Origin of the sequence: Paenibacillus sp. GXUN7292 (genome assembly GCF_050864975.1) — a bacterium.
GTDB lineage: Bacteria > Bacillota > Bacilli > Paenibacillales > Paenibacillaceae > Pristimantibacillus.
This window is the reverse complement of record NZ_JBOZWO010000034.1, coordinates 1-57,671: the sequence shown is the minus strand read 5'-3', so window position 1 is coordinate 57,671 and position 57,671 is coordinate 1. Positions and strand designations below refer to the sequence as shown.

Annotated in this window: 52 protein-coding genes and 1 riboswitch; of the genes, 42 read left to right on the top strand and 10 right to left on the bottom strand. The window is 44.2% G+C overall.

All coding sequences use genetic code 11. The annotated features are described in order from the left end of the window. The first annotated feature begins 65 nt into the window (after positions 1–65). Positions 66–218 (top strand): sporulation histidine kinase inhibitor Sda, encoded by a 153-nt coding sequence (locus tag ACRRU2_RS22120; RefSeq protein WP_331700903.1) that lies wholly within the window; start codon positions 66–68, stop codon positions 216–218. Between the two features lie 237 nt (positions 219–455). On the opposite strand, the gene ACRRU2_RS22115 is transcribed toward ACRRU2_RS22120, so the two are convergent. Continuing rightward, positions 456–1,460 carry an NAD(P)/FAD-dependent oxidoreductase gene (locus ACRRU2_RS22115; protein ID WP_432505067.1) on the bottom strand — a complete coding sequence of 335 codons (1,005 nt, stop codon included), beginning with the start codon at positions 1,458–1,460 and terminating at the stop codon, positions 456–458. 375 nt (positions 1,461–1,835) lie between these two features. Between ACRRU2_RS22115 and ACRRU2_RS22110 the strand changes: the two genes are divergently transcribed. The 9 genes from ACRRU2_RS22110 (at position 1,836) to ACRRU2_RS22070 (ending at position 12,131) form a co-directional block, all read left to right on the top strand. Beyond that, positions 1,836–3,029: an NAD(P)/FAD-dependent oxidoreductase gene (locus tag ACRRU2_RS22110; RefSeq protein WP_331700902.1), complete on the top strand. Its 1,194-nt coding sequence runs from the start codon at positions 1,836–1,838 to the stop codon at positions 3,027–3,029. After that, the gene (locus tag ACRRU2_RS22105; protein WP_432505051.1) at positions 3,029–3,280 is read left to right on the top strand and encodes a hypothetical protein; all 252 of its coding nucleotides are present in this window, start codon (positions 3,029–3,031) and stop codon (positions 3,278–3,280) included. The genes ACRRU2_RS22110 and ACRRU2_RS22105 overlap by 1 nt, the downstream gene beginning before the upstream one ends. 99 nt (positions 3,281–3,379) lie before the next feature. Further along, positions 3,380–5,461, top strand: a complete 2,082-nt coding sequence (locus ACRRU2_RS22100; RefSeq protein ID WP_432505049.1) for a BglG family transcription antiterminator — start codon at positions 3,380–3,382, stop codon at positions 5,459–5,461. Beyond that, complete coding sequence (locus ACRRU2_RS22095) at positions 5,458–5,757, top strand: PTS sugar transporter subunit IIB (RefSeq protein ID WP_331700899.1); 300 nt, start codon at positions 5,458–5,460, stop codon at positions 5,755–5,757. The genes ACRRU2_RS22100 and ACRRU2_RS22095 overlap by 4 nt, the downstream gene beginning before the upstream one ends. 4 nt (positions 5,758–5,761) lie before the next feature. After that, positions 5,762–7,039 (top strand): PTS ascorbate transporter subunit IIC, encoded by a 1,278-nt coding sequence (locus ACRRU2_RS22090; protein WP_432505047.1) that lies wholly within the window; start codon positions 5,762–5,764, stop codon positions 7,037–7,039. 188 nt (positions 7,040–7,227) lie between these two features. Further along, complete coding sequence (locus tag ACRRU2_RS22085) at positions 7,228–8,325, top strand: ABC transporter substrate-binding protein (protein ID WP_432505045.1); 1,098 nt, start codon at positions 7,228–7,230, stop codon at positions 8,323–8,325. A 40-nt stretch (positions 8,326–8,365) separates the two neighbouring features. After that, positions 8,366–10,030 carry an ABC transporter permease gene (locus tag ACRRU2_RS22080; protein WP_432505043.1) on the top strand — a complete coding sequence of 555 codons (1,665 nt, stop codon included), beginning with the start codon at positions 8,366–8,368 and terminating at the stop codon, positions 10,028–10,030. After that, positions 10,023–11,084, top strand: a complete 1,062-nt coding sequence (locus ACRRU2_RS22075) for an ABC transporter ATP-binding protein (RefSeq protein ID WP_331700895.1) — start codon at positions 10,023–10,025, stop codon at positions 11,082–11,084. The genes ACRRU2_RS22080 and ACRRU2_RS22075 overlap by 8 nt, the downstream gene beginning before the upstream one ends. A 45-nt stretch (positions 11,085–11,129) precedes the next feature. Next, on the top strand, positions 11,130–12,131 hold the full coding sequence (locus ACRRU2_RS22070; RefSeq protein WP_432505041.1) for an ABC transporter substrate-binding protein: 1,002 nt from the start codon (positions 11,130–11,132) through the stop codon (positions 12,129–12,131). A 113-nt stretch (positions 12,132–12,244) separates the two neighbouring features. Here the strand turns inward: ACRRU2_RS22070 and hemQ are convergent, their stop codons facing one another. Beyond that, positions 12,245–12,991 (bottom strand): hydrogen peroxide-dependent heme synthase, encoded by a 747-nt coding sequence (hemQ, locus tag ACRRU2_RS22065; RefSeq protein ID WP_331700893.1) that lies wholly within the window; start codon positions 12,989–12,991, stop codon positions 12,245–12,247. A gap of 325 nt (positions 12,992–13,316) precedes the next feature. Between hemQ and ACRRU2_RS22060 the strand changes: the two genes are divergently transcribed. From ACRRU2_RS22060 to ACRRU2_RS22045, 4 genes are all read left to right on the top strand, one after another. After that, positions 13,317–13,619, top strand: a complete 303-nt coding sequence (locus ACRRU2_RS22060; RefSeq protein WP_331700892.1) for a YuiB family protein — start codon at positions 13,317–13,319, stop codon at positions 13,617–13,619. Positions 13,620–14,108: 489 nt separating this feature from the next. After that, complete coding sequence (locus tag ACRRU2_RS22055; RefSeq protein ID WP_432505038.1) at positions 14,109–15,620, top strand: DnaD domain protein; 1,512 nt, start codon at positions 14,109–14,111, stop codon at positions 15,618–15,620. A 20-nt stretch (positions 15,621–15,640) separates the two neighbouring features. Then, a complete protein-coding gene (gene dnaI / locus ACRRU2_RS22050) occupies positions 15,641–16,603 on the top strand; it encodes a primosomal protein DnaI (RefSeq protein ID WP_432505036.1) in 963 nt (320 codons plus the stop codon). 4 nt (positions 16,604–16,607) lie between these two features. Beyond that, entirely contained in the window at positions 16,608–16,730 is a 123-nt protein-coding gene (locus tag ACRRU2_RS22045) for a hypothetical protein (protein WP_432505034.1), read from the top strand. A gap of 16 nt (positions 16,731–16,746) precedes the next feature. Here ACRRU2_RS22045 and ACRRU2_RS22040 read toward each other — a convergent pair whose 3' ends face one another. Beyond that, positions 16,747–16,893 (bottom strand): YqzM family protein, encoded by a 147-nt coding sequence (locus ACRRU2_RS22040; protein WP_331700888.1) that lies wholly within the window; start codon positions 16,891–16,893, stop codon positions 16,747–16,749. 153 nt (positions 16,894–17,046) lie between these two features. Between ACRRU2_RS22040 and uvrC the strand changes: the two genes are divergently transcribed. Together uvrC and ACRRU2_RS22030 are read left to right on the top strand one after the other, a co-directional pair. Next, positions 17,047–18,864 (top strand): excinuclease ABC subunit UvrC, encoded by a 1,818-nt coding sequence (uvrC, locus tag ACRRU2_RS22035; RefSeq protein ID WP_331700887.1) that lies wholly within the window; start codon positions 17,047–17,049, stop codon positions 18,862–18,864. Between the two features lie 435 nt (positions 18,865–19,299). Beyond that, positions 19,300–19,878 carry an SGNH/GDSL hydrolase family protein gene (locus ACRRU2_RS22030; protein WP_432505032.1) on the top strand — a complete coding sequence of 193 codons (579 nt, stop codon included), beginning with the start codon at positions 19,300–19,302 and terminating at the stop codon, positions 19,876–19,878. 271 nt (positions 19,879–20,149) lie between these two features. On the opposite strand, the gene ACRRU2_RS22025 is transcribed toward ACRRU2_RS22030, so the two are convergent. Then, the gene (locus ACRRU2_RS22025; RefSeq protein ID WP_331700884.1) at positions 20,150–20,842 is read right to left on the bottom strand and encodes a DUF1295 domain-containing protein; all 693 of its coding nucleotides are present in this window, start codon (positions 20,840–20,842) and stop codon (positions 20,150–20,152) included. Between the two features lie 143 nt (positions 20,843–20,985). On the opposite strand from ACRRU2_RS22025, the gene ACRRU2_RS22020 reads away from it, so the two are divergent. From ACRRU2_RS22020 to ACRRU2_RS22000, 5 genes are all read left to right on the top strand, one after another. Beyond that, positions 20,986–21,576, top strand: coding sequence for a TetR/AcrR family transcriptional regulator (locus ACRRU2_RS22020; RefSeq protein ID WP_331700883.1), 591 nt, complete (start codon positions 20,986–20,988; stop codon positions 21,574–21,576). Between the two features lie 20 nt (positions 21,577–21,596). Further along, positions 21,597–22,721, top strand: coding sequence for an NAD(P)/FAD-dependent oxidoreductase (locus ACRRU2_RS22015; RefSeq protein ID WP_432505029.1), 1,125 nt, complete (start codon positions 21,597–21,599; stop codon positions 22,719–22,721). A gap of 165 nt (positions 22,722–22,886) precedes the next feature. After that, entirely contained in the window at positions 22,887–23,516 is a 630-nt protein-coding gene (locus tag ACRRU2_RS22010; protein ID WP_432505027.1) for a DNA glycosylase AlkZ-like family protein, read from the top strand. A 98-nt stretch (positions 23,517–23,614) separates the two neighbouring features. Then, complete coding sequence (locus ACRRU2_RS22005) at positions 23,615–24,499, top strand: AraC family transcriptional regulator (protein ID WP_331700880.1); 885 nt, start codon at positions 23,615–23,617, stop codon at positions 24,497–24,499. 63 nt (positions 24,500–24,562) lie between these two features. Further along, positions 24,563–24,760, top strand: a complete 198-nt coding sequence (locus tag ACRRU2_RS22000; RefSeq protein ID WP_432505025.1) for a hypothetical protein — start codon at positions 24,563–24,565, stop codon at positions 24,758–24,760. 159 nt (positions 24,761–24,919) lie between these two features. On the opposite strand, the gene ACRRU2_RS21995 is transcribed toward ACRRU2_RS22000, so the two are convergent. Beyond that, positions 24,920–26,542, bottom strand: a complete 1,623-nt coding sequence (locus ACRRU2_RS21995; RefSeq protein ID WP_432505023.1) for a CPBP family intramembrane glutamic endopeptidase — start codon at positions 26,540–26,542, stop codon at positions 24,920–24,922. Positions 26,543–26,888: 346 nt separating this feature from the next. Then, the gene (locus ACRRU2_RS21990) at positions 26,889–27,812 is read right to left on the bottom strand and encodes a LysR family transcriptional regulator (RefSeq protein ID WP_331700877.1); all 924 of its coding nucleotides are present in this window, start codon (positions 27,810–27,812) and stop codon (positions 26,889–26,891) included. Positions 27,813–27,892: 80 nt separating this feature from the next. Between ACRRU2_RS21990 and ACRRU2_RS21985 the strand changes: the two genes are divergently transcribed. The 5 genes from ACRRU2_RS21985 to ACRRU2_RS21965 all read left to right on the top strand — a co-directional run bounded on the left by ACRRU2_RS21985 (position 27,893) and on the right by ACRRU2_RS21965 (position 33,472). Then, positions 27,893–28,114: a hypothetical protein gene (locus ACRRU2_RS21985; protein WP_432505021.1), complete on the top strand. Its 222-nt coding sequence runs from the start codon at positions 27,893–27,895 to the stop codon at positions 28,112–28,114. After that, positions 28,111–28,782: a succinate dehydrogenase cytochrome b558 subunit gene (locus ACRRU2_RS21980; RefSeq protein WP_331700875.1), complete on the top strand. Its 672-nt coding sequence runs from the start codon at positions 28,111–28,113 to the stop codon at positions 28,780–28,782. The genes ACRRU2_RS21985 and ACRRU2_RS21980 overlap by 4 nt, the downstream gene beginning before the upstream one ends. 26 nt (positions 28,783–28,808) lie before the next feature. After that, positions 28,809–30,590: a succinate dehydrogenase flavoprotein subunit gene (sdhA, locus tag ACRRU2_RS21975; protein WP_331700874.1), complete on the top strand. Its 1,782-nt coding sequence runs from the start codon at positions 28,809–28,811 to the stop codon at positions 30,588–30,590. A gap of 2 nt (positions 30,591–30,592) precedes the next feature. Continuing rightward, positions 30,593–31,357, top strand: coding sequence for a succinate dehydrogenase iron-sulfur subunit (gene sdhB / locus ACRRU2_RS21970; protein WP_331700873.1), 765 nt, complete (start codon positions 30,593–30,595; stop codon positions 31,355–31,357). 243 nt (positions 31,358–31,600) lie between these two features. Next, the gene (locus ACRRU2_RS21965) at positions 31,601–33,472 is read left to right on the top strand and encodes an SLC13 family permease (RefSeq protein WP_432505018.1); all 1,872 of its coding nucleotides are present in this window, start codon (positions 31,601–31,603) and stop codon (positions 33,470–33,472) included. Positions 33,473–33,520: 48 nt separating this feature from the next. Here the strand turns inward: ACRRU2_RS21965 and ACRRU2_RS21960 are convergent, their stop codons facing one another. The 4 genes from ACRRU2_RS21960 to corA all read right to left on the bottom strand — a co-directional run bounded on the left by ACRRU2_RS21960 (position 33,521) and on the right by corA (position 36,895). Further along, on the bottom strand, positions 33,521–33,829 hold the full coding sequence (locus tag ACRRU2_RS21960) for a winged helix-turn-helix transcriptional regulator (protein WP_331700871.1): 309 nt from the start codon (positions 33,827–33,829) through the stop codon (positions 33,521–33,523). Between the two features lie 283 nt (positions 33,830–34,112). Continuing rightward, positions 34,113–34,922 (bottom strand): histidinol-phosphatase, encoded by an 810-nt coding sequence (locus ACRRU2_RS21955; RefSeq protein ID WP_331700870.1) that lies wholly within the window; start codon positions 34,920–34,922, stop codon positions 34,113–34,115. A 21-nt stretch (positions 34,923–34,943) separates the two neighbouring features. Further along, positions 34,944–35,846, bottom strand: coding sequence for a LysR family transcriptional regulator (locus tag ACRRU2_RS21950; protein ID WP_331700916.1), 903 nt, complete (start codon positions 35,844–35,846; stop codon positions 34,944–34,946). Between the two features lie 113 nt (positions 35,847–35,959). Continuing rightward, positions 35,960–36,895 carry a magnesium/cobalt transporter CorA gene (corA, locus tag ACRRU2_RS21945; RefSeq protein ID WP_331700869.1) on the bottom strand — a complete coding sequence of 312 codons (936 nt, stop codon included), beginning with the start codon at positions 36,893–36,895 and terminating at the stop codon, positions 35,960–35,962. 449 nt (positions 36,896–37,344) lie between these two features. Then, a riboswitch (SAM riboswitch) is annotated at positions 37,345–37,450 on the top strand. Between the two features lie 97 nt (positions 37,451–37,547). Between corA and metA the strand changes: the two genes are divergently transcribed. The 16 genes from metA (at position 37,548) to aroF (ending at position 56,597) form a co-directional block, all read left to right on the top strand. Beyond that, positions 37,548–38,468, top strand: a complete 921-nt coding sequence (gene metA / locus ACRRU2_RS21940) for a homoserine O-acetyltransferase MetA (RefSeq protein WP_331700868.1) — start codon at positions 37,548–37,550, stop codon at positions 38,466–38,468. 19 nt (positions 38,469–38,487) lie between these two features. Next, a complete protein-coding gene (locus tag ACRRU2_RS21935) occupies positions 38,488–39,651 on the top strand; it encodes a PLP-dependent transferase (protein WP_331700867.1) in 1,164 nt (387 codons plus the stop codon). Positions 39,652–39,653: 2 nt separating this feature from the next. Further along, the gene (locus tag ACRRU2_RS21930) at positions 39,654–40,808 is read left to right on the top strand and encodes a trans-sulfuration enzyme family protein (protein WP_432505014.1); all 1,155 of its coding nucleotides are present in this window, start codon (positions 39,654–39,656) and stop codon (positions 40,806–40,808) included. A gap of 744 nt (positions 40,809–41,552) precedes the next feature. Then, positions 41,553–42,689 carry a cyclic dehypoxanthinyl futalosine synthase gene (gene mqnC, locus ACRRU2_RS21925; RefSeq protein WP_432505012.1) on the top strand — a complete coding sequence of 379 codons (1,137 nt, stop codon included), beginning with the start codon at positions 41,553–41,555 and terminating at the stop codon, positions 42,687–42,689. A gap of 156 nt (positions 42,690–42,845) precedes the next feature. Next, positions 42,846–43,790: a putative sporulation protein YtxC gene (ytxC, locus tag ACRRU2_RS21920; protein WP_331700861.1), complete on the top strand. Its 945-nt coding sequence runs from the start codon at positions 42,846–42,848 to the stop codon at positions 43,788–43,790. 470 nt (positions 43,791–44,260) lie between these two features. Then, a complete protein-coding gene (gene thrS, locus ACRRU2_RS21915) occupies positions 44,261–46,201 on the top strand; it encodes a threonine--tRNA ligase (protein WP_432505010.1) in 1,941 nt (646 codons plus the stop codon). A 59-nt stretch (positions 46,202–46,260) separates the two neighbouring features. Continuing rightward, on the top strand, positions 46,261–46,815 hold the full coding sequence (locus ACRRU2_RS21910) for a 3D domain-containing protein (protein WP_331700859.1): 555 nt from the start codon (positions 46,261–46,263) through the stop codon (positions 46,813–46,815). 61 nt (positions 46,816–46,876) lie between these two features. Then, the gene (locus ACRRU2_RS21905) at positions 46,877–47,017 is read left to right on the top strand and encodes a hypothetical protein (protein ID WP_331700858.1); all 141 of its coding nucleotides are present in this window, start codon (positions 46,877–46,879) and stop codon (positions 47,015–47,017) included. A 194-nt stretch (positions 47,018–47,211) separates the two neighbouring features. Further along, positions 47,212–48,294: a cell wall-active antibiotics response protein LiaF gene (liaF, locus tag ACRRU2_RS21900; protein ID WP_432505008.1), complete on the top strand. Its 1,083-nt coding sequence runs from the start codon at positions 47,212–47,214 to the stop codon at positions 48,292–48,294. A gap of 8 nt (positions 48,295–48,302) precedes the next feature. Next, complete coding sequence (locus ACRRU2_RS21895; protein ID WP_331700856.1) at positions 48,303–49,313, top strand: sensor histidine kinase; 1,011 nt, start codon at positions 48,303–48,305, stop codon at positions 49,311–49,313. An 18-nt stretch (positions 49,314–49,331) separates the two neighbouring features. Next, the gene (locus tag ACRRU2_RS21890) at positions 49,332–49,991 is read left to right on the top strand and encodes a response regulator transcription factor (RefSeq protein WP_331700855.1); all 660 of its coding nucleotides are present in this window, start codon (positions 49,332–49,334) and stop codon (positions 49,989–49,991) included. 164 nt (positions 49,992–50,155) lie between these two features. Further along, complete coding sequence (locus ACRRU2_RS21885) at positions 50,156–51,736, top strand: S1C family serine protease (RefSeq protein ID WP_432505003.1); 1,581 nt, start codon at positions 50,156–50,158, stop codon at positions 51,734–51,736. A 176-nt stretch (positions 51,737–51,912) separates the two neighbouring features. Beyond that, positions 51,913–52,614 carry a response regulator transcription factor gene (locus ACRRU2_RS21880; protein WP_331700853.1) on the top strand — a complete coding sequence of 234 codons (702 nt, stop codon included), beginning with the start codon at positions 51,913–51,915 and terminating at the stop codon, positions 52,612–52,614. Next, on the top strand, positions 52,611–54,131 hold the full coding sequence (locus ACRRU2_RS21875) for a sensor histidine kinase (protein WP_432505000.1): 1,521 nt from the start codon (positions 52,611–52,613) through the stop codon (positions 54,129–54,131). Before ACRRU2_RS21880 ends, ACRRU2_RS21875 begins: the two co-directional genes overlap by 4 nt. A gap of 50 nt (positions 54,132–54,181) precedes the next feature. After that, the gene (locus tag ACRRU2_RS21870) at positions 54,182–55,132 is read left to right on the top strand and encodes a 4-hydroxy-3-methylbut-2-enyl diphosphate reductase (RefSeq protein ID WP_432504997.1); all 951 of its coding nucleotides are present in this window, start codon (positions 54,182–54,184) and stop codon (positions 55,130–55,132) included. A gap of 400 nt (positions 55,133–55,532) precedes the next feature. Continuing rightward, positions 55,533–56,597, top strand: a complete 1,065-nt coding sequence (gene aroF / locus ACRRU2_RS21865) for a 3-deoxy-7-phosphoheptulonate synthase (protein WP_432504994.1) — start codon at positions 55,533–55,535, stop codon at positions 56,595–56,597. Positions 56,598–57,671: the final 1,074 nt, after the last annotated feature.

The window sequence follows — 57,671 nt, the reverse complement described above, 5'->3', positions numbered from 1 at the left end:
CTCACTTAAATTGTTACATGATACTATGAATCTATAACTTATTCTGGCAAAAAGGAGGTACTTCAATGAGGCAGCTTTCTGATGAACTTCTCATAGACGCTTATTACGCCGCTATTGAGCATCAGTTAGAGCATGATTTTATTATGATGTTATTTGCCGAAATTAAGCGAAGAAAAGTAGATTTCACGAAAAACAATCGCTCCCTGGTTATTGTGTAGCATAGCAGTAATTAATTATCCTCACAGGCTTTAACAGCCCTAATGCACATGATGCTTGATTCTTTCTACATTCGATAAATATTCTATTCCAACGAGAAAAGTAGCCACAGTAGAATGCCATCCAAATAATTTAAAACAATAAGGGTATCCTACTTATATATAAGAGGGTACCCTTTATCTTTGAAAGATTCGAATTCATACGTATTAAGCATTCGCGATAGTTCGACAGCTTGCCGGCTATAATTTCATATTGCTGCTATGTCCGGGTGAAAGCTTGGCTGCTGGATCTATATATACCTTCGCATTGTTTACAGCTATGGGCGCTTCGCCAAAGCCGACAGCAATAAGCTTTACTTTTCCTGGATAGGTCGTTATATCGCCTGCAGCAAAAATGCCGGCAATGCTCGTTTCCATCCGTGAGTCTACCGTTATGGAGCCTTTCGCAATATCGATGCCCCAATCTGCAATAGGTCCGAGCGAGGACAGGAAACCAAAATTAATGATGACATCATCTATATCCAGTTTAGAACATTCGTTTGTTTTGACATGCTGCAGTGTTACCTTGGACAACTGCATTGGAGTGTTGCCGGAACTATTATCGGCACTATGCAAGCCTGTAATCTCCACCGGAGTGATCACCTTCACTGACGATTGCATCAGCCGTTCTACACTATGCTCATGGGCGCGAAACTGGTCACGCCGATGGACAAGCGTTACAGTGCTGGCTATTGGCTCCAGCATAAGCGACCAGTCTACAGCGGAGTCGCCGCCGCCGCTAATCATCACATTTCTTCCGCGGAACCGTTCTAGATCATTTACGAAATAATGCAGGCTGCCTCCCTCGTACGCAGCTGCTTCTGGCAAAGCCAGTCTTTTTGGCTCAAAGGCGCCTACACCTGCTGTGATGATAATTGCTCTGGCATAATGTGTATTGATTGTCGTTTTTATTTCGAACAATCTTTCCTCATGTTTAATAACGTCGACAACCTTTTCCTCCAGGCACACTGTAGGCTTGAAAAGCTCGAGCTGCTCGATTAAACGATCAACAAGCTCCTGAGCTGTAATTTTTGGAAAACCAGCAACATCATAAATATATTTTTCAGGATAAAGCGCCGCCAGCTGACCTCCAAGCTGAGGCATGCTTTCGATGATTTTAACTGAAGCCTGTCTCATGCCGCCATAAAAAGCAGCAAAAAGCCCTGCAGGCCCGCCGCCGATAACGATCAGATCAAAAGTTCGCATGGTGTTTTCATCATTTGACAACACAATCACCTCCAATTTATACGCATTTCATACCTATTATACTATTATGCTGTGAACGAACAATTTCATTCGCGGCTGCCTAATTGGCAATTTGTATACTGTTCTAAACATTTTCGTATAAAAATACTCTTGAATTTTATGTGAAAACTATGTAATATGTCTGATGTATGTTGTGATTAGTCGGTGATTTTTTTGACGAATTTTGTCACTATCGATTGTTATCATAAATCACAGCATGTTTAGATGAAAAAGTTAGTGAAAAACGACAAGCCATAATCTTAATTTTATGATTGAGTTTGTGTAATATTTCACAATCTTTATAAAGAAAATTTAGGGAATGGAAGGGATCATACGATGAGTAGCATACCAAAGATTGTCATTCTCGGCGCTGGGTATGGTGGTGTCCTGACTGCACTTCGTTTACAAAAAGAATTAAATTACAACGAGGCAGATGTGACGCTTGTAAACAAGCATGATTATCATTACTTTACAACGCATTTGCACATGCCTGCAGCAGGTACGGACAATCCAGAAAATGCTCGTGTCAGCATTTCAAAATTAATTGATGAATTTAAAATTGATTTCGTGAAATCTACTGTAGTACAAATTCGCCCGCAAGACAAGAAAGTGATTTTGGAGGATGGTACGCTTTCCTACGATTACTTGGTAGTCGGTCTTGGCGGCGAGCCGGAAACTTTCGGAATTCCAGGGCTTGCTGAGCATGCTATGAATATTCGAAGCATTAACTCTGTCCGTTTAATTCGCGAGCATATCGAATATCAATTCGCTCGCTTCAAGCGTGAGCCGCATCGCACTGATTATTTGACCTTTGTTGTCGGCGGTGCCGGCTTCACAGGCATCGAGTTTGTCGGTGAGCTTTCTGATCGAATTCCAGAGCTTTGCAAGCAGTATGATGTAGATCCTACTCTTGTGAAAATCTACAATATTGAGGCTGCTCCTACTGCGCTTCCGGGCTTTGATCCGGAGCTGGTTGAGTATGCGATGGAAGTGCTCGCTAAGAAAGGAGTTACATTCCGCATCGGTACTGCCATTAAAGAATGTACACCTGAAGGTGTTGTTGTCGGCGAAGGCGAGGAGATTAAATCCGCAACTGTTATTTGGACAGGAGGCGTTCGCGGCAATCGCTTGATTGAAGAAGCAGGCTTCGAAACCATGAGAGGCCGTGTTAAAGTTGACGAGTTTTTACGTGCGCCAGGCAGCGATCATGTGTATATTATCGGCGATAACTCGCTTATGTTTAATCCTGAAGGACGCCCGTATCCTCCAACCGCTCAAATTGCGATGCAGCAGGGCGTAGTTTGTGCACATAATTTGGTGGCGTCGATCCGCAACCAATCGCCGAAAACATTCGTATTCAGCAACAAGGGTACGGTTGCTTCTCTGGGCAAAGGTGAAGCTATCGGTATTGCATTTGGCAAGAAATACAAAGGCCGTGTTGCATCCTGGCTAAAAAAAGCGATCGATCTTCGCTATCTGTTCATTATTGGCGGAATTCAGCTAGTATTGCGTAAAGGTAAATTTCTATAATGAGACACTGCAGCGTTCAAGTACGCGGATTGCTGACGAGAGATGAGCTGGACCGATACAATGCTTTAATTGAGGTAGGTTCGTATTTGGAATCGCAAACTCGTTATGACCTGGCTTATACGGTGCAAAAGGAAATAGATTTGTTAATTATGCCGGCCATAGAACGGCTTAAGGAAAAAGGACGGCAGCGTGACCGGGCGACAGAGGAATATTTGGCGTCCAAGCAAGTACAAACAGATGAAGAGGAATAGTATTACCATATTAAGGCTTTCACTTGGCTGCAGTAACCTGTTGCTAGGTGAGAGCCTTTTGTGTCATGATAGATGCAATATCGCTAGAAGGTGGAACCTATGATAACAAGCAGACAGCAGCGAATACTGAATCAGCTTATGGAAGCGCTTGATTATATTCCTTTAAAGCAATTAACAGAGCAGTATGAAATATCCGACCGCACATTGCGCCATGATTTGCTGCAGCTGGAGGATTGGCTAAGAGAGCATGACGTCGTGCTTGAACGCCACCGATCAAACGGAGTTAAGCTGCGTCATGATTTAGAGCAGATGCGAAAAATTGAACAGCAGCTGAATTATAGGCAGGTTATCATGGATTCCAAGCAGCGAATGAATGTGCTGCTCAAGCTGCTGCTGCAGCAGAGCACACTATCCATGGAGCAGGTGATGGAGGACTTTGTTATTAGCCATAGCACGCTGCTCGTTGATTTGCATGAAATCAAGCTGTGGCTGGACAGCCGCAAGCTAAAGCTCGTGAAGTCAAAGGGGATGCTGTCGGTTGATGGCAAGGAAGGCGCGAAGCGCAGTGCTTATCTTGAGCTTCTTCGAGCCGAGATAACTGAGGACAGGCTATTAAAATATATGTTTGATCAAAACGATGAAGCCGGCAATAAGCTTTCTTTTTTAAACAAATGGTTCAAAGCCGAGGATGTGCAGATTATTTTTGATTTGCTGCAGCAAATCGAAAAGCTGCTTAATATGCAATTTGCCGATGCGGGCTATACGACAATAACTTTGCATTTGCTTATGGCAACACAGCGGCTTAAGCAGGAGCATACGATTACGATGGACAGCAAGCTGCTCAAGGAACTGGAAAAGACAGAAGTGTTTCGAATAATCAGCAGCGACATTGTTCCGCAAATTAACGGGCATTTTCAGGTTACACTTCCGGTATCAGAAATTGGTTATATTACACAGCATGTACTGGGAGCGCAGAAGCAGCATATCGAATCGAAGGATACAGCATATATACCATTGGCAAAAGATATTGTCAGCCGAACAGAAGCGGCGCTGGGCTATCGCCTGCAAATGTCTGAGCAAGCGATCAAAGGCTTGGCGATCCATCTAAAGCCTGCTATTTACCGGGCTAAATTTAATTTGCAGCTTAGAAATCCGTTGATGGAGCAGCTGGAGGAGCAATACGGCTCCTTGCTCAAGCTGCTCGAAAAGCTGGTAAATGAAGCGATAGCCGAGCTGAATATCACTTTTGACCGCGATGAGATCGGTTATATTATGCTTCATATTGCCAGCGGCATCGTTCCTCATGTGTTGAATACAAGCAAGCGTGTTGCTATCGTTTGCGCATCTGGCATAGGGACGTCTGCCATTATAAAAAGACGGTTAGCTTTTATATTCCCGCAGCTTGATGTCGTTAAAATTTGCTCCTACAAAGAATCGGCATTGCTTACCGGCAAGGATGCTGACGCCGTGCTTACTACCATTAATATCGGCCATTCGCTGCCAATTCCTTGGCTGAAGGTATCTCCGCTTCTTACAGAGCAGGATCAGCAAAAAATTTCGCAGTTTTTTCAAATTGCTTCCAAAGAGGATACAGCAGCTGAAACGATCCAGACGGTCAATGACATTATGAAAATTATTGAACGAAATGCAATTGTCGAGCATCGCAGCCGCTTGCTTGAAGAGCTGTTGCAAATGCTGCAAGGTGCAAGCGTGCCGCCATCCAAAGAATTGTCGCTGACGGATTTGCTGCCTGCTTCATCGATCAGCTTGCTGCAGGAACCGCTACAATGGGAGGATGCTATCCGTTTTGGCAATGGTTTTCTTATTGCTCAAGGCTCCTCAAACGAAAGGTATGAGGAAAAGCTGATCGAAATGATTCAATCTGGCAATCATTCCTTTCTCATTTCGAACGGAATTTATTTTCCGCATGCCTATATGCCTGAGGATGTTACGCAGACGATGTTCAGCTTGGTTACGTTTCAAGAGCCCGTTCTATTCGGGCCGTCCAAGCATCCGGTATGGCTGATGATCACACTCGCTGCAGTGGATAAGGAAGGGCATATTGGACCGCTCAGCACGCTGCTGAACGCGCTGAATGACAATGACTTTGTAGCGCGCTTGAAAACCTCGGCTGATCGTTTGCAGATTTGGCAGCTGCTTCGGGAAAAGGAGGGCCTATGAATAAAATATTAGTCGCCTGCAATAGCGGACTTGGTACAAGCTTAATGATTCGAATTAATCTGGAAGCTATTTTACGTGAATTGGGTTGCTCTATTGCTGTTGAGCATACCGATGTAACTTCATTGCGGACCTTTCAGGCAAAGCTTGTAGTCTGCTCCTCGTACATCGTCGATTATTTGGAGGAAAGTGGAGATATGGAGGTAATAGCGCTTGAGGATATTATGGATCGCCAATATTTATATGAGTCGCTAATGAAGAGCCCAACCTTTCAACAATGGATGCTTGAAATGAGGTAATCGCATGACAGCAAATGCAGTTCAGTGGCTGAACAAAGGATTAATAGGCGAGCCGGCCTTAATGCTCGGACTAATAGCCTTGATTGGCTTGTTGCTGCAGAAGCAGCCTCTGCAAAAGCTGCTGAGCGGCACGATTAAGACGATGCTGGGCGTAAAGCTTGTGCAAATTGGCGCCAATGAAACGGGCGCTTCACTTTCTAATATGTCAGCCGTTATTCAAAACGGATTTCAAATTATCGGCATTATTCCGCACAGTGAAACGACAACGGCGATGACTCAAATTAATTTTGGCGAGGAAATGGCTCTCATTATGCTGATCGGGATGATTGTGCATCTCGCAATCGCCAGATTTACTCCTGCCAAATATATTTTTATGGCCGGGCACCACATGCTGTTTATGTCCGCACTCCTTGCAGCTCTTTTAATGTCCAGCAATTTCAGCACGCTGCAAACGATGCTTATCGGAGGGACTGTGCTCGCTGTCTGCATGTCCAGCGCGCCGCTAATTGCACAGCCGTATGCGCGCAAAGTAATTGGCAATAACAGCTTTGGCCTCGGTCACTTCAACAGTTTGGGCTATTTGCTCAGCGGGCTTATCGCATCTCTATTCAAACCGGGCGAACGGCAGCAAAAAGAAGTGAAGAAGAACAAGCTTATCGTTTTGTTTCAAGACCATATGGTCGTTATCTTTATATTTACCTTTGTGCTGTTTATGATTGCCAGCCTGTTCGTGCCTAAGGGCAGCATTGAAAATATGTTCGCCGGACAGCATTTCATTATCGTATCGCTTATTCAGGCAACCTGGTTCGCAGCCGGCTGTTATATCGTATTGGCAGGAGTCCGCATGATGCTGGCTGAAATTGTACCCGCTTTCAAAGGTATAGCGGATCGGATCGTCCCGGGAGCTATCCCGGCGCTGGATTGTCCTGTTCTGTTCAGCTATGCGCCGCTAGCGGCAGTAACCGGTTTTCTGCTCAGCTTTATCGGGGGGTTACTGGCTATGGCGATGATGATGCAGCTTCAATATACCGTTATTATTCCCGGAGTAATCCCTAACTTTTTCTCTGGCGGCGCAGCAGGAGTGATCGCATACAAAATCGGCGGCAGAAAAGGATTAGTAGTGGCATCGATCATACATGGCTTCGTATTAACGCTGCTGCCGGTCTTCTTAGTTCCGCTGTTGTCTAACATAGGGTATCTTCGCACTACGTTTGCCGATATCGATTATTCTGCAGTTGGAATTATCGTTAATGCCGTGCTGGATTGGTTTCAACATTTTTAAACGGTTATTTCACGCAAACAATTGCGGATGCGCTGACGCTCTTTCAGAAAGTGTCAAGGCTGCCTCTTACGAGGCAGCTTTTTTTAATATAATTTTCTGCCGCAGCAAACGGCAGAACGTTAATCTTTAAAGTTTGTAAGCGCATCCAATATAATTGGACTTGTCCCACAAATAAGGAGGTCGTACAGATGAAAAAATCTTTGTTAGGCAAAATGGCAGCTGTAGTGCTGGCTGCAACCGTATTTGCAGGCTGCAGCTCTAATGGAGGAACAACAAATGCAGGCACCGGATCAACAGGCAAAACCGATCCATCTCCTACAGCGCAGCAATCTGAAGCACCAGCAAAACCACAAGGCAAATTGACCGTATACATTGGATTCCAAGAGGATCATGCGGTAAAAGCGATCGAGCAATTCAAGAAGGATACGGGTATCGATGCAGAAATGATTCGTATGTCAGCCGGTGAAATTTTGGCAAAGGTACGTGCTGAGAAAGATAACCCGCAAGCAAGCGTTTGGTATGGCGGCCCGGCCGATACATTCGTGCAAGCTACGAAAGAAAATTTGCTTCAGCCGTATGTTTCTCCAGTTGCCGAAAAGATTGATGCAAAATATAAAGATCCGAACGGCTATTGGACAGGCGTATATGTAGGTGCGGTCGGCTTTGCTTCCAACAAAGAGTTTTTGAAGAAAAAAGGGCTGGAGGCTCCTACGAAATGGGAGGATCTGCTTGATCCGAAGCTGAAAGGCGAAATCGTTATGGCTTCTCCTGCATCCTCCGGTACGGCGTACACCGCAATTTACAGCATACTTAAAGTGTTTGGCGACGAAGAAAAAGGCTTTGACTATTTGAAAAAGCTTCATCCGCAAGTTCAGCAGTATACGACAAGCGGAGCGGCACCGGGCCGTATGGTCGGTATGGGCGAAGCAGGCGTAGGCGTATTGTTCGCACACGATATTATCAAATATCAAGAAGAAGGCTTCGACAGCCTGGTTATGTCTTTCCCTGAGGATGGAACCGGTTATGAAACAGGCTCTATCGCGATTATCAACAATGCGAAAAATATCGATGCTGCTAAAGCGTTTGTAGATTGGGCTCTATCTCCAAAAGGTCAGGAAATAGGCAAAACAGTCGGTAGCTTCCAAAACATTACTAACGTTGATGCAGTAGGTCCTGAGCAAGCAGTTGATATGAGCAAGCTGAATTTAATTGATTACAACATTGAAGAAGCGGGGTCACAGCGCCAGCATATTATCGATAAATGGAATTCTGACGTTAGTAAATAAGCTTTATTAAATATATTCATCCTGAGAGGAGAGAGCTTGAATGAGCGCGATGTTCAAGAGATTCAAGCGCGAGCCGCTCCTGCCGATTCTTATCGTGTTGGTCATGGCCTGCTTAGTTGTTTTCATCTTGTTTCCCCTGTATCAAATATTGAAATCAAGCTTTACGGCAAGCAATGGGCAATTCGGGATGGAAGGTTACGGGAGAGTTCTATCAGGGGGAGGGCTCTTCCGCTCCCTAACCAACTCATTGGTACTTGCCTTCATCACATCCACATTGTCAACAGCTATTGCTTATATGTTTGCTTACACCTTTGCTTATGTAAATGTGCCATTAAAACGGTTATTTAATGGAATTGCTATATTGCCAGTAATATCTCCGCCATTCGTAATTGCGTTGTCCGCCATGCTTTTGCTCGGCAAGCAAGGTCTTATTACGAAGCATTTGCTAGGCTTGGAAAATGCCAATATTTATGGGCTGCACGGCCTCGTGCTCGTACAGACCTTATCATTTTTCCCAATTGCGTTTTTAACCTTGTCAGGACTATTAAGATCGATAAGCCCGTCGCTTGAAGAAGCGAGTCAAAATATGGGGGCAGGCAAGTGGAAAACGTTCGTGTCGGTGACGCTTCCGCTTTCTGTTCCAGGCATTGCCAATGCCTTCCTGCTAGTGTTCGTTCAATCGCTTGCCGATTTCGGCAATCCGATGACGATTGGGGGCAACTATTCCACGGTTGCTCGTGAAATTTATTTGCAGGCTGTAGGCAGCTACAACATGCAGGCCGGTGCTGCGCTTGCTATGCTGTTGCTTACCATTACAATTATCGTATACATTTTGCAAAATTTCTGGGTCGGAAAAAAGAGCTATGTCACCGTTACCGGCAAACCTACCGGTATTCGAAGAATGATCGATAGCGGGCCGATTAAAACGATTTTGTTCATCATTTGTTTAGCCATTACTGTTATCGTTATAGCTTTTTATGCGCTGGTTCCGATCGGTTCATTTATCAAGCTATGGGGAATTAATAACAGCTTTACACTTGATCACTACAAATACGTATTTTCCTTAGGGCAAAAAGCTATTAAAGATACGTTGAAGCTGGCGGTTATTGCAACGCCAATTGCGGGCTTGCTTGGCATGATTATGGCTTATCTTATCGTTCGAAAGCGCTTTGTCGGTAAAAAAGCTTTGGAGGCCGTAAGCATGCTGTCCATTGCAGTGCCGGGAACCGTTATTGGTATCGGGTATATTCTAGCCTTTAACAAGGCGCCGCTTGCTTTGACAGGCACTGGAATTATTATCGTTGCCGCCTTTATCGTAAGAGCGCTTCCTGTAGGCATACGGTCAGGTGTGGCAGCACTGCAGCAAATTGATCCAAGCATTGAAGAGGCTGCGACGAATCTTGGCGCCGGGCAGACAAAGGTATTTACTAGCATCGTGCTGCCGCTTATCAAATCAGCGTTTTTCAGCGGTTTGGTCAACAGCTTTGTTAAAAGCATGACAGCGATGAGCGCCGTTATTTTCCTTATTTCCGCAAAATATAACCTTATTACAGCATCCATTCTGTCTCAGGTCGAGGCAGGGCGTATCGGCGCTGCAAGCGCATACTGCACCATACTTATTATTATTATGGTCATCGCTCTCTTTATTTTGAATTCTTTAGTGAAATGGTTGAACGGTTCGAACAGGGGGAAATCATATGGCTAAGTCAGTTAGCTTGAAAAATATTTATAAAGCATACGAGAACGATGAGGGTAAAGTTAACTATGCGGTTGATGATGTAAGTCTGGATATTCCTGCTGGCAAGTTCATAACGCTGCTAGGGCCTTCAGGCTGTGGCAAAACAACGACACTAAGAATGGTAGCCGGCTTTGAGGAAATTTCAAAAGGCGATATTTATTTCGGGGAAGATAAAGTAAATCTAATACCACCGAATAAGAGAGACTGTACGATGGTGTTCCAGTCCTACGCCTTGTTTCCGCATATGAATATATTTGATAACATTGCATACGGCCTGCGCGTCAAAAAAATGTCGAAGGATATGATTTTATCGAAAGTGGAAAGCATTTTGGATATAATGAATTTACGAGACTATAAAAATCGCATGCCTTCACAGCTGTCTGGCGGTCAGCAGCAAAGGGTTGCACTGGCAAGAGCGCTTGTGATGGAGCCTGGAGTTTTGTTGTTTGATGAGCCTTTATCCAATTTGGACGCCAAGCTGCGCATTGTGATGCGCGATGAAATCCGCCGCTTGCAGCAGCGTCTAGGCATTACAGCAATTTATGTTACCCATGATCAGAGCGAGGCTATGAGCATGAGTGATTTGATTATCGTTATGAATAAAGGGAAAATCGAGCAGGTTGGAAGTCCAATGGAAATATATCAGCGTCCCACAACCAGATTTGTTGCAGACTTTATCGGTACAGCCAATTTTGTAAAAGGCACAGTCAAGTCAGCCGCACACGATCATATGATTGTAGCTACCAAATCAGGTGAGCTGCGCATCAATCGCACCGGTCATGCAGTTAACAGCGAAGTGACTGTCGTTATTCGCCCAGAGGCTGTAACGCTAACGAAAGGCAATACACATGTCGGCCATGTAGTAAAAAGTGTTTTTATGGGTCAGACTCAAGAGTATGAGATAGAATACGATGGTGAGATTATGCACATTACAGAGCATAATCCGATTGCCGAGAACGTATTCCCGGAAGGGGCGTTTGTATCGCTTTCGTTTGCTGAGCAATCCCTGCATGTTATTTAATTATGGCGAATAGCTGAATAGAAGGATAGATCGGAGGAGCAAGCGATGAGAACGGTCAGGTTAATATTGCTTGCTCTTTTTCTTATTGTATCAACCTCCTGCGGGATGAAGGAAAAGGGCACGCTCGTCATATATGCCGGGTTGTATGAGGATCACGCCATTAAAGCGATTGAAACGTTCGAGAAGCAAACAGGCATTAAAGTTTCTTATGTCAGATTGTCAGCTGGAGAGGTTTTGGATCGCATACGCGCTGAAAAAGATAATCCGGCGGCAAGCGTATGGTTTGGCGGAACAGGAGATACTTTTGTGCAGGCAAAGGCTGAAGGGCTGTTGGAGCCCTATCAATCGCTAAATGCACAAATGATTGATGAGCAATATAAAGATTCTGAAGGGTATTGGACCGGTATTTATGTAGGATCAATTGCTTTTATATCAAATAAATCTTGGCTGCAGCAAACAGGACGCCAAGCGCCGCAATCCTGGGATGATCTGCTGGAGCCGGAATATCGGGGAATGCTTGCCATGGGCTCGCCATCAACCTCAGGCACAGGCTATACGACCATGGCAACGATCATTCAGCTGTATGGAGAGGACAAAGGCTTTGATTATTTGAAAAAGCTCGATGATCAAAATATATCTTATACAAGCTCAGGAAGCCTGTCCGGCAGGGCGGCCGGCAACGGCATCGTAGGCACCGCTTTAGCGTTCTCTCATGATGCGATCAAGTTTTATAAGGAAGGCTTTCATAATATCGTCATTTCCTTTCCGAAGGAAGGAACGGGCTATGAAATTGGGGCAGTTGCTATTATAAAGAACGGACCGAACCAGGAGGAGGCCAAAAAGTTCGTGGATTGGGCGCTTACGAAGCAAGCGCAGGAGTTGGGGAAGCAAGTGGGCAATTATCAGCTGCTTACGCATCGCGATGCGCAATCTCCGCAGGAGGCTTTTCGATTGGAGTCGCTTAATGTCATATCCTATGATGTGAATTGGGCTGGGAAAAATCGGGAACGTCTTATTTCGAAATGGAAGCAGCTCACATACAATTAATGGTAGCGTCTCGTATGGAATACTTCGCCTTCTTTTCTACAAGCAAAAGGCTATTCTGCCAGGTTTTGAAAACCTGTTAGAATAGCCTTTAGATTTTGCTGCAGCCATCTCTGTTAAATGCTGAGCAGTTTGGCAAATTTGTCGCTGTCGAGCAAATTGCCTACGTAGAAATCTCCGAATTCCGCATAGCGGGCGCTGACTTCATCGAATCTCATTTCGTAGATCAGCTTTTTGAATTGCAGCGCATCGTCCGCAAATAAAGTGACACCCCATTCCCAGTTGTCAAATCCGACAGAACCGGTAATGATCTGCTTTACTTTACCCGCATAAGAGCGGCCAATCAGCCCGTGGCTGCGCATCAAACCGCGGCGGTCATCCATGCTGAGCATATACCAGTTGTCATTGCCTTCGCGGCGCTTGTTCATCGGGTAGAAGCAAATATGCTTAGCTTTTGGCAGGGTTGGCTTAAGTCTCGCTACGACATCCGGATTTTCCATCGGATCAGAGCCTGGCTTCGCCATATAATTGCTTAGCTCAACGATGCTTACATAAGAATAAACAGGATATGTAAAGCTTGCAAAAGTAGTTTTATTGAAGGCCGTTTCAATTTCATTCAGCTCTTCCAGCGTTTCGCGCAGATGCATGAATACGAAGTCGGCTTTTTGGCCTACAATGGAATATACCGCTGTGCTGCCAAGCTTTTGCTCCTCATTATTCGCCCAATCTTTTAGAAATGTATTCAACTCATCCAGTGCTTTGGCACGCTCGCTTTCGTCAGCCAGACGCCATGCTGTCCAATCGATGCTGCGAAAGTCATGAAGCGCATACCAGCCTTCCAATGTCAAAGCTGCTTCACTCATCTGATTTAAGCTCCTTTCATGCTACAGTTGAGATTATCAATTCATTGTGGATAAACAGCAAGCAAAGAAAAGGGGCACTACGATTAAGCTTGGGCTTCCGACCGCTGCCGCTTCTCCAGTCCCAATCTTGCTCTCCGTTATCCTCCTTATTGCTTGCCAAAGGTTGTCACAGTGAATTGACAGTCTCCAGTTGTAACCTATTCATTGTATCAAAGTGCCTGCTGCATGAGCAAATGGCGGTACTGTGACATTTGCATCAAGCCAATTGACTTCATACATCCGATTCATTAAACTTATATACTAGATATCGAAAGGGGAAGTTTGCATGATCGTTGAAGTCGTCCAGATTATTATCGCCACCGTACTCTTCTTTGTGATGATGTTCGGCATAGGCTTTATTCTTAATATGCTGCTCAAAACAACCTGGTTTCCAATTGGACTGTTTGTTGTCGTCCTTATTGTATTGGCGATTTGGTCGCCATGGGATGATTCAGCCAAGCCAACCCTTGAAAACTTCGGAACATACACCCTTGTTTACTACATCCCTATTACTGGCGCGTTAATTGGCGCTTATGTAAGCGGATGGGCGATTCGAGCGCTGCGCAGGGGCGGCTACAAAATGTTTTAATATACTTACCAATTTGCTAATAAGCAGCCTCTGATTTAATCGGAGGCTGTTTTTTTGATAAATTAGATATTATAAGTTTCTCGGGATCCGAAGGCTTTACCATAGAAAAATACATATTTCAGTTGCCCGCCATTAATCAATCCGGACATAAATGTCCCTTAGCCGACGAAAAATGGCATGAAAAAATAGTAATGGTCACTTGTGACCGTTACACGGCCAAAACAGCAATATAAGGGCGAAATTATACGGTAAGGGACTTTTTTGACCGTATACAATCCCAAAAACAGAAAATAATGCTTTAACGGTCATTTATGACCGCAACAGTCTATAGGCAGCTTGTCAGCCGCAGCCGCAATTCCGGATTCATGCCTCTTTATTATTCTCTCATGAAGAGTTTGCCAATCGATTCTACTAATTTTCGAATGCGATATTCATTCAGATTTATGCTAAAATAATAGAAAGTAAGTTGAGGATGGAGTAGCTGTATATATGCGAATTCATAATTTATTATATTTTACCGAGCATCATCGTTTTTACATATTTCGAGATTTTTCCTTAAGCAGCATCGATAGCAAAATGCTTGTGCAAATTTATCAGCCAATGGTGGGTGCATTTGCCATTGCGATGTATCAGCAGCTGTATCATTATATTAACGATGGCCGAACAGGCTATTCGAAGCTTGAGCCGCTTAGAAAGCTGCTGCTGGGCAGCGGGCTTGAGATGAATGAGCAGAGCCGCAAGTATTTAATGGATCAAATGTCGAAGCTTGAAGCAGTTGGACTATTGCAAACGTCAAGACTGGCTATAGCTGACAGCACGGAGGTCGTTTACGAATTTGAACTGGCGCGGCCGTTATCGCCTGCTGAGTTTTTCAGCACGGTTCATTTGGCAATGCTGCTTCGCGATAAAGTCGGCAAGTACGCTGTTATAGAGCTAAGAGAGTCACTAGCCAGCAGCGAGCCGGATGAGCTGGCCCACGCGCAGCTGGAGAAAGAAAATATATCTGTTCCTTTCTATGATTTGTTTAAATTGAACGTGCAATCCTTTGACAGCGAGCTTGAACAGGCTTTAATGGAAGTTGCGCCTGCAAGAGCATCAGCTAAGCTGCAATCCGCTGAAGCGATCATTACATTTGGCGAGCTGATACTGCGCTTTCCTCGCAACTCCGGCAACCGCAGCAGCGTTGAGCGGCTGCGCCTGCAGCCAGACCAGCTTGAGGAACTGAACTATGTTGCTTACAAATATCATTTGAGCGTGGCAGATATTTGCAGGCTGCTGGATGAAGACGGCGTATTCAATGAGCTGGGCAAGCTGCAAATCGATGAGCTGCAGCAGCGCGCGGCGCAAATGTACAGGCAGGATAAGAAGCGTGATGAGCAGAAGGAAAGGCTGCTTGCTCATACGCAAATATTTGCAGGAGAGTCCGCGCAAGCCGAACCATCCGAGGAAGAATATGAGGTGGACGAGCAATACTTTTTGCAGGTGCCGCAGCAGCTGGCCACCTATTGCGATATTCAGCAGTACAATATGCTGATGCGAAATGAACCGTACACGCATTTCATTAAACGCTTTTTTCCCGGTGCTGTGCCGAACTGGCTTGACCAGCAGCTTGGCCAAATTGATTTGAATTACAAATTGCCAGAACCGGTTATTAATATACTTATTCACTATGTTATAGGCTCTAATGATAACAACAGAATTACGAAAACATTTATAGATGCGGTTGCTTCCAATATGCTGATGAAACGTATTGATACGTTCGAGAAGGCAGTCGTCTACGTGAGAGAACAGGCAAGGCTTGAGCTTGCCAAGGAGCTGAAGAAGGATAGTGTGCCGCAGACAAGCAGTGCCAGAGCAGGCGGCGCCCGCGGCAGCCGGAGCGGGGCTTCCCGTAAGCCGATTATTCCGATCGTTTCAGATTCACAGGCTGTACAGAAGGTGTCGGAGGATGAATTGGAGGAGCTTCGCAGGCTGGCGCGCAAGCTGGATGGCAAAAGTTAAATTAAAGGAGCGTGAGAAGGATGGAATCACTGGGCGATTTGCTGAAGGGCTGGCCTGCAGGCCGTTCGATAACTGAGCAGGCGGATAGCAAGCTGAAAGAGCTGCTCGGCGATCCGCTTGTCGAGAAGCTCCGGCTCAAGCATCCTGAAGTGGATGAGCGAGTTATCAAATTGAATTTAAACCGGATTTATCAGCATACAACCGAATATCATAACTGCTCGAATTGTCCCGGGCTCGATCTTTGCCCGAACGATTATGAAGGGCATTATACGATGCTGCACGTAGATAACGTCAATGAGCTTGTACAAATATATGATCGCAAGGTAGCCTGCAAGAAGTTTATTGCCCGCCAAAAGGAAGAGCAGATTAGAAGCCGCATACGCAGCTTTTACATTGATGAGAAAGCTCTTAACCGGCAGTATTCTTCAGAGGAGATTTTGGCCAAAGACGGCGAGCGCATCAACTCCGTCGGACAAATTATGCGTTACATTCATAAGACCAAGGAGCGAGGCTTGCAGCAGAGCGGCCTATATCTTTCAGGGCAATTTGGCACGGGCAAAACATATTTGATGTGTTATATGCTGCACGAGCTTGCGGAAGCGGGATATTCTGGTGTTATCGTTTATATGCCTGATTTCGTTGAGGATTTGAAGTCGCTCATGCATGATGCGGGCAAGCTGAAGGAAACCGTAGAGATGATGAAGGAGACTGACCTGCTCATATTTGACGATATTGGCGCGGAAAATTTGAATCCATGGGTGCGCGATCATGTGCTGGGTGCTATTTTAAACTACCGAATGGAACGTAAGCCGACGTTTTATACTTCGAATTATGACTTGGAAGCGCTGGAGAAGCACTTCAGCTTTACGAATAAAGATGGCGATGAGCTGCATAAGGGTCAGCGGATTATGAATCGCATTGCGCCATATGTTGAGGTTGTAAGGGTTGCAGGCGAAAATAAACGAGGCATGTCCAAAGCATAACGCAATGAATCATGAGGTAACGAATGCGCGTCTGTTCAAGGAAGAAGGAATAAAGAAAGAGGCTGCTCGCATCGATCAGATCGAAAGCGACAGCCTCTTTCCTCTTGAGAAGACAATTGTCCAGTAACAATTGATGCAGGCAATTAGGAAATAATAAATTTCACAATAACTGCTGCTGCAAATACAATCGTCATAAAGGCAAGCATTCCGCCGAAGCCAAACACAACATCCAAAAAGTCATGACGTGGTTCTTCGTTAAAATGCTCGCGCGGATCTCTAACGTTTTCCATAATGAAGACCTCCTTGCTAGAGCGATTGCTTACATTAGTATACCCAAATATCAGAATGATTGTAAAGCGGGTGCAGGTGACAAATGTAAGACAAATTGCGAATTGTGTATGTTAAACTAATAATAGGATCGTAAATGCCGGAGGCGGAACAAAATGATTAATAATGGACATATACAAAATAAGCTTGCCATTTTACCAGACCAGCCTGGCTGTTACTTGATGAAAAACAGTGAAGGCACCATTATATATGTAGGCAAGGCAAAGGTACTCAAAAACAGAGTGCGCTCCTACTTTACTGGCAGCCATAATACGAAAACGCAAAAGCTTGTATCTGAAATACGCGATTTTGAGTTCATTGTAACAGGAAGCAATATAGAAGCTTTAATTTTGGAGTGCAATTTAATTAAGCAGCATCAGCCACGTTACAATGTATTGTTGAAGGATGACAAGTCCTTTCCCTATATCAAAATAACGAATGAAGAGCATCCGCGCCTTGAGGTTACACGCAGAGTGCTGAAGGACAAGGGCAAATATTTTGGCCCTTATCCGAATGCTTATGCGGCGCAGCAGACGAAAAAGCTGCTTGACCGGCTTTATCCGCTGCGCAAATGCAAGACGATACCCGATAAGGTTTGCTTATATTATCATATCGGCCAATGCCTAGCGCCATGTGAATTTCAGGTGGAGCAAGCATCATACGATACGATGATTCAAGAGATTACACGTTTTCTCAACGGCGGCCAGGAAGTCGTAAAGCAGGAGCTGCAGCGTAAGATGGAGGCTGCGGCAGAGCAGCTGGAGTTCGAGCAGGCAAAGGAATTTCGAGACCAGATGCTGGCGATCGACGCTATTATGCAAAAGCAAAAGATTACGATGTCCGATGCGCTTGATCGCGATATTTTCGGTTATGCGGTGGACAAGGGCTGGATGTGCGTACAAATTTTATATATGCGCTCAGGCAAGCTGATTGAGCGTCATGGTACTACATTTCCCTATTATGGGCAGGAATATGATGATTTCATTACTTTCGTAACGCAATATTATAGCGAAAACCCGGCAGTACCGAAGCAAATTTTACTGCCGCTCCCTCCTGAAGAAGAACAGGAGGATGAGGTTGTCGCAGCGCTGCAAAGCTGGCTCAAGGTGAAGGTGCATATGCCGCAGCGCGGGCGTAAAAGCGAGGTCGTATCGATGGCCCAGCAAAATGCCAAGCTGATGCTCGACGAGAAGTTCCGTTTGATCGAGCGCGATGAGGAGCGCAGCGTGAAAGCTTCTGATTCGCTTGCCGAGTGGCTTGGAATCGAGTCGGCATCGCGGATCGAAGCATTTGACAACTCCAATATTCAAGGAACGAATCCAGTTTCGGCCATGGTCGTATTTACGGACGGCAAGCCGGATCGCAAGGAATACCGCAAGTTTAAAGTGAAAACGGTGCAAGGCCCGGATGACTATGAGACGATGCGGGAAGTCGTCAGGCGCAGATACGAGCGTGTGTTGAAGGAGAATTTGCAGCGTCCAGACTTGATTGTAGTCGATGGAGGGAAGGGGCAAATATCTGCTGCGATCGATGTGCTCGAAAATGAGCTTGGGTTATTTATACCGGTATGCGGGCTAGTGAAAGATGAGAAGCATAAGACAGCCCAGCTTATGACTGGCGATCCAGCGGAGATTGTGCCACTGCCGCGCGACAGCCAGGAGTTCTATTTGCTGCAGCGCATTCAGGATGAAGTCCATCGCTTTGCGATTACGTTCCACCGTGCGCAGCGCGCCAAATCGATGATCGAGTCGAAGCTCGACAGTATTCCGGGTATCGGAGAGAAGCGGAGAAATGCGCTGCTGAAGCATTTTGGCTCGATGAAGAAGATGAAGGAAGCTTCTGTGGAGGATTTCAAAGCAGTATCAATTGGCGAGGAACTGGCCAGCCGCATATTGGCAGCGCTGAATGAAGAGCCGGCACCTGAACAACCGTAACTCTTGTACGTTTTCTAGCTAACTGCATTTCCTGCGCTTAGTTTTGAGAAATTTGGCATTTTTGTGATTCTAAAGGGAAAAACTACATTTAGTTTGGCGCATTTCGCAATATAGATGGTTTTTCAATGAAACTAGATGCATGAAATACATTTAGAATCTTTATAACGGTAAAAAAAGGGGATTTAGATGCATAAAATGCATTTAGCTTCCCAGATCGCCTTGTCCATTCTTCTTTGCATACTTTTTCTAACAAAGCTGACAAGCTCTATTTCAACGAAAATAGCCTAATTTTAACTGTAACGAAGCTTAGAAGGGTGTCGATTCATTGTGGATAGGGCAATAAGCAATAACCCCTGAAAAGGATAAAATTGGCCTACAAAGGCGGACGCTGCCGCTTCTCCATTCCCAATCTTGCTCTTCTATGAAGGGGCGCCTGTGAGGCTCGCCGTTTATGGTGACAGCATCGCCCAAGGAGCCAACGCAAGCGGCAAGGCAGATGCATCGCCATATATGCCGTCTTGGGCGGAGCTTTTGTCTTGGCAAATGGGCGAACAATATGGGATTAACGTTGATTATGTCAACTTATCCAAAGGCGGCATGCAGTCGGATTGGGGTGTTGAGCATGCTAATCAAGTTGCTGATACAGTTCCTGATTTAACTACTATCGCATTTGGCATGAATGATGGAACCTCGGGCAGGTCTGCTAAAGAGTTTGCGGCGAATATTTCTTTGATTATGGACACCATTAAGAAAGCTAATCCACAAGCAGAGTTTATTCTGGTTTCTCCAATGCTAGCGAATCCGGAAACTTTTTTTAACGGGAAACAAGCTGAATATGCAGCTGTTTTGCAGCAAATGGAGAAACAGGGCTGCGTAATCGTCGATATGACCAGACTCCATACACAGCTGCTCGAACGCAAGAAATATTCCGATTTGACAGGCAATCATATTAACCATCCGAATGATTTTTTATCTCGTTTATACGCTCTGGCGATTGCTGCCGTTTGGAGATGATCATATGGTTTGCACTAGAGCCCATAGCCTGGACACTTAGAAGAAAGTGTTCGGGCTGTGGGGATCTTTTTTGTATATAAAAATAACTAGTTAAGGACGCCGTTAGGCGTTTTATTTTTTTAAACGCGCCTTTCCGAAGGACAGCGAAGCCGTTTATCCTTGAAATATAGGTAAGTATATGATTTTGTTACTTTTTATCTCCTATATTTTTGGATAAACGCGCCGTCTTCGCCTAAGCGAAGGAAGGCGGAGCCGTTTATTTTATTTACAGTTAATAGATATAAGGAATAAATGTTTTTGTTTTTTTACGGTAACGTTCGAAATCATCGCCATACTTTTCAGCAAGATGCTTATCCAGCATCGGAATATTATAGAACGCGAAGAAACAGAACAACCATAGAGGCACGAGCAATGCCCAAGCGTTCCATGCGACTAGCGCCATCGCAAGCACCCATAGCATATCGCCGAAATAGTTAATATGGATCGAATAGCGGAAGTAGCCGCCTGTATACAGTTTTCCTTTATGCTCCGGATTTTGTTTCCATAGATGACGAAGCCATTCGGCATGCGAATTAAAGAATGAACCTATGACGAAGATGATGACAAATACAATGTCCCATCCGTTCAACGGCTTGTTATGGAACAAGCTGAGAAGAGGAATAACGATATAATACAATGAAAAAGCCGTCGGAACACTAAAAGCCTCCGCCCATGGCATAGGTCTTTTTAAAAGAAAAAACATCGTAAATTTCATCCGAACAAAAACGATTAATATCAGGATGAATAGAAGCAAATTCCGTCCGGGATCACCATTCGTTAAGTTCCAATGAAATACAGCATTTAAAACCTCCGCTCCATCAAAAAAAAGCAGCCAGCCAGCAATGGCCAAAATAATCGTCTCTAACGTGAATAACGTAAGACGAGGATACCAATACCCCGTGTTTTGATTGTACAGTGTTTTCATGTTGCGCCTCCTAGTTTTGAAATTTAAACATATGATATTTCAAAACTTATTATAGCTCAACTTTATACGATTCGCTATATAGTTTTGAAATTTGACATCACGATCTTTTAAAATTAAAGTTGGATAGTGGGGGGTGACCGCAATTGAACGGATTTGAGAGACGAACGGAACAGAAGAAACAGCTTATATTAGCCATAACAAAAGAGAAGCTGAACTATGACAGGTTTCATACAGCAACGATTAAAGAGATAGCCAAGGAAGCAAGCGTATCTCAAGTATCCATTTACAATTATTTCGGGAGCAAGGATGAGCTGTTATTTGAAGCTATCGGCGAAATGATGGAGGAGCAGTTGAAGAGATATGAGCATTTATTAGAAGGCCAACTGCCTTACCCCAAGCTCATGTATACGGTAATGACGGAGGAAATGAAATTTTTTAAGATCATGAATGACTACATGAAGCAATCTGCTGATATTGAAGCAATGAAGGAGAGAGTCGATCGTTTTCTGGAGATGAAGTTCATTCCGTTTTTGCTGAAGCTTATTCAGCGTGGGATGGAAGAGCAGTATATGGCAGAGGGCTTGAGGGAAGAGGAATTGCTTTTTTATTTCAATATGTACCAGAAAGCGATGAACCAATTCCAAGAGACTGACCGTTCTGATCATGCTGTCATTTCCGAAGAACGCTTTATTCAATTTTTCTTCAAAGGTCTTATGGGCGATATGCTGAAATAAGGTCAGAAAGGAATTCGGATGTGAAAAAGGTTATTGTAATTGGTGCCGGGATTTTAGGGGCTTCAGCGGCTTATCAGTTAAGCAAGCTAGGTGCTAAAGTCATAATTATAGATCGTAAAGATGCAGGACAAGCAACTGATGCGGCAGCCGGGATAATTTGTCCATGGTTATCACAACGCAGAAACAAAGCATGGTATCGTCTTGCTAAAGCAGGAGCAAGTTTTTATCCTTCTCTTATTCAGGAGCTAGAGGAGGCTGGAGAAGACAAAACGGGATATGCAAAAGTAGGCGCGATATGCATTCATAATGATCTGAAAAAATTAGTTGCGATGAAAGAAAGAGCGGAGCTTCGCAGAGAGGATGCCCCTGAAATAGGTGAACTTACGATACTGAGTGATCTTGAAGCGAAGCAAAAGTTTCCATTGTTGTCAGAGGGATATCAAGCTCTTCATGTGTCAGGTGCTGCTAGAGTGGATGGGCGTGAATTGAGAAATGCTTTACTAAGAGCAGCACAGCGTAACGGTGCGCAGATGATTGTGGGAGATGCTATTCTAGAGCAAAATAATTTTGAAATTACGAGTGTTAGAGTAGCACATCAAACATTCACAGCTGATGAGGTGATTGTATGCGCTGGCGCCTGGTCCAATGCTTTGCTTCACCCGCTGGGAATCATGATCCAGGTGCATTATCAAAAGGCTCAAATTATGCATTTGCAACTTGCAGACAAAGTCAGCACAGAGCAATGGCCTGTTGTAATCCCGCCTTCAGATCAATATTTGCTTGCATTTGCTGACGGGCGTATCGTGATAGGTGCTACTCATGAAAATGACGTAGAAGGATATGATATTTCTGTAACAGCAGGCGGCTTGCAAGAAATATTAAATAAAGGCCTCCAAACGGCTTCTGGTCTTGCGGATTGTAGCCTCAATGAGATAAGAGTAGGGTTCCGTCCATTTACTGCAGATTTTCTTCCCGTACTGGGAAGAGTTCAAGGATGGAACAAACTAATCGTTGCTAATGGGCTAGGGTCATCAGGATTAACAATGGGACCATTTCTTGGCGAGCAGCTAGCCAAGCTAGCCATGAATCAACAGGTAGATATTCGGCTTGAAGATTATGCAGTAGAGCATGCCATAACTGAGTGATCGACTGAGAGGTATCATTTTTTAGCTTAGTAACATATGTTTGTTTTTAAGGAGCCGATGCGTATATGATTCAATTGACGAACCGCCAGGCACGGCAATTTCTGTTATTGAAGCACGGGCTGCTGGGCGAATATAAATTTACCGGAAAGCAGGGAGCATTGGATTTTGTGCGGCAGGCCAGCTGCATTCAATACGATCCTATCGATGTTTGTGCTGCGTCGAATCGGCGCTGTTGGCCTTTTATGGAATCGTGCATCCGATGCCTGGCTGAACATAGGGGGATTGAAAGCGGAACAGCGCAATGAGGTTTTCCGCCAACTGCTTCATGAAGCACGCATTGTTGCTGTTGCTGTGGACCAAATGAAGGACATGCTTTACTGCCGCACGGAGGATTTGCCGCTTATTGAAGCCGTCTTGCAAAATCCGGTGCCGAATTTGCGCTGCGAGTTGATTGCCCCACTGGATAATTTCATATGGGACAGAAAATTGATCAACGAATTATTTGGCTTTGATTACACCTGGGAGATTTATACGCCTGCAAACAAACGGAAATTCGGCTATTATGTGTTGCCTTTATTATACGGAGAAAGCCTAATAGGACGTGCTGAGGTTATAGCGGAGCGTAAAGCCGGGACGCTTGTTGTTAAAAATATCTGGTACGAAAAACGGCATAAAGTCAACAAAGCAATTGCGAACAGCTCTAAACAATTGTTTCCAAAATTTCGCATTGTTCAACGGATGCGAGACGATTTCGACAGAGTCTATGCTTTTATTAAAATAGTCCACGCTAATTAGCGTGGGCTATTTTTAATATCTTGCAGTTTGATTTTAGCAAAAATAATCAAATAAATAACTTATGAATTTGTTATTCTGTCAATAAAGGAGGGTGTAGGATGCATGATAAAGATTCTGTTCAAAGGGCTATTCAATACATGGAGAATCGTCTTACTTATAAAATGACGTTGGAGGAGATAGCCGCTCACGTTGGATTTTCCGCCTTTCATTTCCATCGTTTGTTTCGTAGTACTGTCGGCATGAATATTGGAGATTATTTGCGAAACCGCCGATTGTGCCAAGCCTCTCGATTACTTTTGCATACTGAGGAATCTATTCTTAATATATCCTTGGACTGTCACTTTGAAAGTCAGGAAGCATTTACGCGAGCATTCAAAAAAATATATGGGATGCCGCCGGGGCGATACCGCAGCATATTTCGTTTACATAATGAAATCATAAAAGGAGAGAATGCTATGCATACAAGTTCACCTATAAAGGATTGGTTTTTGAGTGGAAGTCATCCTCATGAGTATGAAATAGGTATAGATCGAGATATTGTTCATCTCGGTAAATCTTCTGGTTTTTTGAGAGCTATATGCCCGCAAGATGCGGATTCATTTGCAACGTTAATGCAGCAATTCAACGCAGAAAAATTTGTAGGACGCAGGATGAAATTCTCAGGTTTTGTGAGGACAAGCGATGTTACGGCGTTTTGCGGTCTTTGGATGCGTGTAGATAATAGTTATTCCGATGTTCTTCAGTTCGATAATATGAATAATCGAAAAATTATCGGTAATACAAATTGGAATCATTATGCGATTGTTTTGGATATTCCTGAGAAAAGCGCAACCATTTCTATTGGAGTTTTGTTAATGGGATCTGGAAAAGTGTGGGTAGACAGCTTCCAATTTGAAGAAGTTGATACGAGTGTTCCTACAACCAATTTGGAGTTTGATTTTAAAATACTTGACGAACCATCTAATTTATCATTTGAAGAATAACGTTTGAACGGGGAGATAATGATGCTGAATCACTATATGAAAGCAGTGTTCGGAGGTAGCGTTATGGCACTTCTTGTAACAGGATTTAATATTTTTGCAGGTTTACTTTTTAAATGGCTCACGGGAAATTTTGTCGGTCAATTGGTTTCAATTAAGCATTTGTTTTTATTTCTTATTGTCCTACTGTTATCAGCCGGTTATTTGACTACAAAGAAACCTGCTAGAAACGGATACAAAGTTACGGATGCTGGACGGTTTTAGTATACATGTGTTAATGCGAGAAACTTATCAGTGATAGCTGATGACTTTCTTGCATTAACATATGGCGCGGAATTATCCGGCGAACTTGAACCAGTCCGCCGAATACAGCCGATCTATACTTTTCTAAATGCTGCTCAAAATTAACCGGAAATTCCGCTATCAAGTATAGTTGTTCGGTATAGGCGCTGCCGCAGCCTTTTTTCGATCCCATATTTTAAGCACATAGGCAATAATAACAGGGAGCACTAAGAAGAAGACGGCAGATACAATATTGTCGGCAGTGCCTGTCATAAATAACGAGCTGCTTACTGCTACAGTGTTGAATATAGCATGGGTGAACATAGCCGTTATAAAGCCGTACCTTACGAAAATAAAGCTGAACAGCAAGCCGATAATCATTAGCTCGAACAGTCTTGTCGTTGCAGGATAGAACGGATAGGTGACATGACCGAGCGCCCAAAACAAGGTAGGCAGCAGTGCTGCCGAGAAAGAGTTTTTAAACCATCTGCGGAAAATGCCGATTCCAAAAAATCGGAACACCGCTTCCTCTGAAATGGCAGCCGCCCAGGCTAGAACAGGCATTAGCCATAGCGCGCTCATATTATAAGGTGACATGCTGACATCCGTTGTGCTCCAAGTGCCGATTACTTTTTCAAGCAATAGAAAGATGATTGGCTGCAGGCCCAGCATTATAATGGCGAATAAGTAGGATAGGCCCATGCTGCGCCATACATACTGTCCATAGCCTGCCTGGCCCAGCCGAGGCCATAGATTGCGTCCCTGCGCCTTCCATAAGCCATCGCCTGCCACTATCGATATATAGACCGAAGCTGCCATCGCCAGGCTGAGCACCAGTGTAATTACGAGGGTAAATATTTTAATGCCATTCGTCGGGATGCCAGCTCCCTGCGAAGCCATGACGGCATCAAGCATATTGACGTTCATTACAATATAGACAATCAAAAATATGAAAGTCAAAATAGAACCATATTTAAAGGAAGTGTAATGACGATAAAGAACGGCATAAATAATAGCCAGAATAAACAGCACGATACTCATGCCGAGATAGCCAAAGCCGGTCAGTAAGCCAGCAAGTGAATCCTGCTTTGCAACATAGTTTTTATAATCCGGCGGCGGAGTGAATTGAGAAGAATATTTCGTTACAACGATTTTATCGCCAATTTGCTGCGCCATTGCTTTAATATTCATGCTTGCTTCGCCGATTTTAAAAACAGGCGCAGGGCTGCTCCACTCGCCTTTTGGCAGCAGCTTCAGGCTGTTAATCTGGTCTTGTGAAAATTGATACTTGGCAAGCTCAGCGGATATCGCTTCTTTTTGCAGCTGCTCATTGACCGTCTGCTGCGTGCTGCCCACATAAAATTCCCAGCCGACAATTTGCCCGCTAAACATATGTATGTTAACTAGTCCGCTGCCCTTAGTATCAGCTAATTTGAAATTGACTTGAAAATAGTCGTTTGGGAACAAACGATCAAATTGCTTGTCATAGGATTCAGTAAGCTTTTCTTTGGATAAATAGCCTATAAAAAGCTTGTTTGCTTGATGAATCGTCTTGGCATCAGAAACGGTATAACCGGTTTGCTTTTCTACAAACTGGATCGCTGTCTGCTCAGCTGCTTCCTTTTCAATCGTTTTGCCTCCATATTCATGGGAGCTCGTTGCCGAAAAAAGCGGCATCAGCTCAAGCCATATAAAAACAAGACAAAATAAGATAGCAGCTATTACGAATTTTTTCCATTCATTCGCTTTAATCATTTCGTTCATACTGTCACCTCTGCATTTCTAATTGTGCATGCACTTGTCGAGACTGCCGATTCATTGCAGAAGGGCCCATTTTCTGATGATTTAAACCCCGTAAAGGTTTAAATTGGCTTACAAAGGCGGACGCTGCCGCTTCTCAAGTCCCAATCCTGCTCTCCGCTTCCCTTGCTTATTGCTTACCAATGTTTTACCAAAAGAATCGGCAGTCTCCTGTCAATCTCTACCTTATCATATCATTCCTGCTTTGATCCAATATCATGCAGCTCGCATTCTGGCCCGTTACTTCAAATTAATACGGTAAACTGCGTGAAAGCCAGTCATATGTAAGCATACAAATGGCAATAATTATTTATGACTCGATAAATGTGTCAGCCGATTGATTCGCAGCGGGGTAGATGGCTGCGATTTGCTTGATCCAAAGCTGAACGGAAGGATCTAGAGTAGCTGGATCTGGATGAATAAGCGATGTCGTTCGTTTCGTTTCCTCCAGTTCTTTAATAGAAACAATAGCTAGCTCGTTATCAAGCAGAAGCTGCTGGCGCATATACGATTTGGGGAGCAGGGTAGCAGCCCGGCAAGTATGCATTAAACGGAGAATCGCTTCAAATGAGTCGATTTCCATCCGCACGTCTGGCGCCAAGTGGTATTTCTCAAACAGCTCGTCGGTTAAAATGCGATACCAGGTCCCTTTGGAAAATAAAATCATCGGCATGCCGTTTAAATCTTCGATTCCGAGCTCGCCTTTGCTGATCGTCATTTGATTGCGGGGATGGACAAGCAGCAAATGGTCGTCAAATAATGGTGTGCAATGCAGGGTCGAATCGTCAATGCTCGTTGCCACCACGCCAATATCTGCTTTGTGCTCGCGGACAAGAGAAACGATTTCATGTGTTTTTCCTGTAACGGCTTTAATTTCTATCTCAGGATAAGCTAAAGTAATCGTTTGTATAAGATCAGGCAAAGTCGTTTGCAGCGTTGTCAGGCTTGCCCCGATCGTCATCGTAGAACGGCTAGTCTCCATAAACTCTGAAACGGTTTGCAGATATTGACGATGAAGCTGGCGGATTTGAGTTGCATACTCGTAAGTAAGCCGTCCTACTCTTGTAAGCTCCAGCCGCTTGCCGACGCGCTTGAAGAGCTCTACTCCTATGTCCTGCTCCAGCTTGGCCAAGCGTCTTGATAATGCCGGCTGTGAAATATTCAGTATTGCTGCAGCTTTATTCATACTGGATTGCTCAACAATTACAGCAAAAATTTGCAGCTCATCGATCATCTTGTGCAGCTCCTTATGCATTTTTGTTATAACTTATTATAATTAATAAGCAATTCCATTATAAGCTGAAAAGGGGTAGGATGGAAGTATGGCAAAAATGTGTCGCTTTTGTTGACGCTGGTACATGCTGGGGGTACAATGAAACATGGTTTGTACAAATTCCAAGAGTGGCTGAACGTTTTACCTACAAAACTCTTGGAAACACGAAGCAGCTGCATAGTCAATCTATTTGGCATGCTGTTGTTTCAACTTCAACTAAAGAATGCGTAGGTACAGAATTGAAAGGAGAAAACAGGAAATGAAAGGTAATTCGTATTTCTCACGCAAGCTGCACTCGCTGCTCGGAATTATTCCGCTGGGCGGGTTTATCGTCGTTCACGGCCTTGCGAACTATCAGGCTTTTGAACGCGGACCCGAAGGGTTCAGCAAAGCTGTTAATCTTATTAACAGCATGCCTGTATTGCCGTTGCTCGAAATCTTCGGCATCTATCTTCCTTTATTGTTTCATGGTATTTATGGCTTGTACGTCGCTTACCAGTCGAATTCAAATCTAGGAAGGTTTCAATACGGGCGCAACTGGGCGTTTACCGCACAGCGTGTAACAGGAGTTATTACATTTGTATTTGTATTCTGGCATGTATACCAGACTCGTATTCAAGTGTACTTGGGTCAAATTACTCATGAGGAATTAGGCTCAACAATGAATCTCATTGCGAATAATCCGCTTTATTTTGTATTCTATGTAATCGGTGTGCTAGCTGCTGTGTTCCACTTTGCTAATGGTCTGTGGGCTTTCTTAGTTAGCTGGGGCATTACAGTAGGACCGAAAGCACAACGCATCTCTTCCTATATTTGCATGGGCGTATTTGTAGTTGTAGCAGCATTTTTCTTGCTATCGCTTGTTGCATTTAGAGGCGACGAGTTTAAAGAAGCGGCAAGCGCTGCATTAGCTTTAAGCAATCTTGGTTAGTTTTTGAAGACAAGGAGCGATACGTAATGGCAAAAAATAAAATTATCGTCGTTGGCGGCGGTCTTGCTGGTCTAATGGCGACTATTAAAGCAGCAGAAGCCGGCGTACATGTGGATCTGTTCTCCCTTGTTCCGGTAAAGCGTTCCCACTCCGTATGTGCCCAGGGCGGTATTAACGGCGCAGTTAATACGAAGGGTGAAGGCGATTCGCCATGGGAGCATTTCGATGACACGGTATATGGCGGGGACTTTCTTGCCAACCAGCCGCCTGTAAAGGCGATGTGCGACGCGGCGCCAGGCATAATTCACCTTATGGACAGAATGGGCGTTATGTTTAGCCGTACATCTGAAGGCTTGCTTGATTTCCGTCGTTTTGGCGGAACGCAATATCACCGTACTGCTTTTGCCGGCGCTACAACAGGCCAGCAGCTGCTGTATGCTTTGGATGAGCAGGTTCGCCGCTGGGAAGCAGCAGGACTTGTTAATAAATATGAGCATTTCGAATTTCTAGGCGCGGTTATTGATGATGACGGCGTTTGCCGCGGTGTATCTGCGCAGGATTTACGCTCCATGGAGATCAAAACCGTTCGTGGTGATGCAGTTATCCTTGCATCCGGCGGTCCTGGTATTATTTTTGGTAAAACGACGAACTCCGTTATAAATACGGGTACAGCTGCGAGTGCTGTTTACCAACAGGGCGTTAACTATGCGAATGGCGAGTTTATTCAAATTCACCCGACAGCAATTCCGGGCGACGATAAGCTTCGTCTAATGTCAGAATCGGCTCGCGGTGAAGGCGGCCGTATATGGACTTATAAGGACGGCAAGCCATGGTATTTCCTAGAGGAAAAATACCCGGCATACGGAAACCTTGTTCCGCGCGATATTGCTACTCGTGAAATTTTCAGCGTATGCGTGGATCAGAAGCTTGGCATCAACGGCGAAAACATGGTTTATCTTGATCTTTCTCATAAGGATCCGAAGGAGCTTGATGTTAAGCTTGGCGGCATCATTGAAATTTATGAGAAGTTTATGGGCGATGACCCTCGTAAAATTCCAATGAAGATATTCCCAGCGGTTCACTATTCCATGGGCGGCATGTGGGTAGATTATAACCAAATGACGAACATTCCTGGATTGTTTGCTGCAGGCGAGTGCGATTACCAATACCATGGCGCTAACCGTCTGGGAGCCAACTCCTTGCTATCCGCTATTTTTGGCGGTATGGTTGCCGGCCCTAAAGCTGTTGAATATATTCGCGGCCTTAAAAAGTCAGCTGAAGATATTGCTTCTTCCGTATTTGATCGTGAGACTAAACGTCAAACTGACAAATATGAGCGCATTAGAGCAATGAACGGTACTGAGAACGCTTATGTTATCCACAAAGAGCTTGGCGAGTGGATGACGAACAATATGACAGTTGTTCGTTTTAATGACAAGCTTGAGCAAACGATTCACAAAATTAAAGAGTTGAAGCAGCGCTATAACAACATCAACATTAACGATACAGCAATGTGGAATAACTCAGGCGTAGCTTTCACGCGTCAGCTTTGGAATATGCTTGAGCTTGCTGAGGCGATGACAATGGGAGCTCTTCTGCGTAATGAGAGCCGAGGCGCTCACTACAAGCCAGATTTCCCTGAGCGTAACGATGATGAATTTATGAAGTCAACAATTGCAACGTGGACGGCTGAAGGTCCGAAAATTTCTTATGAGGATATTGACGTCAGCTTGATCAAGCCTCGTAAACGTGATTACTCAACAGATAAGAAGACAGAAGAGAAGACAGATAAGAAGAAAGGAGAATAAAGATGGCTCAAACTACAGTTGCTAACAAAACAGTTAAGTTTATCATTACTCGTCAGGACAAGCCGGATTCCAATTCATATACGGAAGAATTTGAAATTCCTTACCGTCCTAATATGAACGTTATTAGCGGTCTTATGGAAATTCAGCGTAATCCCCAAAAAGCGGACGGTTCCAAGACAGCTCCTGTATGCTGGGAATCCAACTGTTTGGAAGAAGTGTGCGGCGCATGTTCAATGGTTATCAATGGCAAGCCGCGTCAGGCGTGCAGCGCGCTGATCGATAAGCTGGAGCAGCCAATCCGCCTTGAGCCGATGAAAACATTCCCGGTCGTTCGTGACCTTGTTATTGACCGTGAGCGTATGTTTACCGCATTGAAGCGCGTTAAAGCGTGGATTCCAATCGACGGTACGTATGATCTTGGTCCTGGACCTCGTATGGCTGAATCGAAGCGTCAATGGGCTTATGAGCTTTCCAAATGTATGACTTGCGGTGTTTGTCTAGAGTCATGCCCTAACGTTAACGATCGCAACAGCTTCATTGGTCCAGCTGCTATTTCTCAAGTTCGCTTGTTCAATGCTCACCCTACAGGTGAGATGAACAAGGAAGAGCGTCTGGATGCGTTGATGACAGACGGCGGTATTGAAGGCTGCGGCAACTCGCAGAACTGCGTACGCTCTTGTCCGAAGGGCATTCCTTTGACAACTTCAATCGCTGCTATAAATAAGGATACTACGAAGCATTTGTTCAAGAAATGGCTTGGCATGTAAGTTAAGATCCAAGGATATGCACATTAAAGGCTGTTTCGACAGTAGCTGCACGCTGGCTGCTATCGAGCAGTCTTTTTTTAAGATATAAGAAAGTATAAGTTTTTAACTGCAATGAATTGACAGTCAAAATGATGAGCTGTGTCAAATATCACATGAACGATTATGCTGGTATGCTAAGCTAACTAACAACTAATACCCGCTTGCTAGCAGCGGTGGAAGATTAAGAAGATGGTGAGGCTGCTTATGAGTACGGATATGATCATAACACTTACAATATTAGTTATTGCAGCGGGACTATTTATGAGCGGTAAGATTCGTTCCGATTTGGTTGCGATTTGTGCCCTAATTTTGCTCGTATTATTTGATATTTTGAAGCCGGCAGAAGCATTGTCTGGTTTCGCCAACTCCGTAGTTATTATGATGGTCGGCTTGTTTATCGTTGGAGGAGGCATTTTTCATACTGGACTGGCTAAGAAGGTTAGCGGTCAACTGCTCAAGATGTCAGGCAAAAGCGAGACAAAGCTGCTAATAACAGTTATGCTTGCGACTTCATTTATTGGAGCATTTGTCAGCAACACAGGTACAGTTGCGGTGATGCTGCCTATCGTAGTCAGCTTAGCGATGAGCGCTGATGTAAACCCTGGAAAGCTTCTGATGCCGTTAGCTTTTGCAAGCAGTCTGGGCGGAACGCTTACATTGATCGGAACACCGCCTAATATGGTTATACGCGAAACTCTATCGAATGCAGGAGTTGCTGAGCTTTCTTTTTTCTCATTTTCTCCAATTGGAATCGTATGTCTTGTTATTGGTACAGTGCTGATCGTTCTTCTTAGCAAATATGTACTGCCGTCCAATAACAAAAGCGGCGCGGGCAAGAAGGAGAAAAGCCGTACATTGAAGGAGCTAGCTGCCCAGTACAGCTTGTCGCAAAATCTATACCGCGTTCAGGTTACAGAGCACTCCCCCATTTTGTCCAAGCAGCTGCAAGAGCTGCAAATGACAGACCGTTATTGCATCAGCTTGAGTGAGATCAGAAGAAAAACGTCGCATAAAAACCCTTTTTTCAAAACGATTAGCCAGGAAGTGGCAGGACCTAAAACGATAATTGAAGCAGACGATATATTATATGTGAATGGGACGTTTGAAAATGTAGAAAGATTTGCTCAAGAAAACCAGCTGGAAATTATGGATCATCAGGCTATTGAAAGAGTCGCTGACCAGTCAACGGAGCACTTTGCATCTGCAGAAATAGGCATTGCAGAGGTGCTGTTCCCTCCAAGCTCCAGACATATTAATCAGTTGATTAAACAGACGGGGTTTCGAGAGCGATTCAACATTAATATTTTAGGCATTCAGCGTAAAGGCGAATATGTGCTGCATCAGCTTAAAGATGAAAAAATCCGTTTTGGCGATGCGCTGCTCGTTCAAGGTGCTTGGAGCAATATCGCCCGCTTGTCCCAGGAGCAGGAGGATGTCGTAGTTGTCGGCCAGCCTTTGGAAGCGGCAGCTTCGGTGCCTATTAATCATAAAGCTCCGCTGGCTGGTGCGATTATGATTCTGATGGTAGTTTTGATGATACTGGATATTTTTCCTGCGGTAATTTCAGTCTTGATAGCGGCTGTATTAATGGTGGCAACCGGCTGCTTAAGAAGCATGGAGGAAGCCTATAAAACAATTAATTGGGAGAGCATCGTCTTAATCGGGGGCATGATCCCGATGTCGATTGCGATCGAAAATACAGGAGCAGCCGAACTGCTGTCCACTAATCTCGTGAACAGCTTAGGAAGCATGGGGCCGCTTGTATTGCTGGCAGGCATCTATTTTGCAACGTCTACTTTGACATTATTTATTAGCAATACGGCATGTGCGGTACTTTTCGCACCGATTGCTTTATCAGCTGCCCTGCAAATGGGTGTCAGCCCGATTCCATATCTGTTCGCCGTCTCATTAGCGGCAAGCATCTGCTTTGCAGTACCGTTTTCAACACCGCCTAATGCGCTCGTAATGACAGCAGGGAAATATACCTTTATGGATTTCATTAAGGTTGGCTTGCCCGTACAAATTTTGCTTGGTGTAGCTATGGTTGCTTTGCTTCCTGTGTTTTTCCCGTTCTAAGATCATAAATAAAAGAGGAGGCTTGCGCCTCCTCTTTTATCTTTATGGTTAGAGCCAATGCTCGCCCCAGGCTTGAATGGATTCTATTACAGGCTGCAGAGCCTCGCCCTTAGGGGTTAGCTCGTATTCGATGCGTACAGGCATTTCAGGATAGACGTGGCGATTGACGATACCTTGGCACTCTAATTCCTTCATGCGATCCGTGAGCATCTTGTCGCTCATTTCGGGAATTTGCTCCTTCATATCTTTAAATCGCTTAGGTCCCCCAAGCAAGACGCGAATAATTTTACCTGTCCATTTTTTTCCTAAAATATCAGCCGCAGCTTCATACTTCGGGCACATTGTCGAATAATCCAACCGAATCACCCCGCTTATTGTATATTTATTGTAACATAGGTACGCAAAAAAAGTAAGTAAGTGAAAGAGGGTATTGATTGGAAAAAGAAATGTTTGGCACTTAATGAAAACTAATAATTTGTTACACAAATGAAATGTTTCTGTTATCGCTCTATTACATCATTAGGCTATTATACAGATAGACCCCCTTTTGAATATATATAGCTTTAGGACCTGCACTCTGCAGGTCCCTTTTTTTTATTTTGTGCCAGAACGGTTAGTGCACTGTGGATTAACAGTGAAATTACAACGGTACAACAATCCGCTTTCTTTTGCGATAGAATACCCACTGCTTATAGCCAATTTGCTTAAGAACTGCTGCCACCTGTTCAAAATCCTCGGCAAGCCTCTCAGGCGTATGGGAATCAGATCCAAATGATACTTGAACGCCAAAATAATGAGCACGCTCAAGAATATCGTTCGAAGGATACCAGCCGCCAGCATCCTTAGTGCTTCCCGATGTATTAATTTCTATTGCAACACCACATTCCGCTATCGTGCGAAGTGCGTCGTCAACGGCATCCTGTGCAGGGATATCGGAAAAAGCAGGATAATAGCCTTTCATGGCATCAATATGCCCTAGTATATCAAACATGCCGCTTCGCGCCGACTGTCCAATCAAGTCATAATATTCTCTTTTTTCCTCGATCAGCTCTTTATCAGAAAGATGCTTCCAGCGATTTTTATTAAAAATGCTTACGCCTTTTACTTGATGGACAGAGCCGATAATATAGTCAAATGGAACAGAAGCATAAGCCGCTTTGTATGCATCCAGATGATCAGGGAAAAAATCTGATTCAATACCTAGCAATACTTCAATTTTATCTTTATATTTGTCTTTTAATTGCAAAACCTCGGCCACATAATTAGGAAAGTCGCTTCTTGCCATCGCGATGTTAGAAAAGGGCTGATCCTTTTCGTGATAAAAGTAAGGGGAATGGTCAGAAATGCCAATAACCTGAAGACCGGTAGCAATTGCTGCTTGAATATAATCTTCTATCGAACCTACGGCGTGCCCGCATCGGATATGGTGGGTGTGCAAATCAAATTTCATCGCTCGTACTCCTCCTTGCAGCTATTCACTGCTAATAAATTGGTGCTCAGGCATGCCCTTCAGATCGCTTAAAAACTGCTGCATGGCTGTATTCAAATATCTGCCTGATTTATAAACAACCCCGACGGGATGTGTTTTTTCCAGCTCAGGAACCTTGATCATCTTTAATGACCCGCGCCTGATTTCATTTAAAATTGATAATTTGGAGATGACTGCTGCGCCTAAATTAATTTCTACCATGCGCTTTACTTCTTCACTGCTGGACAGCTCCATAACGATGTTCGGTTGAACATGGTACTCGTTAAGCAGCCGGTCCAAAAAACGTCTGCCAAGCGTATCGGGACCAAGCATAATCATCGGCAAATCCTTTAGCTTGTCAATAGTCGTATGTGTTAGGTTTGCCATTGGATGATCCGGCGATACAACAAGCTCAAACGTGTCATAGTACAGAATAGAAGCCGAAATCTGCTGATTTCGCTCTGTTAAGTATGTTATGCCAACATCGACAGAGCCATTCTCGAGGCTTGCCATGACTTGTGAAGATGGCATGGTATGTATCGTTGTTTTAATTAATGGGAATTGATTTTGAAAATAGGATAAGACCCGCGGCAATAGCTGAATCGCTATTGAAGATGTAGTACCAAGCAATATATGTCCTTGCGGTGTATGGTTTAGATCCGAAAGCTTCTGCTTCAGTTCTTCCGTAATACGCAATATTTGTTCAGCATGCTCTAAAAAAACTTGGCCATGATCCGTTAACGTTACAGGCTGGCTTCGATTAATGAGTATCGTGCCGAATTCGTCCTCCAAGCTTTTTATTTGGGCAGATACTGCTGGCTGAGTTAAATTGAGCAATTCGCCTGCTTTGCGAAAGCTCATCGTTTTCGATATGGTGAGGAGCGTTTCTAACTGACTCATATTCACGCGCAGTAATACCTCCTTCATGGCAAGCAGCCAATAAAAAACGGCCTCGTCATCATTTACTTCCTTTATTATAGCGAAAGTTGCTCATTTCATCAAAAAAAAGGAATGGCCGTCTAGAGCCATTCCTTCTTGCGAAAAATATAAAACATGACCAGACCGAGCAAGGCCATTATACCGATCAAAATATAGGAGCCCTGCTTCAAATGCATGAGTGGAATAAAATCAAAGTTCATCCCATATATACCAGTAATAAAGGTAAGCGGCATGAAAATGGTCGTAATTGCTGTAAAGACACGCATAATTTCATTGGCGCGCGCGGATAGTCCGGATTGATAAGCTTCTCGCAAGTTTCCGGTCAAATCGCGATAGGTCTCAAAGGACTCAGAAACTTTAATCGCATTTTCATAAACGTCGCCAAAATATTTTTGCAGCTGATCATCAATCAGCTTTAAGTCTCTTTTGTTGATCGTGCCGATCACTTCGCGCTGCGGGCCAAGCATTTTTTTAACCCACAAAATTTCACCGCGCAAACCGATAAGCTCAATCAAATGATTTTTCTTCGGATGAATCAGAATGTCCTCTTCCAGCTTTTCAAGCTTGGAGTCAATTCGGTCACCGACAAGGAAGTAGTTATCGACAACCAAATCGAATAGATGATAGAGGAAATAATCCGGACTATGCACCTCTTGCTCCCACAGTCTAGGCTTAAGCAGTCTGAGCTCGTTTATTTTTTGGCTTGTTACCGTAATAATATAGTGCTTTCCCAAAAAGATGTTGAGCGCGCGCAAAAATATTTCTTCATCATCAAAACGGATACTATTCATTACAATAAAATAATGATCGTCATAAACTTCAAATTTAGGACGCTGCTCTTCATCGTTTAAGCAATCCTCAACGGCAAGATCATGAATGCCGAATAAAGGCTGTAAAACGGTTAAATCCTCAAGCGCTGCATCAATCCAATAAAATCCATCAGCTGGTGCAATAAGTGTTTGTTCGATTTCTTCAATAGGTGTGAAGACACCTTCTTTAACTAGACGTATTTTCATCGCAGTCTCTCCTTACGCTGGGGAAAATAGACTGCCGGCTGCTGCATGCACGTAGCCGAATGATTGATCATTGCTTAATGTTCATGACGCTCGCATATCCGTATCTATACGGAGTGACACGTCAAGAAAAGCAAACGACAACAAGCGGCTAGCATGAAACCGGCATAAGATTTGAAAATAATTGCTGGGCTTTGGTCGGTCCCCTTCCATGGCGGCTGTCACTCCTTTTAATGATATAATGTCGTAATCCTTGTTTAGTATACTCCTGCCACAGCTTAACATTCAAGACAAAATGTCATACTACGGTGAACATCTTGACTATAGAGCCAATATAGATTAAAGTGGATGTATCTTAAAATATAAGGCTGAATAAGTTGCAATCTTATCGAGCTTATATGTCTTGCCAGATACGTAATGCGATTTGTTTTATCATAATTAAATAGACTACTTTCTTATCAAGAGCAGGCGGAGGGACTAGCCCTATGAAGCCCGGCAACCGGCATGTAATGTACGGTGCTAATTCTTGCGGAAGCGTAAGCTTCTGAGAGATGAGAGAGGCGTTTGCTGATACAGTTGAGCGTACGACCTTTCTCCGAGAGAAAGGTCTTTTTAATTATTTGACATAGATAATTAATTATTAGGAGGGATAGCAATGCCGATTAAAATTCCGGATCATTTGCCTGCAAAAGAAATATTGAATGAAGAGAACATTTTTGTAATGGATGAAAGTGTGGCCTACCATCAAGATATTCGGCCGCTGCGGATTGCGATACTAAATATTATGCCTACAAAAGAAACAACCGAAACTCAGCTGTTGCGTTTGCTTGGCAATACGCCGTTGCAGGTCGAGTTTGTACTTTTGCACCCTAAAACCCATACATCCAAAAATACGCCTGCGGAGCATCTGGAGACTTTTTACAAAACATTCGACGAAGTGAAGGATGAATTTTTTGACGGCATGATTATTACAGGAGCGCCTGTTGAGCATTTGCCGTTCGAGCAAGTCACTTACTGGGAAGAGCTTCAGGAAATCATGAACTGGAGCGTGGAGCATGTCACTTCCACCTTCCATATTTGTTGGGCTGCACAGGCTGGACTTTACCATCACTACAATGTGCCTAAATACGATTTGAAGCAAAAAATATTCGGCGTATATCCTCATACGGTTGAAAAAAGCAATGTTAATTTGCTGCGCGGCTTTGACGAAATGTTCTTCGTGCCGCAATCCAGACATACTGAGGTGCTGCGTGAAGATATTGAGAAGATCGAAAATCTTGAAATATTATCGGAATCTGCAGATTCTGGCGTTTATATTGTAGCGACGAAGGATGGAAAACAAATTTTTGTAACTGGACATTCAGAGTATGATCCAAACTCTCTTAAAGCAGAATATGATCGTGATATTGCAAAGGGAATGGATATTCAGCTGCCGTGTAATTATTACCCTGGCAATAATCCGGATCATGCACCGCGTTCCACTTGGCGTGCGCATGCTAACCTGCTATTTTCTAACTGGCTGAACTACTATGTGTATCAAATAACACCCTATGAGCTGGGACAAAAAAAGAAATAATTTTGAGGGAGAAGAAACCATGAAAATAGAAAGCAAGCTAGCACAAATCGGTTCGCAAAATGATCCGGATACGGGCGCGGTTAGTTATCCTATCTATCATGCAACAGCATTTCGCCACCCAAAGCTGGGCCAAAGCACGGGCTTTGATTATTCCCGCACCAAGAGCCCGACAAGATCTGTTCTAGAAGCAGCGATTGCAGAATTGGAAGCGGGAGATGCAGGCTTTGCCTGTAGCTCCGGCATGGCTGCCCTGCAAACGGTTTTTGCTTACTTCAGCCAAGGAGATCATTTCATCGTTTCTATTGATCTGTATGGCGGTACGTATCGTTTGCTGGATCAAGTCATGTCACGCTTTGGCGTTACGGTTTCCTACGCAGATACGAATAATATTGATGAGCTGGGCAAGCATTTGCAAAGCAATACAAAAGCTATTTTGATTGAAACACCAACCAATCCGTTAATGATGATTACGGATCTGGAGAAGGTTTGTGCATGGGCCAAAGCTAATCAATTGCTGACTATTGTTGACAATACTTTGCTTACGCCTTACTTCCAGCGTCCTATTGAACTTGGTGCAGATATTGTCGTTCACAGTGCCACCAAATATTTGGGCGGACATAACGATGTACTGGCAGGCTTCATCATAACGAAAGGCAAAGAACTTTCGGATAAAATGGCTTTTCTTCATAATTCTATTGGCGCTGTGCTCGGGCCGCAGGATTCCTGGCTGCTTATGCGCGGAATGAAGACATTGGCGCTTCGTATGGAAAGGCATCAATCCAACGCTCTTGATCTTGCCCATTATTTGCAGGAGCATCCAGCGATCGAGAAGGTGTTTCATCCAGGCTTGCCGGATCATCCGGGCTATGATATTCAACAGAAGCAATCTTCGGGAAATACCGGCATTTTTTCTTTTAAAGTAAAAGATGAGCGCTATGTGGAGCCCGTGCTGCGTCATGTGGAGCTAATCGCCTTTGCTGAGAGCCTGGGCGGAGTGGAGTCCTTGCTTACGTATCCAAGAGTACAGACGCATGCCGATATTCCATTTGAAGTAAGACAACGAGTGGGTGTCGATGAAAAACTGCTTCGCCTTTCTGTAGGGATTGAGCATATTGACGATCTAATCGCCGATTTGGAGCAAGCCTTGGCCGCAGCCAAAGCAGAAATTGAAGAGGGGAATTAACGATGAGTCAAAATAAAAAGCATTTTGAAACGAGCTTGATTCATTTTGGCTCAGAAATTGATTCGCAGACGGGCGCGGCGAGCGTACCGATTTTTGCAGCGACTACCTTTCATCACAAAAGTATAGAGGAATCGCAAAAATATGATTACAGCCGTTCCGGCAATCCGACGCGTGAAGCGCTTGAGCAATATATTGCCGTGCTTGAAGGCGGAACCGATGGCTTTGCATTTGCTTCCGGCATGGCGGCTATTTCCACAACATTTTTGTTATTTTCGGCGGGCGATCATATTATTGTTACAGATGATGTGTATGGCGGAACGTATCGTTTTTTGACAGCCATCATCAATCGTTTCAATGTTGAAGTGACATTTGTCGATATGACGGATTTCGACAAAGTAACGGCCGCTTTGCAGCCTAACACAAAGGCCATATTTATGGAGTCGCCATCCAACCCGACCTTGCAGATTACAGATATTAAGAAACTTGCGGTTTGGGCCAAAGAAAATGATTTGATTTCTATTATAGATAATACGTTTATGACTCCTTTGTATCAGCGTCCGCTGGAGCTCGGCATTGATATCGTGCTGCATAGCGCTACCAAGTTTCTAGGCGGCCATAGCGATGTGCTGGCAGGACTTGCTGTAACGAAGGATGCGAAGCTGGCTAAGCAGCTCAAGTTTTTGCAAAACGGGTTTGGCGCTGTGCTTAATGCGCATGAATCGTGGATGTTAATGCGCGGCATGAAGACACTGCAAGCCCGCATGGTTCAAAGCGAGCAGAGCGCTCGAAAGCTGGCTGAATATTTGCAGCAGCATCCAAAAGTAATCCGAGTGTATTATCCAGGACTTGCGGATCACCCGGGCCGCGAAATTCATGAGTCGCAGTCATCAGGCTATGGCGCAGTAGTTTCTTTTGAGGTAGACGGCGGCGAGCGTGCGATTCAAATGCTCAATCGTGTGAAGATTCCGCTGGTAGCTGTAAGCCTTGGTGCTGTCGAGAGCATTCTGTCCTATCCGGCGAGAATGTCCCATGCTGCGATGACCAGAGAGGAACGTTATGCCAGAGGCATCACAGACGGCCTTGTCCGCTACTCCGTAGGCCTTGAGCATATCGAAGATATTATAGCGGATTTGGATACGGCTCTTGCGGAGCTGTAGCGCTGCTATTAAGTATGGGAGTCGCTATGCGGCTCCCATTATTAATGTAATTATAATGGGCAAGAGGGGCACTGCGATCAAGTTTGAGCTTCCAACCGCTATCTACAGTCTCCCAGCAGCGCTATTGCGCTCAAAACATCAGATTTCAGAATCTAACGGTTGTCAGAAGCACTAACACGCCCAAAACACCAGTTTCTAGATTTTAACGGTTGTCAGAAGTCTTATTTACCTCAAAAGCAGCTCAAAACTATCAAAAGTTCACAAATAGCGCTGCCCACAACCGTTACAATTTCTAATCAGCCTTTTTTCGCCAAATAGCGCTTGTCAGAACCGTTAGATGTTTTGAGGTATGCTGTATGTAGGTACGTAGGGTTGTTATATGCGAATACAGCTAATCGATAAAGGTGGTACGTGCGTAATACGTTAGAGTGGATGGACCCAGCCTACTAGCCTCCTATTTTATTTATACTGAAACCCAAACTTGATCGCAGGGCCACCTCTTCAATTGCTTGTTGCACAGTCTGAATTAAGCCGAAAGGTTAGAAATATAATGACATAGCTTAGTCTATAAGTCAGGTATCAGGCACCTTGTTAAAAAATTCACAAAAGCGCCTATATTTCGAGAGGCACATCGACGATGGCATAGGTGACTTCAATCCTTTTTCTATGTTAGTATTAATACAGTTGCAGTTTATATATTCATTACGCTTTTAAAATAAATGAATCAAGTTAAGGAGCTTTGCCATGGCTGGAATCGATCATATACTGGAAAAATCGTTGCGAGGCGAGCGTATCAGCTTTGAGGATACGATGGAGCTGTTAGCTTCCGATGAAATTGAAAAAATGGGGCATGCGGCTAATCAGATTATGCTCAAAAAGCACCCAGAGCCGATTACCACATTTGTTGTAGGCCGCAATGTCAATTATACAAATGTTTGTGATGTATACTGCCGCTTCTGCGCATTTTATCGTTCTCCGAAATCCAAAGAAGGCTACGTGCTGGAGGATGACATTATTTTAAGGAAAATTCAAGAAACGATTGATGTGGACGGGACAGAAATATTAATGCAGGGCGGAACTAATCCGAACTTGCCATTCAGCTATTATACGGATTTATTAAAAAAGATAAAACAACATTTTCCGCAAATTACGATGCACTCCTTCTCGCCTGCTGAAATACAGAAGATGAAGGCTGTTTCAGAAGGATTGTCGCTGGATGAAGTGGTTTCCCAGCTGCATGCAGCCGGCCTTGATTCCTTGCCTGGCGGCGGCGCAGAAATACTGGATGACCGTACGAGAATGAAGATCAGCCGTTTGAAAGGCTCATGGACGGACTGGATGGATGTGATGAAATCAGCGCATCGTCACGGCATGAATACGACGGCGACGATGGTGTATGGCTTGGGCGAGACGATTGAGGAACGGGCTTTACATATGCTGCGCATTCGTGATGCCCAGGATGAATGTATAGCGAATGGCTATAATTCCGAAGGCTTCCTTGCATTTATATCTTGGCCGTTCCAGCCGGATAATACGAATTTGAAGCTGGAAAAAGCAAGTCCGGAGGAATATTTGCGAATTGTAGCGGTTAGCCGCATTATGCTTGATAACATCAAAAACTTCCAATCATCATGGGTAACGATGGGTCCTGAAATGGGCAAGCTTTCGCTGCAATATGGCTGCAACGATTTCGGCAGCACGATGATTGAGGAAAATGTCGTATCTGCAGCCGGAACGACTCATAAAGTTAATATTGATTTAATTCTTCAACTGATTCGCGAGGCAGGGAAAATTCCCGCGCAGCGTGATACGAAATATAATATTTTGCGCGTGTTCAATGAGCACGACAAAGCTGAGCGCGACTTTGTTATGCAAAATTAATTTACAAAGCTTGTATGATATAAATCTTAAGCCAAGATTTATGTCCTACAAGCTTTTTTATTTGTTTGCTAAACCAAATTATATACATTCCAAACTCTTCTTCGTATATACCGCGATATTGAACCATATACTTAAACGGTAGAAAGGAGTGAGGTTATGGAACTATTTTGCCTGACGTTACCGAATGAAAATGAAAAATTGGAAAGCTGGGCGAATGATTTACAAAGGCTGCTTATTGACTGTATAAATCGTGATTTACATATACACACCAAGACTAGTCTTAAGAATGACTTGATTTCCTTTGAAATAAACGCTGCTCAGCAAATAAAGTGCAGAGGCAGACTGCCGGATTTTAAGCTTCAAGAGCATGGCGATATCGTATATAAGGGCGCTGCTGACGCTATTGCGCAATTTATTGTAAAAGAGCTTGAGTATATGATGCTTTCCAGCATTATTCAGCGCAAATATTCGCACTACACAAGAGCGGATAAAGAAACTATACTCAAATACAGCAGCAGTATGCTGGCGGGACAGGACTGGGATGGACTAGGCGCTAAATTCCACGAAGCAGATCAAGCAAGGCGCAGAAAAAAAGTTGCAGACGAGGCAGAGCTTTATTTGCAGCTCGAAACAGAAATGAATTTTGCGGGCTTTATTACGTTTCGCCTTGAAGCCTATCGCAAGGAGCTATCCGAAATTGTTGATTATGCGCTTGATGAATTTATGCTCGACAAACAGTACCAGGAGTTTATTTCGCTTCTTAAATATTTTGTTTATTTGCAGGATACTAAAGTTGATCATGTCCATTTGCTCCATAAGGGAGGACAAGAATTCCAGCTGTATGACGGTACCTTCCGATTAATTGAGCCTGAGCATGCAACGGATCGAATTGTAGCCGAGATGATTGAGACAGAGATGAATATTGATGATATGGTCATTAGTTCATTAATTTCTGTATCACCTAAACATATAACAGTTCATACGAAGCATCCGCAGCAGCAGGTAATACGAACCATCGAATCCATCTTTGATCAGCGTGTAACGATATGTCAAAATTGTATCTCCTGCAGCAGTCAGGTTGATGAGATGACGCAATCTTAAGCTGTTGCTATTGACCAGGCGCTTCCGTCCATATATAATTAATGGCGTAGAAAAGCTGTGACAAAGACATGTGCTCGCTAATCGCGATCGGAGCAGAGAGAGGAAACCAGGCTGAAATTTCCTTGCGTATCGCTGGCAAGTATACCACTTTGTAGCTGTACAGTTGAACGGGGCAGATTAGTATCTGCTTATAAGTAAGCTGTACCGGATATCTCCGTTACAGGATATGTGAGGACTGGATGCCTATTATTGGAGCAGATTAAGCAGAGTTTTGCTTAATATTTGCAATTGGCTGAAGTTGAAGCAGGGTGGAACCACGGGTAAAGCACAAGCACTCGTCCCTTTTATGGGATGCGTGCTTTTTTTGTGTCTTCAGAAAGGCTTAAACAGGCAAATCATTAAATGGATGATTCTGCAAAAATCTGTGCGGCAGCATAGAAAGCTGAATATTTTTTAGGAGGATGAAGAAATTGAGTATTAAGGTAACATTTCCAGATGGCGCAGTAAGAGAGTATGACGCTGGAACAACCATTGAAGATGTAGCAGGCTCTATAAGCTCCGGACTTAAAAAAAATGCTATTGCCGGCAAGCTGGACGGTAAAGTTGTAGATATTTATACACCGCTTGAACAGGATGCGGCTGTTGAAATCGTAACGGTTGAATCAGAAGCTGGTCTTGAAGTTTATCGCCACAGTACAGCGCACTTGCTAGCGCAAGCCATCAAACGCATTTATGGCAACAAGACTGTGAAACTGGGTATTGGCCCGGTTATAGAAGATGGCTTCTATTACGATATCGATATGGAGCAGTCGGTTACGCCAGAGGATCTTCTGAAAATTGAAAAAGAAATGAACAAAATCGTTGGCGAGAACTTGCCGATTCGCCGCAGAGTCGTTAGCCGTGAGGAAGCGCTCGAAATCTTCACAGAGCTGGATGACAATTTGAAGCTGGAGCTTATTCGCGACCTGCCGGAAGATTCTGTCATTACGCTGTATGATCAAGGCGAGTTTTTCGATCTTTGCCGCGGACCGCATTTGCCTTCTACTGGCAAGATTAAAGCATTCAAGCTATTAAGCGTAGCGGGCGCGTACTGGCGCGGCGATTCCAAAAATAAAATGCTGCAGCGCATTTACGGAACAGCATTTGCTAAAAAATCCGAGCTGGATGAGCATTTGCACTTTCTTGAGGAAGCTAAAAAACGCGATCACCGGAAGCTGGGCAAAGAGCTTGGCATGTTTACATTCTCGCGCGAAGTTGGACAAGGATTGCCGCTTTGGCTGCCAAATGGCTCTAAAGTGCGCAGAACAATGGAGCGTTATATTGTAGATTTGGAAGAGCGTCTTGGCTATGAGCATGTATATACGCCTGTTCTTGCCAACGTAGAGCTGTACAAAATTTCCGGTCACTGGAACCATTACAACGAAGATATGTTCCCGGTTATGGAGATGGATAATGAAGAGCTTGTGCTTCGTCCAATGAACTGTCCGCACCATATGATGGTTTATAAGAGTGAAATGCGCAGCTACCGCGATCTTCCGATCCGCATAGCCGAATTAGGAACTATGCATCGTTATGAAATGTCAGGCGCTTTGACTGGCTTGCACCGCGTTCGGGCGATGACCTTGAATGATGCGCATCTGTTTTGCCGTCCTGACCAAATCAAGGATGAGTTTGCACGCGTGATAAGCTTGATTCAAAAAGTATACGAGGACTTCGGCATTAAGGAATACCGTTTCCGCTTGTCCTACCGCGATCCTCATGATACTGAGAAATACTTCCAGGATGACGAGATGTGGGAAATGTCTCAGCGCATGCTTCGCGAGGTAGTAGAAGAGCTAGGCCTGCCGTTTTACGAAGCGGAAGGAGAGGCTGCGTTCTATGGTCCGAAGCTGGATGTTCAAATTAAAACAGCGCTTGGCAAAGAAGAAACACTATCTACAGCGCAGCTGGATTTCTTATTGCCTGAACGATTCCAATTGGAGTACGTAGGCGAGGACGGCAAAAAACATCGTCCTGTCGTTATCCACCGCGGAATTATTAGTACAATGGAGCGCATGACTGCATTCCTTTTGGAAAACTTTGCAGGGGCGCTTCCGCTATGGCTTGCTCCAATGCAGGCTAAAGTAATTCCAGTATCAACTGCTTATGAAGGGTATGCGGTTAAAGTAACGGAGCAATTGCGTGAAGCGGGCATTCGGGTTGAAAATGATTTGCGCAATGAAAAGCTTGGCTACAAAATTAGAGAAGCCCAGCTGGAAAAAGCGCCATATATGCTAGTAGTCGGTGAAAATGAAATGCAGGCAGGAGCTGTATCAGTTAGAAAAAGAGGCGAAGGCGATTTAGGCGCTATGCCGGTTGAAGAGCTAATTGCAAAGCTTCAGCAGCAAATAGCAAATAAAGATTTGTCCTAGTCTATGAATAAGGCTTGCAGCATAGGGGCATTCTTCTTCTCAAGGAGGAGTGGTCCCTAATGGCTACAAGCTTTTTTTCTGTTCGGAAAGCAGCAGCATTATTTAGCTGCATGCTTTTGACTATTGCAGCCGGCAGCTTTACCGCTGATGCGAATGAGCATAAAGCTTCCGCAAATAGGCTGGACAGAGAGGAGTATCAGCATAGTGATACAGTAATTGAAGTGGTGGCAACCGGATATACAGCCGGTATCGAATCAACAGGCAAAAAGCCTGGCCATCCGCAATATGGCGTTACATTTTCTGGCGTCATGGTATGCCGTGATCAGGTTTCAACCATCGCAGCTGATCCTGCGATATTTCCAATCGGCTCGTTGTTATATATACCGGGCTATGGCTATGGTGTAGTAGCGGACACAGGAGCAGCCATCAAAGGCAATAAAATAGATCTTTATTTCGAAACGATCGACGATGTTTACAGCCAATGGGGCAAGCGAACTGTACAAGTGCAGGTGCTTAAGCGCGGCAACGGCAAGCTGACCCAGCAATGGCTCGATGAGATTAACCGGTCAGTAGAAGTAAATAAGCCAATCCCGCTTTACTTTCTGGAATCTTAAGGCTTGGATGAACAACCAGTTGGGTTGACATACTAAGCCTGTAAGAAGGAGGTGAGTGATAATGGCTAAAAATAAAATAAATAAAGGAACTCAGCTGCAAGTGAATAATCAACAGGAAGAATATGCTCAGGAGTTCGCTTATCAAAATTCCCTGGAAGAAAATAATAAGGCAAAGAAGAAAAAAACATCCAAAACAAAATAACGAGTGCATGCTGGTTCAATATACACAAGAGATTGCTGTTGCAGCAGCTTTATGCTGCGCAATAGCGGTCTCTTTTTTATTTAAATCAGTCTCTAGACTGAGCTATAATTCAATCGGTCGTCCCTTCAATGTTATTGCGGAGTTATATATACTAAAGCTACAATAGCATTAGGAAGCATAAGGAGCTGTTCAGCATGAAAGGAAACGTACTTAGCCGTATATTTACTGGACTTGTTATAATCGGCATCGGTGTAGTGTTTTTGATGCAGCAGACTGGCTATATAACACTATCCATTGGAGAAATAATATCCACATTTTGGCCGGTCATTCTTATTACAATCGGACTGAAGCAGGTATTTGCCCAAGAGTGTAATGGCGGCGGCTGGTGGGGAATATTTATGGTCGCAATAGGCGTTGTTTTCCTCGGAAGAAACTTGGAATGGTTTGATTGGTCAGTCGGCGATATAATCCGTTACCTCATCCCTGTAATTATTATTGGGGTAGGGCTGCGCATGATGCTTCGTCCGAAGGCAACACAGCAAAAGCCTGAACAGGACGAGTGGCAATATTATCGCCCATATACAGATCAGCAGGAAGATGTTCCGCCAGCACCGCCGCTTCATCCAGATCCAACAAAGCCTGTAGAACCAGACAGTAAAGAAATGAAAAATGATTACACTTCTGAGCAAGATGATTATATTCGCTCAGGTGCTGCTTATGACAATAATAAGCATTACCATGACCCGCACGCGAATGCAACAGGAGATTTTGAAGACGGCTTTAACAAAGAGTCATTTAAGAAATACAAGGCGCAATTCAAGCAATACCGCAGAGATTACAAGCGTGACAAGCATAACCATCACAACCATCACGATGGATGGTGGGATTACAGCTCCAAGTCAGAAAATCGCAGCAGCTTTATTGGCGACATTCATATTGGCCATGAATATTGGGAGCTTAAGCCGATGAACATTTCCCATTTTATTGGCGACACCGTACTTGATTTGACTAAAGCAAATGTGCCTTCAACGGAAACGCGCATCAATATTTCCTCTTTTATCGGCGATGTTAAAGTATATGTGCCGAATGATTATGAAATTGCGGTACAAGTCGTTTCAAGCGCATTTATCGGAGATGTCAAAATATTAGGCCGGCGCGAGGGCGGTATTTTTACTAATGTAAACATTGAATCGCCGCTATATAGAGAAGCAGAGAAAAAAATAAAAATTGTCGTTAGCACGTTTATCGGCGATGTTCGAGTAACTAAGGTAGGGTGAACGACAGAATGATCGTAAATTTAGTTCGCAGCAGCAAATGGGAGTTAATTGGCTTGTTTATTGCCGGAGCGGCAGTTGCGATGGGCGCGACCTTCGCTCTCTGGCATTATTTGGAGCCGAGAGTCAGCTTGAATGAAGCCAGACTCTACTCCTTTTCCTTGTTTATACTTTTAAGCGGCGGATTTGGCTATTGGATTGCCCAGCGTTATGCAGGACGAATAGAGAGGCTGCACATTGGGCTTAAGCAAATTGTGAACGGGAATTACGAGGAGCGTATTGCAATTGAAGGCCATCACTCCTTTTTGCAGCTGTACAAGCAATTTAATGAGCTGGCAGCAATAATAGAGGAGAAGATGAAGCTGCTTCAGCATATGGGCGAGGAAAGGCTGCAGCAATCAGCCTCTAATGAAGCAGCCGTTCATGAGGAGCGAAAACGGCTTGCCCGTGATTTGCATGATACAGTGAGCCAGCAGCTGTTTGCGATACATATGTGCGCCTCATCGCTTTCAAAGCTGCAGCAGGTTGACGCATCCAGAGCCGAATCGGTATTGGAGCAGCTGGTGCAAATGTCCAATCTGGCACAGAAGCAGATGCGGAATTTCATTGCACAGCTGAGGCCGATGGAGCTGGAGGGGCGTACACTGCAGGAGGCGCTCGGCAAATGGTTTCCGGATTTTTGCCGGCAAAATAATTTGCAGGGCGAGCTTGAATGGCGGATCAGCTCTACATTAAGTGAAGCGAAGGAGCATCAACTATTTCTTATCGTGCAAGAAGGCATGGCCAATATTGTCAAGCATGCGAAGGCTCAGCATTGCACGCTTACGATTAGCGAGAATGAGCGGCAGGTTGTAATGACGCTGGCGGATGACGGGGCAGGCTTCAAGGTGGAATCGGTGAAGCGCGGCTCTTACGGCTTATCGACTATGCAGGAGCGGGCTCAGAAGTTAGGCGGAGCAGCTGAAATTATGAGCAAGCTAGGCAGCGGAACGAGAGTAAGAATTACTATTCCGAAATTGTAATAAGGAGAATGACAGGCAATGAGTGTACAAAATACGATTAGAGTAATGATAGTCGATGATCATGATATGGTTCGCATCGGCTTGCGCACCTATTTGATGCTTGATCCTAAGCTGGAAGTAATCGCTGAGGCGGATAATGGACTGAATGCATTGGATTGGCTGAAGCAATGTCCTGCGGAAGAGCAGCCCGATATTATTTTAATGGATCTTATGATGCCGCAAATGGACGGAATTGAAGCAACCAAGCAAATTACTGCTTTATATGACCATATTAAAATCGTTATGCTGACCAGCTTCCTGGAGGACGATAAGGTATATGCTGCCATAGAAGCAGGTGCAGTAAGCTATGTGCTGAAAACAGTGTCGGCAGAGGAGCTCGTTTGGGCGATCGAAGGTGCGATTAAAGGGATGCCGGTTATGACCTCCGATGTATCGCAAGCACTGACGAGAGGCCTAAGGCAGCAAGCCGCTCTCACCGGCGATGAGGATTTGACTGAACGCGAGAAAGAGGTTCTGTTCTTAATCGCAGACGGACAATCCAACAAGGAAATTGCTGAGGAGCTTCATATCAGCATTAAAACCGTAAAAACACATGTCAGCAATTTGTTGATGAAATGCGAGCTGGAAGACCGCACTCAGCTGGCAGTACTTGCACATCGCAAAGGCTGGGTCAAATAAATATGGAATGGAACTGATATTATCGGCAGATAATGACCATCAGTTCTTTTTTTTATGTAGTTTTAAAATCCAATTAAGTTTGTTTTAAGGTAGAATGTGCATGATAGATATAGAGATTACAACAACCTAAATTCATATATACAAGTTTGAGGAGGAGAAATACTATGGATGATCAGAACAAAAAAAATTATGACGACTTCTTTCGCAACGAGCCTAAGGATAACTCCAGCAGCAATAATGAGACGAATCGCTTAGATCAAGAACAGCAGCAGGATTATTACGAACAGCGTCAGGAAAGCACAGAGCAAGGGGCAGATACGCCTAAATCGACAGCTTACTATTACTCCTACGGCCCATCTATTAATGAAAAGCCGCAGGAGGCGCCGCAGCAGGATACGGTTAAGCCTTATACTTATGAAGCAAAAGCGCTTATCGATGAGCCGCAGCGCCAGTTCAAAGCAAGTACGAACGGCAGCTGGAAGGTTGTGAAGGAGCCTAAGCGCAGAACATTCCGCTCCATGTTTCTTTCCTTCCTGGCAGGCGCGCTTGTCGTTGGCGGCTTAATGTATGCCGCAGACACGCAAAACTGGTTTACGAATCTGACAGCGCAGCAGCCTGCGTCAAGCACGGTTCAGGGAAGCGGCGTCACGAATGTTAACGGAGCTGGAAGCAACTCTTCAACATCGACAGCAGTCGTAAGGCCGAATAATATCGCAGAGCTGTCCAAGCAAGCAAGTCCAGCTGTTGTAAAGATTGAAACATATGTTCAGCAAAGCTCGCGAAGAAGCAGCGGCAGTATTTTTGACGATTCCTTCTTCCGTCAATTTTTTGGAGATGACTATCGTTCGGAGACTAATGATTCAGGCGGAGGACAAAGCCAAAGGGTACAGACAGGTATGGGCACAGGCTTTTTCTTTAAAGAAGACGGCCATATTTTGACCAATCAGCATGTTGTCGGCGACGCGGAAGAAATTTTAGTAACTGTGCAAGGCTATGATGAGCCGCTAAAAGCTAAGCTGCTCGGTTCAAGCTATGATTTGGATTTGGCGGTGCTTAAGGTAGAGGGCAAATCGGGCTTTCCAACATTGCCGCTTGGCGACTCGGACAATATTAATATCGGTGATTGGGTAGTTGCGATAGGCAATCCGTACGGCTTCGACCTTACGACGACAGTTGGTGTTATTAGCGCCAAGGAGCGTCCGATTGATATTTCCGATACGCAAGGCGAGAGACATTACAAGCACTTGCTGCAAACAGACGCTTCCATTAATCCAGGCAACTCCGGCGGACCGTTACTTAATATTAACGGAGAGGTTGTCGGCATCAATACGGCTGTAAGCGCACAAGCACAAGGAATTGGCTTTGCTATTCCAACTAGCACGGTCAAAGAAGTGCTGGACAATTTGATAAACAATAAGGAGATTCCTAAAGAGCCAGTGCCGTTTATCGGGGCAGATTTGAGCCCTATAACTGAAAGTATGGCGCAACAGCTTGGCTTGAAATCGACAGAAGGCGCGCTAGTAAAAAATATTTATTATAACACTCCTGCCTTCAATGCCGATTTGAAGCAGTATGATGTTATTATAGGAATAGAAGGCACAAAATATAAGAACCCAACTGAATTTGTAAATGCGATTAAAACGAAAGAGGTAGGCTCAACTGTGCAGTTCAATGTTATTCGCGGCGGCAAAGAAATTACAATCGATGTTGTAATTGGCGACAAGAATAAATTTGGAGTGGAGTAATTCGTCCAATAAGAAAACGCTATTCTTTCGGCGTCCTCTAATACTTTAGAAAAAGCTGCTTTGCAGGGTACACTTTTAAAAAATAGACCATTATAATAGAGAAAAAGGTTAGTTAAAAAGGCAAGCGCAGAGAAGGTTCAAGCTCTGCGCTTTTTGCAGCAAATGGAGGAATGGCCTTGAACAGAGCACAAATTGTAGTAGTAGATGATGATGCAAAAATTACTTCCTTGCTTAGAAGAAGCTTGGCATTCGAGGGATACGAGGTCGTTACGGCTGAAAACGGGGCAGAGGGCTTGCAAATATTAATGAAAAAAGAACCTGACCTTATTATTTTGGACGTTATGATGCCGCAAATCGATGGCTGGGAAGTATGCCGCCGTATTAGAGAAAGCGGCAGTACGACGCCGATTTTGATGCTGACAGCGAAGGATGATATTTCTGAACGGGTAAAAGGACTCGATCTTGGGGCAGATGACTACTTGGTGAAGCCATTCGCCTTGGAGGAGCTGCTTGCGCGTGTACGCGCGCTGCTGCGCAGAAAGACAGACAAGCTGGAGGAAGCAAGCATGCTGTCCTTTGAGGATCTGTCTCTCGATCTAGATTCGCGCGAAGCGATACGCGCAGGCAAGCGAATTGAACTGACGTCCAAGGAATATGATTTGCTGCTGCTGTTTATGCAAAATCCGCGCCGTGTTTTGACAAGAGACAGTATTATGGAAAAAATTTGGGGATATGATTTTAGCGGGGAATCGAATGTGCTTGAAGTATATATTGCAATGCTTCGCCAAAAAGTAGAGGAAGGCGGGGCGGCAAGACTTATTCAAACCGTGCGCGGGACTGGCTATGTACTTCGGGAAAAAGGTGGTTTGGATGGATGACGATCAGGCTGCGGCTGACATTATGGTATTCCAGCTTGCTTGCGGCAACGATGCTGGCACTTGGTGTTTCGATATATTTCTTCATTCAATGGAACACATATGCCGGTGTTAAACAGCAGCTTATTGAACATGTGAATGGCTTGCAAATTTCACAAAGGCTATTTTACGATAAAAAATTGGATTTAAAGCTCGATTTAAACGTACGCCCGAATCCTTTTATGGATGAGAAGGATCTCTTTATTCAACTGATAAATTATCGGGACGGCATTATTAAGCTATCCGACAATTTATTTTCTCAAAACTTTACTATTCCTTATCCGGAGCAAGCGACAAAGCTTAAATCTGGTTTTTTAAAAGTTAAAACAGATATAAATAAACAGAAATTTTCAATGCTTATTTATCAGGTGCCGATTTCTAACGACGGCCAGATCATCGGCTTACTGCAGGTTGGCGCATTTACCTATAATGAAGAGAAGATGCTCGGCAGCCTGCGCATGATTCTGTTTACATCATCCTTGGTCATGCTCGTCCTTGCTTTTTCTATAGGCTTGCTTATTGCCCGCCAAGCTTTGCGCCCTGTTGAAAGGGTCATTCAGGCAACGAAGCAAATTGAAAAAGGATCGGATCTTAGTGTCAGAATTCCTGCCCAAGGGCCGAAGGATGAATTGCATACGCTTGTAGACACGCTAAATGTCATGCTATCACGCCTGGAGAAGGCATATAATGAGCTTGACGAAGCTTATATGGCGCAGCGCAGATTTGTATCCGATGCTTCGCATGAGCTGCGTACGCCGCTTACAACGATTCGCGGCAATATCGATTTATTGCAGCACATGTGGGGCAGGCTGCAGCAAGATATGAATCCTGTAAGCCAAGCAGCCGCCTATCCATTCGATCCGCAGCACTGGCAAATGTCACAGGAGGCGATGGAGGATATATCCGCGGAAGCGAAGCGCATGAGCACGCTGGTCAATGATTTATTGGCGCTGGCTCGCGCTGACGCAGGTTATGTAATGGAGAAGAAAAATTTGCAGCTGCTTCCGCTTGTAGAGGAAGTAGTACGGCGAGCACAGCTGCTGCCGCGCAGCGCGGAATGGCGAATTGATGATTTAACTTTGCTTACGGATGTAACGCTGTACGGAAATTATGAATATTTGCAGCAGCTGCTTTTCATATTTATTGAAAATGCATTTAAGTATACAACTGAAGGCTATGTTGAGCTTGGAGTGAAGAAGACAGGGCAGCATGTCGGAATTATGATCAAGGATACAGGTATCGGCATGAATCCGAACGAGGTTCCGCATGTATTTGAACGCTTTTATCGGGCGGATGAATCGCGCGGCGTAACGGTTGGTACCGGGTTAGGCTTGTCGATTGCCAAGTGGATTATTGATGAGCACAGAGGCACGGTAGAAGTCGTGACCGCAGAAGGAAAAGGGACGATCTTTACGATATGGCTGCCGATAGCCTATGCGGAACAAGCTGCTTCGTCTATAATAGAAGAGAATGAGAATTAAATCTGCTGCGGAAGCAGGCATAATAGAAGCAGAAGGAAGCAGGTGTAGGCATGGAAATTGTAAAGATTTCTCCGCGTGGATATTGCTATGGAGTAGTTGATGCGATGGTTCTTGCATTGCAGACGGCCAAAAATTTAGATCTTCCGCGCCCTATTTATATTTTGGGTATGATCGTTCATAATGCTCATGTGACGGAAGCATTTGAGCAGGAGGGTGTCATTACGCTTGACGGTGCGAATCGTCTTGATATATTAGATCAGGTCAATGAAGGTACTGTTATTTTTACAGCCCATGGCGTTTCTCCTGAAGTAAGAAGAATTGCTCGTGAAAAGGGGCTTTCAGTAGTAGATGCCACTTGTCCGGATGTTACGCGTACCCATGATCTTATTTCCGAGAAAACGGCGGAAGGCTATCATATCATTTATATTGGCAAGGCAGGCCATCCAGAGCCCGAGGGAGCAATTGGTGTAGCTCCTGACGCAGTTCGATTAATTGAGCGTGAAGAGGAAATAGCCGGGCTTGAATATCCAAGTGGCCAGAAGCTGATTATAACGAATCAAACGACGATGTCGCAATGGGATATACGCCATATTATCGAGAAGCTGAAGGAGAAATTTCCGCATGCAGAGGTGCATAATGAAATTTGCCTGGCTACTCAAGTGAGACAAGAGGCTGTTGCTGAACAAGCAGGGACGGCTCAGCTTTGTATCGTTGTAGGTGACCCTCGTAGCAATAACTCCAACCGTTTGGCGCAAGTGTCAGAGGAAATTGCAGGAGTGAAAGCTTACCGCGTTGCTGACGTATCTGAGATAAAGCAGGAGTGGCTGAAAGGGATAGACCGGGTTGCAGTTACCTCGGGAGCATCGACACCGACACCGCTGACGAAGGAAGTCATCACGTATTTGGAACAGTATGATCATAATGATCCTTCAACATGGGCGATTAAACGGACAGTTGATATGAACAAGCTGCTGCCTAAGCTGCGTACTAAGACAGTCTAGCAAAGAAATAAACCGCTTTTAGCGATGGGATAGCCCATTGCTTGAAGCGGTTTTTTTGTATGTTTATTGTTTGTTCGTCGGCAGGCGCGTCTGAGGGCCAGTGTGAAGAGGAGACCTGCTGAAATAGATTTTTTTAACAAAGCCCTCGTATGTAAGGCAGGTTTATTATTTATATTTCTATTTTGAATGATCTAAGTGTTGACGGAAAAGGAGTAATCGTGTATATTTACTTTATCAAGTAAAAGCATAAAAGCATAGAAGCGAAGAAGCGTGTATGCATAAAAGCGGGCAAGCGAAAAAGTGGATGCATTTATTGTCGTCCTTATTAATCGAAAAATCGAAGAAGAAAAATGAAATAATAATGAGCGCCAAGCAGCGCAATTATAAAGGAGAATGAGTCATGATCGTAGTAACGAAAGCTAATATTTCGGATGAAAGAATTAATGAAATTGTAGATCAAATTCATAAAGCAGGCGTAGAGGCGCATGTATCAAAGGGGACCGATCGCACAGTAATCGGGATTATTGGCAAAGCTGAGCCAACGCTAGCTGAGCATCTTCGCCAAATGAAGGGCGTAGAAAACGTAGTGAAAATTTCAAAATCCTATAAGTTAGCAAGCCGTGATTTCCACCCGGACGATACAATTATTGACATTAAATGTGTGAAGATCGGTGGCGATAATCTTGTTATTATGGGAGGTCCTTGCGCGGTTGAATCACCTGAGCAAATTGACGAGATTGCACGCCTTGTCAAGGCGGCAGGCGGTCAGGTGCTGCGTGGCGGCGCATTTAAGCCTAGAACAGGCCCATACAGCTTCCAAGGTGTTGGTGTAGAGGGGCTTGTCATGATGGCTGAGGCAGGCAAGAAGCACGGTTTGCTTACCATTACAGAGGTAATGACTCCTGAATATGTAGATGTATGTGCGGAATATGCTGATATTTTGCAGATAGGCACTCGCAATATGCAGAACTTTGATCTTCTTCGCAAGCTTGGAACGATTCAAACGCCTGTATTACTGAAGCGAGGCTTCAGTGCAACGTATGATGAGTTATTAAATGCTGCTGAGTACATCTTGGCGGGCGGCAATCCTAACGTTATGCTATGTGAGCGTGGTATACGTACATTTGAAACATACACGCGCAATACGCTGGATTTGACAGCTATTCCTGTATTGCAATCCTTGAGCCATCTTCCTGTCATTTCTGATCCAAGCCATGGCACGGGCCGCCGAGAGCTTGTTGAACCGATGTCGAAGGCATCCGTTGCAGCAGGCGCTAATGGCTTAATCGTTGAAATGCATACTGATCCAGACAATTCAGCGACTGGCGACGGCGTACAATCGCTATTCCCTGACCAATTCGCCAATCTGCTTAAAGACCTTGAGCAGCTTGCTCCATTGGTAGGCAAACGGTTCGATACGGAAAAAGCCCCAGCGAATGCATTCGTGGAATGGAAAAAGCTGTAGAAGCAAAGCTATCATGCAATTTTAACTATACCAGGTAATTCATATAGCAGTTGCAGACAATTGCTGCTGGCTTACAATTATCCATATAAGCATAGCTCGGAAACATTCTGGGCTATGCTTTAATTTATGGAAGTATCATTGCTGATGTAAGTAAGACAAACGTTTAGCTCGCTGGGAGCATGAACGACTTGTATTGCAAAGAATAAAGTTGATGTTAGAAGTTTGTAAATGTAAATAAGCAAGCTGAAAGCAAGAACGCTGTATGTTACGATGTTACGATGCATGTAAGCTATTGTATGTAAATTAATGAAGGCAAGCACACCGTATGCCCGGACGAGGGACGACAGTTGATCTATGTAAGTATGTGAATTATAAGTAAGTTGTATGTGGGGATGAGGCTGTAAAATATGTTGTAAGTGGATTGTTGTAGATAGGGAGTGTGTATACCGAGTAAATGATTCTAAATGTATTTCTTCAGGCTGTTGAAAAACGCTAACGGAACTGAGACACACTATTGTACGGATATCAGCTTATTCTAAAATCTAAAGGAATTGAGAAACCTTATTTACTCAAAATCACTACCTAAACGGGGAAAGATCACCTATAGCGCTCCACAGTTCCGTTACAGTTTTAACACTCCTTTTTATTGCTAAATAGAGCTTCTCAGTTCCGTTACAATTCTAAACAGATGGTATTACGACTTTTTGTTCGGTTATTCAACTTCTACAACCAATCGACGGCGTCCGGCTTACTGATTTAGGTCTGTTATCCGGGCTATTTAGCCGTTGCAGAGCTTTTTCAACAGCCTGAGTTTTTCAGGCTGTTGAAAAACCGAAACAAGTACTTTGCAACGATGGCAAACTCTATTTTGTGGAAGCGCCGATTTTGAGGTGGCACCGACCAATTGTATATGAAATTTCATATATATTGAGACGTTTTGAGGTGGCACCGACCAAATCTGTATGAAATTTCATATACAATTATGTTTTTTTGGGCATTTCAGCGTATTGTATATGAAATTTCATATACATTGAGACGTTTTGAGGTGGCACCGACCAATTGTGTATGAAATTT

Excerpts from the sequence above, each read along its gene's own strand:
- ACRRU2_RS21995 (WP_432505023.1), bottom strand. The coding sequence starts at position 26,542 with ATGAACGAAATGATTAAAGCGAATGAATGGAAAAAATTCGTAATAGCT.
- ACRRU2_RS21870 (WP_432504997.1), top strand. The coding sequence starts at position 54,182 with ATGGAAATTGTAAAGATTTCTCCGCGTGGATATTGCTATGGAGTAGTT.
- ACRRU2_RS21905 (WP_331700858.1), top strand. The coding sequence starts at position 46,877 with ATGGCTAAAAATAAAATAAATAAAGGAACTCAGCTGCAAGTGAATAAT.
- ACRRU2_RS22115 (WP_432505067.1), bottom strand. The coding sequence starts at position 1,460 with ATGCGAACTTTTGATCTGATCGTTATCGGCGGCGGGCCTGCAGGGCTT.
- uvrC (WP_331700887.1), top strand. The coding sequence starts at position 17,047 with ATGATTAATAATGGACATATACAAAATAAGCTTGCCATTTTACCAGAC.
- ACRRU2_RS22025 (WP_331700884.1), bottom strand. The coding sequence starts at position 20,842 with ATGAAAACACTGTACAATCAAAACACGGGGTATTGGTATCCTCGTCTT.
- ACRRU2_RS22075 (WP_331700895.1), top strand. The coding sequence starts at position 10,023 with ATGGCTAAGTCAGTTAGCTTGAAAAATATTTATAAAGCATACGAGAAC.
- corA (WP_331700869.1), bottom strand. The coding sequence starts at position 36,895 with ATGAAAATACGTCTAGTTAAAGAAGGTGTCTTCACACCTATTGAAGAA.
- ACRRU2_RS21990 (WP_331700877.1), bottom strand. The coding sequence starts at position 27,812 with ATGATCGATGAGCTGCAAATTTTTGCTGTAATTGTTGAGCAATCCAGT.
- ACRRU2_RS21955 (WP_331700870.1), bottom strand. The coding sequence starts at position 34,922 with ATGAAATTTGATTTGCACACCCACCATATCCGATGCGGGCACGCCGTA.
- ACRRU2_RS22085 (WP_432505045.1), top strand. The coding sequence starts at position 7,228 with ATGAAAAAATCTTTGTTAGGCAAAATGGCAGCTGTAGTGCTGGCTGCA.
- aroF (WP_432504994.1), top strand. The coding sequence starts at position 55,533 with ATGATCGTAGTAACGAAAGCTAATATTTCGGATGAAAGAATTAATGAA.
- ACRRU2_RS21885 (WP_432505003.1), top strand. The coding sequence starts at position 50,156 with ATGGATGATCAGAACAAAAAAAATTATGACGACTTCTTTCGCAACGAG.
- ACRRU2_RS21875 (WP_432505000.1), top strand. The coding sequence starts at position 52,611 with ATGACGATCAGGCTGCGGCTGACATTATGGTATTCCAGCTTGCTTGCG.
- ACRRU2_RS21980 (WP_331700875.1), top strand. The coding sequence starts at position 28,111 with ATGAAAGGTAATTCGTATTTCTCACGCAAGCTGCACTCGCTGCTCGGA.
- ACRRU2_RS22105 (WP_432505051.1), top strand. The coding sequence starts at position 3,029 with ATGAGACACTGCAGCGTTCAAGTACGCGGATTGCTGACGAGAGATGAG.
- ACRRU2_RS22045 (WP_432505034.1), top strand. The coding sequence starts at position 16,608 with ATGAATCATGAGGTAACGAATGCGCGTCTGTTCAAGGAAGAAGGAATA.
- ACRRU2_RS21935 (WP_331700867.1), top strand. The coding sequence starts at position 38,488 with ATGAAAATAGAAAGCAAGCTAGCACAAATCGGTTCGCAAAATGATCCG.
- ACRRU2_RS22090 (WP_432505047.1), top strand. The coding sequence starts at position 5,762 with ATGACAGCAAATGCAGTTCAGTGGCTGAACAAAGGATTAATAGGCGAG.
- ACRRU2_RS21895 (WP_331700856.1), top strand. The coding sequence starts at position 48,303 with ATGATCGTAAATTTAGTTCGCAGCAGCAAATGGGAGTTAATTGGCTTG.
- ACRRU2_RS21890 (WP_331700855.1), top strand. The coding sequence starts at position 49,332 with ATGAGTGTACAAAATACGATTAGAGTAATGATAGTCGATGATCATGAT.
- ACRRU2_RS21965 (WP_432505018.1), top strand. The coding sequence starts at position 31,601 with ATGAGTACGGATATGATCATAACACTTACAATATTAGTTATTGCAGCG.
- ACRRU2_RS22005 (WP_331700880.1), top strand. The coding sequence starts at position 23,615 with ATGCATGATAAAGATTCTGTTCAAAGGGCTATTCAATACATGGAGAAT.
- mqnC (WP_432505012.1), top strand. The coding sequence starts at position 41,553 with ATGGCTGGAATCGATCATATACTGGAAAAATCGTTGCGAGGCGAGCGT.
- ACRRU2_RS22120 (WP_331700903.1), top strand. The coding sequence starts at position 66 with ATGAGGCAGCTTTCTGATGAACTTCTCATAGACGCTTATTACGCCGCT.
- sdhB (WP_331700873.1), top strand. The coding sequence starts at position 30,593 with ATGGCTCAAACTACAGTTGCTAACAAAACAGTTAAGTTTATCATTACT.
- ACRRU2_RS22080 (WP_432505043.1), top strand. The coding sequence starts at position 8,366 with ATGAGCGCGATGTTCAAGAGATTCAAGCGCGAGCCGCTCCTGCCGATT.
- ACRRU2_RS22055 (WP_432505038.1), top strand. The coding sequence starts at position 14,109 with ATGCGAATTCATAATTTATTATATTTTACCGAGCATCATCGTTTTTAC.
- ytxC (WP_331700861.1), top strand. The coding sequence starts at position 42,846 with ATGGAACTATTTTGCCTGACGTTACCGAATGAAAATGAAAAATTGGAA.
- ACRRU2_RS22100 (WP_432505049.1), top strand. The coding sequence starts at position 3,380 with ATGATAACAAGCAGACAGCAGCGAATACTGAATCAGCTTATGGAAGCG.
- sdhA (WP_331700874.1), top strand. The coding sequence starts at position 28,809 with ATGGCAAAAAATAAAATTATCGTCGTTGGCGGCGGTCTTGCTGGTCTA.
- ACRRU2_RS22000 (WP_432505025.1), top strand. The coding sequence starts at position 24,563 with ATGGCACTTCTTGTAACAGGATTTAATATTTTTGCAGGTTTACTTTTT.
- dnaI (WP_432505036.1), top strand. The coding sequence starts at position 15,641 with ATGGAATCACTGGGCGATTTGCTGAAGGGCTGGCCTGCAGGCCGTTCG.
- ACRRU2_RS21910 (WP_331700859.1), top strand. The coding sequence starts at position 46,261 with ATGGCTACAAGCTTTTTTTCTGTTCGGAAAGCAGCAGCATTATTTAGC.
- ACRRU2_RS22095 (WP_331700899.1), top strand. The coding sequence starts at position 5,458 with ATGAATAAAATATTAGTCGCCTGCAATAGCGGACTTGGTACAAGCTTA.
- hemQ (WP_331700893.1), bottom strand. The coding sequence starts at position 12,991 with ATGAGTGAAGCAGCTTTGACATTGGAAGGCTGGTATGCGCTTCATGAC.
- ACRRU2_RS22040 (WP_331700888.1), bottom strand. The coding sequence starts at position 16,893 with ATGGAAAACGTTAGAGATCCGCGCGAGCATTTTAACGAAGAACCACGT.
- ACRRU2_RS22110 (WP_331700902.1), top strand. The coding sequence starts at position 1,836 with ATGAGTAGCATACCAAAGATTGTCATTCTCGGCGCTGGGTATGGTGGT.
- ACRRU2_RS21930 (WP_432505014.1), top strand. The coding sequence starts at position 39,654 with ATGAGTCAAAATAAAAAGCATTTTGAAACGAGCTTGATTCATTTTGGC.
- ACRRU2_RS21985 (WP_432505021.1), top strand. The coding sequence starts at position 27,893 with ATGGAAGTATGGCAAAAATGTGTCGCTTTTGTTGACGCTGGTACATGC.
- ACRRU2_RS22060 (WP_331700892.1), top strand. The coding sequence starts at position 13,317 with ATGATCGTTGAAGTCGTCCAGATTATTATCGCCACCGTACTCTTCTTT.
- liaF (WP_432505008.1), top strand. The coding sequence starts at position 47,212 with ATGAAAGGAAACGTACTTAGCCGTATATTTACTGGACTTGTTATAATC.
- ACRRU2_RS22070 (WP_432505041.1), top strand. The coding sequence starts at position 11,130 with ATGAGAACGGTCAGGTTAATATTGCTTGCTCTTTTTCTTATTGTATCA.
- metA (WP_331700868.1), top strand. The coding sequence starts at position 37,548 with ATGCCGATTAAAATTCCGGATCATTTGCCTGCAAAAGAAATATTGAAT.